At 40.1% G+C, this 54144-nt stretch carries 54 protein-coding genes, 1 rRNA gene, 2 pseudogenes and 1 riboswitch (1 of these 58 only partly in view); of the genes and pseudogenes, 12 read left to right on the top strand and 45 right to left on the bottom strand.

The annotated features are described in order from the left end of the window. Nucleotides 1–187: 187 nt before the first annotated feature. Nucleotides 188–1753, bottom strand: a 16S ribosomal RNA gene (locus VZF35_RS25965). Between the two features lie 881 nt (nucleotides 1754–2634). Here VZF35_RS25965 and VZF35_RS25960 point away from each other — a divergent pair. Further along, entirely contained in the window at nucleotides 2635–3891 is a 1257-nt protein-coding gene (locus tag VZF35_RS25960) for an MFS transporter (protein ID WP_407309502.1), read from the top strand. Here VZF35_RS25960 and VZF35_RS25955 read toward each other — a convergent pair. From VZF35_RS25955 to VZF35_RS25865, 19 genes are all read right to left on the bottom strand, one after another. Then, nucleotides 3877–4032 (bottom strand): hypothetical protein, encoded by a 156-nt coding sequence (locus VZF35_RS25955; RefSeq protein WP_407309500.1) that lies wholly within the window; start codon nucleotides 4030–4032, stop codon nucleotides 3877–3879. The genes VZF35_RS25960 and VZF35_RS25955 overlap by 15 nt on opposite strands. 70 nt (nucleotides 4033–4102) lie before the next feature. Further along, nucleotides 4103–4315: an FRG domain-containing protein gene (locus VZF35_RS25950; protein ID WP_407314836.1), complete on the bottom strand. Its 213-nt coding sequence runs from the start codon at nucleotides 4313–4315 to the stop codon at nucleotides 4103–4105. Between the two features lie 17 nt (nucleotides 4316–4332). Further along, nucleotides 4333–4503 carry a hypothetical protein gene (locus VZF35_RS25945; RefSeq protein WP_407314893.1) on the bottom strand — a complete coding sequence of 57 codons (171 nt, stop codon included), beginning with the start codon at nucleotides 4501–4503 and terminating at the stop codon, nucleotides 4333–4335. A 298-nt stretch (nucleotides 4504–4801) separates the two neighbouring features. Next, nucleotides 4802–5422, bottom strand: coding sequence for a YczE/YyaS/YitT family protein (locus tag VZF35_RS25940; protein WP_407309498.1), 621 nt, complete (start codon nucleotides 5420–5422; stop codon nucleotides 4802–4804). Nucleotides 5423–6231: 809 nt separating this feature from the next. Further along, nucleotides 6232–6993 (bottom strand): SDR family oxidoreductase, encoded by a 762-nt coding sequence (locus VZF35_RS25935; protein WP_407309496.1) that lies wholly within the window; start codon nucleotides 6991–6993, stop codon nucleotides 6232–6234. 544 nt (nucleotides 6994–7537) lie between these two features. After that, a complete protein-coding gene (locus tag VZF35_RS25930; RefSeq protein ID WP_407309494.1) occupies nucleotides 7538–7834 on the bottom strand; it encodes a hypothetical protein in 297 nt (98 codons plus the stop codon). Then, nucleotides 7812–7907, bottom strand: coding sequence for a zinc-ribbon domain-containing protein (locus VZF35_RS25925; RefSeq protein WP_407309492.1), 96 nt, complete (start codon nucleotides 7905–7907; stop codon nucleotides 7812–7814). The genes VZF35_RS25930 and VZF35_RS25925 overlap by 23 nt, the downstream gene beginning before the upstream one ends. 627 nt (nucleotides 7908–8534) lie before the next feature. Further along, the gene (locus VZF35_RS25920; RefSeq protein ID WP_407309490.1) at nucleotides 8535–9899 is read right to left on the bottom strand and encodes an FAD-binding oxidoreductase; all 1365 of its coding nucleotides are present in this window, start codon (nucleotides 9897–9899) and stop codon (nucleotides 8535–8537) included. Nucleotides 9900–10380: 481 nt separating this feature from the next. Next, a complete protein-coding gene (locus VZF35_RS25915; protein ID WP_407309488.1) occupies nucleotides 10381–11244 on the bottom strand; it encodes an SAM-dependent methyltransferase in 864 nt (287 codons plus the stop codon). A 57-nt stretch (nucleotides 11245–11301) separates the two neighbouring features. Further along, entirely contained in the window at nucleotides 11302–11892 is a 591-nt protein-coding gene (locus VZF35_RS25910; RefSeq protein ID WP_407309486.1) for a TetR/AcrR family transcriptional regulator, read from the bottom strand. 369 nt (nucleotides 11893–12261) lie between these two features. Then, nucleotides 12262–14046, bottom strand: coding sequence for a methyl-accepting chemotaxis protein (locus VZF35_RS25905; RefSeq protein ID WP_407309484.1), 1785 nt, complete (start codon nucleotides 14044–14046; stop codon nucleotides 12262–12264). A 433-nt stretch (nucleotides 14047–14479) separates the two neighbouring features. Beyond that, nucleotides 14480–15709, bottom strand: a complete 1230-nt coding sequence (locus VZF35_RS25900; protein ID WP_407309482.1) for a DUF438 domain-containing protein — start codon at nucleotides 15707–15709, stop codon at nucleotides 14480–14482. A gap of 84 nt (nucleotides 15710–15793) precedes the next feature. Further along, nucleotides 15794–16672 (bottom strand): hypothetical protein, encoded by an 879-nt coding sequence (locus tag VZF35_RS25895; RefSeq protein WP_407309480.1) that lies wholly within the window; start codon nucleotides 16670–16672, stop codon nucleotides 15794–15796. Between the two features lie 14 nt (nucleotides 16673–16686). Further along, nucleotides 16687–17955: a multiheme c-type cytochrome gene (locus VZF35_RS25890; protein ID WP_407309478.1), complete on the bottom strand. Its 1269-nt coding sequence runs from the start codon at nucleotides 17953–17955 to the stop codon at nucleotides 16687–16689. 318 nt (nucleotides 17956–18273) lie between these two features. Then, nucleotides 18274–19944, bottom strand: a complete 1671-nt coding sequence (locus tag VZF35_RS25885; protein WP_407309476.1) for a formate--tetrahydrofolate ligase — start codon at nucleotides 19942–19944, stop codon at nucleotides 18274–18276. 222 nt (nucleotides 19945–20166) lie between these two features. Beyond that, on the bottom strand, nucleotides 20167–20721 hold the full coding sequence (locus tag VZF35_RS25880) for a DUF2284 domain-containing protein (RefSeq protein ID WP_407309474.1): 555 nt from the start codon (nucleotides 20719–20721) through the stop codon (nucleotides 20167–20169). A gap of 127 nt (nucleotides 20722–20848) precedes the next feature. Next, nucleotides 20849–21832 carry a uroporphyrinogen decarboxylase family protein gene (locus VZF35_RS25875; protein ID WP_407309472.1) on the bottom strand — a complete coding sequence of 328 codons (984 nt, stop codon included), beginning with the start codon at nucleotides 21830–21832 and terminating at the stop codon, nucleotides 20849–20851. A 53-nt stretch (nucleotides 21833–21885) separates the two neighbouring features. Next, on the bottom strand, nucleotides 21886–22518 hold the full coding sequence (locus VZF35_RS25870) for a corrinoid protein (protein ID WP_407309470.1): 633 nt from the start codon (nucleotides 22516–22518) through the stop codon (nucleotides 21886–21888). 30 nt (nucleotides 22519–22548) lie between these two features. After that, the gene (locus tag VZF35_RS25865) at nucleotides 22549–23352 is read right to left on the bottom strand and encodes a methyltetrahydrofolate cobalamin methyltransferase (RefSeq protein ID WP_407309468.1); all 804 of its coding nucleotides are present in this window, start codon (nucleotides 23350–23352) and stop codon (nucleotides 22549–22551) included. Between the two features lie 300 nt (nucleotides 23353–23652). On the opposite strand from VZF35_RS25865, the gene VZF35_RS25860 reads away from it, so the two are divergent. Then, nucleotides 23653–24894, top strand: coding sequence for a PucR family transcriptional regulator (locus VZF35_RS25860; RefSeq protein ID WP_407309466.1), 1242 nt, complete (start codon nucleotides 23653–23655; stop codon nucleotides 24892–24894). A 91-nt stretch (nucleotides 24895–24985) separates the two neighbouring features. On the opposite strand, the gene VZF35_RS25855 is transcribed toward VZF35_RS25860, so the two are convergent. Then, nucleotides 24986–25147 (bottom strand): hypothetical protein, encoded by a 162-nt coding sequence (locus tag VZF35_RS25855; protein WP_407309464.1) that lies wholly within the window; start codon nucleotides 25145–25147, stop codon nucleotides 24986–24988. Nucleotides 25148–25640: 493 nt separating this feature from the next. After that, complete coding sequence (locus tag VZF35_RS25850; RefSeq protein ID WP_407309462.1) at nucleotides 25641–26141, bottom strand: GNAT family N-acetyltransferase; 501 nt, start codon at nucleotides 26139–26141, stop codon at nucleotides 25641–25643. Nucleotides 26142–26341: 200 nt separating this feature from the next. Between VZF35_RS25850 and VZF35_RS25845 the strand changes: the two genes are divergently transcribed. Both VZF35_RS25845 and VZF35_RS25840 read left to right on the top strand, forming a co-directional pair. Then, the gene (locus tag VZF35_RS25845) at nucleotides 26342–27460 is read left to right on the top strand and encodes an amidohydrolase (protein WP_407314834.1); all 1119 of its coding nucleotides are present in this window, start codon (nucleotides 26342–26344) and stop codon (nucleotides 27458–27460) included. Between the two features lie 324 nt (nucleotides 27461–27784). Beyond that, a complete protein-coding gene (locus tag VZF35_RS25840) occupies nucleotides 27785–28375 on the top strand; it encodes a hypothetical protein (RefSeq protein WP_407309460.1) in 591 nt (196 codons plus the stop codon). Nucleotides 28376–28384: 9 nt separating this feature from the next. Here the strand turns inward: VZF35_RS25840 and VZF35_RS25835 are convergent, their stop codons facing one another. The 4 genes from VZF35_RS25835 to VZF35_RS25820 all read right to left on the bottom strand — a co-directional run bounded on the left by VZF35_RS25835 (nucleotide 28385) and on the right by VZF35_RS25820 (nucleotide 31284). Next, a complete protein-coding gene (locus tag VZF35_RS25835; protein WP_407309457.1) occupies nucleotides 28385–28819 on the bottom strand; it encodes a GNAT family N-acetyltransferase in 435 nt (144 codons plus the stop codon). 329 nt (nucleotides 28820–29148) lie between these two features. Further along, nucleotides 29149–29505: a DinB family protein gene (locus VZF35_RS25830; RefSeq protein ID WP_407314832.1), complete on the bottom strand. Its 357-nt coding sequence runs from the start codon at nucleotides 29503–29505 to the stop codon at nucleotides 29149–29151. Between the two features lie 117 nt (nucleotides 29506–29622). Then, complete coding sequence (locus VZF35_RS25825) at nucleotides 29623–29862, bottom strand: YkoF family thiamine/hydroxymethylpyrimidine-binding protein (protein ID WP_407309455.1); 240 nt, start codon at nucleotides 29860–29862, stop codon at nucleotides 29623–29625. A 333-nt stretch (nucleotides 29863–30195) separates the two neighbouring features. After that, entirely contained in the window at nucleotides 30196–31284 is a 1089-nt protein-coding gene (locus VZF35_RS25820; RefSeq protein WP_407309453.1) for a dipeptide epimerase, read from the bottom strand. Nucleotides 31285–31425: 141 nt separating this feature from the next. Here VZF35_RS25820 and VZF35_RS25815 point away from each other — a divergent pair, with 141 nt between their 5' ends. Then, nucleotides 31426–32025 carry a DUF3793 family protein gene (locus tag VZF35_RS25815; protein ID WP_407309451.1) on the top strand — a complete coding sequence of 200 codons (600 nt, stop codon included), beginning with the start codon at nucleotides 31426–31428 and terminating at the stop codon, nucleotides 32023–32025. Between the two features lie 328 nt (nucleotides 32026–32353). On the opposite strand, the gene VZF35_RS25810 is transcribed toward VZF35_RS25815, so the two are convergent. The 3 genes from VZF35_RS25810 to VZF35_RS25800 form a co-directional block, all read right to left on the bottom strand. After that, nucleotides 32354–32956, bottom strand: coding sequence for an HD domain-containing protein (locus tag VZF35_RS25810; protein WP_407309449.1), 603 nt, complete (start codon nucleotides 32954–32956; stop codon nucleotides 32354–32356). Further along, a complete protein-coding gene (locus VZF35_RS25805) occupies nucleotides 32953–33084 on the bottom strand; it encodes a hypothetical protein (protein ID WP_407309447.1) in 132 nt (43 codons plus the stop codon). The genes VZF35_RS25810 and VZF35_RS25805 overlap by 4 nt, the downstream gene beginning before the upstream one ends. A gap of 150 nt (nucleotides 33085–33234) precedes the next feature. Further along, a complete protein-coding gene (locus VZF35_RS25800; protein ID WP_407309445.1) occupies nucleotides 33235–34053 on the bottom strand; it encodes a methyltransferase domain-containing protein in 819 nt (272 codons plus the stop codon). 368 nt (nucleotides 34054–34421) lie between these two features. Between VZF35_RS25800 and VZF35_RS25795 the strand changes: the two genes are divergently transcribed. From VZF35_RS25795 to VZF35_RS25785, 3 genes are all read left to right on the top strand, one after another. Then, nucleotides 34422–35072, top strand: coding sequence for a MarR family winged helix-turn-helix transcriptional regulator (locus VZF35_RS25795; RefSeq protein ID WP_407309443.1), 651 nt, complete (start codon nucleotides 34422–34424; stop codon nucleotides 35070–35072). 248 nt (nucleotides 35073–35320) lie between these two features. Next, complete coding sequence (locus tag VZF35_RS25790; protein WP_407309441.1) at nucleotides 35321–35707, top strand: MarR family winged helix-turn-helix transcriptional regulator; 387 nt, start codon at nucleotides 35321–35323, stop codon at nucleotides 35705–35707. 129 nt (nucleotides 35708–35836) lie between these two features. Next, entirely contained in the window at nucleotides 35837–37207 is a 1371-nt protein-coding gene (locus tag VZF35_RS25785; protein ID WP_407309439.1) for an MATE family efflux transporter, read from the top strand. 57 nt (nucleotides 37208–37264) lie between these two features. Here VZF35_RS25785 and VZF35_RS25780 read toward each other — a convergent pair whose 3' ends face one another. The 8 genes and pseudogenes from VZF35_RS25780 to VZF35_RS25745 form a co-directional block, all read right to left on the bottom strand. Next, nucleotides 37265–38788: an efflux RND transporter periplasmic adaptor subunit gene (locus tag VZF35_RS25780; protein ID WP_407309437.1), complete on the bottom strand. Its 1524-nt coding sequence runs from the start codon at nucleotides 38786–38788 to the stop codon at nucleotides 37265–37267. Nucleotides 38789–39146: 358 nt separating this feature from the next. Continuing rightward, nucleotides 39147–39446, bottom strand: coding sequence for a mercury methylation ferredoxin HgcB (gene hgcB / locus VZF35_RS25775; RefSeq protein ID WP_407309435.1), 300 nt, complete (start codon nucleotides 39444–39446; stop codon nucleotides 39147–39149). An 11-nt stretch (nucleotides 39447–39457) separates the two neighbouring features. After that, entirely contained in the window at nucleotides 39458–40471 is a 1014-nt protein-coding gene (hgcA, locus tag VZF35_RS25770) for a mercury methylation corrinoid protein HgcA (protein WP_407309433.1), read from the bottom strand. A gap of 56 nt (nucleotides 40472–40527) precedes the next feature. Then, entirely contained in the window at nucleotides 40528–40857 is a 330-nt protein-coding gene (locus VZF35_RS25765; RefSeq protein ID WP_407309431.1) for an ArsR/SmtB family transcription factor, read from the bottom strand. Between the two features lie 137 nt (nucleotides 40858–40994). Then, nucleotides 40995–41369 carry an iron chaperone gene (locus VZF35_RS25760; RefSeq protein WP_407309429.1) on the bottom strand — a complete coding sequence of 125 codons (375 nt, stop codon included), beginning with the start codon at nucleotides 41367–41369 and terminating at the stop codon, nucleotides 40995–40997. A 257-nt stretch (nucleotides 41370–41626) separates the two neighbouring features. Then, a pseudogene (locus VZF35_RS25755) lies at nucleotides 41627–42457 on the bottom strand (S1C family serine protease); the annotation flags it as partial. Between the two features lie 514 nt (nucleotides 42458–42971). Next, nucleotides 42972–44204 carry a D-alanyl-D-alanine carboxypeptidase family protein gene (locus VZF35_RS25750; RefSeq protein ID WP_407309427.1) on the bottom strand — a complete coding sequence of 411 codons (1233 nt, stop codon included), beginning with the start codon at nucleotides 44202–44204 and terminating at the stop codon, nucleotides 42972–42974. A 268-nt stretch (nucleotides 44205–44472) separates the two neighbouring features. After that, entirely contained in the window at nucleotides 44473–45372 is a 900-nt protein-coding gene (locus tag VZF35_RS25745) for a VanW family protein (protein ID WP_407309425.1), read from the bottom strand. Between the two features lie 241 nt (nucleotides 45373–45613). Next, nucleotides 45614–45750, top strand: a riboswitch (cyclic di-AMP (ydaO/yuaA leader). A 3-nt stretch (nucleotides 45751–45753) separates the two neighbouring features. Between VZF35_RS25745 and VZF35_RS25740 the strand changes: the two genes are divergently transcribed. Then, nucleotides 45754–46479: a C40 family peptidase gene (locus VZF35_RS25740; protein ID WP_407309423.1), complete on the top strand. Its 726-nt coding sequence runs from the start codon at nucleotides 45754–45756 to the stop codon at nucleotides 46477–46479. A gap of 25 nt (nucleotides 46480–46504) precedes the next feature. On the opposite strand, the gene VZF35_RS25735 is transcribed toward VZF35_RS25740, so the two are convergent. Continuing rightward, nucleotides 46505–46729: a hypothetical protein gene (locus tag VZF35_RS25735; protein ID WP_407309421.1), complete on the bottom strand. Its 225-nt coding sequence runs from the start codon at nucleotides 46727–46729 to the stop codon at nucleotides 46505–46507. Between the two features lie 207 nt (nucleotides 46730–46936). Beyond that, nucleotides 46937–47110, bottom strand: coding sequence for a hypothetical protein (locus VZF35_RS25730; protein ID WP_407309419.1), 174 nt, complete (start codon nucleotides 47108–47110; stop codon nucleotides 46937–46939). 196 nt (nucleotides 47111–47306) lie between these two features. Between VZF35_RS25730 and VZF35_RS25725 the strand changes: the two genes are divergently transcribed. Both VZF35_RS25725 and VZF35_RS25720 read left to right on the top strand, forming a co-directional pair. Then, nucleotides 47307–47984: a C40 family peptidase gene (locus VZF35_RS25725; protein ID WP_407309417.1), complete on the top strand. Its 678-nt coding sequence runs from the start codon at nucleotides 47307–47309 to the stop codon at nucleotides 47982–47984. Between the two features lie 343 nt (nucleotides 47985–48327). Further along, nucleotides 48328–48486, top strand: coding sequence for a hypothetical protein (locus VZF35_RS25720; RefSeq protein ID WP_407309415.1), 159 nt, complete (start codon nucleotides 48328–48330; stop codon nucleotides 48484–48486). Nucleotides 48487–48509: 23 nt separating this feature from the next. Here VZF35_RS25720 and VZF35_RS25715 read toward each other — a convergent pair whose 3' ends face one another. The 4 genes and pseudogenes from VZF35_RS25715 to spo0A form a co-directional block, all read right to left on the bottom strand. Next, complete coding sequence (locus tag VZF35_RS25715; RefSeq protein WP_407309413.1) at nucleotides 48510–48776, bottom strand: hypothetical protein; 267 nt, start codon at nucleotides 48774–48776, stop codon at nucleotides 48510–48512. Between the two features lie 92 nt (nucleotides 48777–48868). Next, a pseudogene (locus VZF35_RS25710) lies at nucleotides 48869–49099 on the bottom strand (DUF2164 domain-containing protein). A 256-nt stretch (nucleotides 49100–49355) separates the two neighbouring features. Beyond that, nucleotides 49356–49676 (bottom strand): hypothetical protein, encoded by a 321-nt coding sequence (locus VZF35_RS25705; protein ID WP_407309411.1) that lies wholly within the window; start codon nucleotides 49674–49676, stop codon nucleotides 49356–49358. A gap of 299 nt (nucleotides 49677–49975) precedes the next feature. Then, nucleotides 49976–50773, bottom strand: coding sequence for a sporulation transcription factor Spo0A (spo0A, locus tag VZF35_RS25700; protein WP_407309409.1), 798 nt, complete (start codon nucleotides 50771–50773; stop codon nucleotides 49976–49978). A 423-nt stretch (nucleotides 50774–51196) separates the two neighbouring features. On the opposite strand from spo0A, the gene VZF35_RS25695 reads away from it, so the two are divergent. After that, on the top strand, nucleotides 51197–51403 hold the full coding sequence (locus VZF35_RS25695) for a small, acid-soluble spore protein, alpha/beta type (RefSeq protein ID WP_407309407.1): 207 nt from the start codon (nucleotides 51197–51199) through the stop codon (nucleotides 51401–51403). A gap of 344 nt (nucleotides 51404–51747) precedes the next feature. Here VZF35_RS25695 and VZF35_RS25690 read toward each other — a convergent pair whose 3' ends face one another. Then, nucleotides 51748–52338, bottom strand: coding sequence for a DUF1003 domain-containing protein (locus tag VZF35_RS25690; RefSeq protein WP_407309405.1), 591 nt, complete (start codon nucleotides 52336–52338; stop codon nucleotides 51748–51750). Between the two features lie 202 nt (nucleotides 52339–52540). Next, nucleotides 52541–54144: the 3' portion of a cell wall-binding repeat-containing protein gene (locus VZF35_RS25685; protein WP_407309403.1), read on the bottom strand. The gene runs 19 nt beyond the window's last position; only the last 1604 of its 1623 coding nucleotides appear in the window; the start codon falls outside the window, past its right edge; the stop codon is at nucleotides 52541–52543.

Genomic DNA, 54144 nt, shown 5'->3' with positions numbered 1-54144 from the left:
GTCTCTCAAAACTAAACAACAGCTCTCTCCAATGAGTTGCCGATCCCTCGGCGGGAGTCTCTTAGACTCCTGAGTCTTGCGACTCGTTTTGATCTCGTATCAACCTTGATCTTGCAACCTTGCTTGCTACGAGCATCGACCACTAGGATGTTCGTTTAAAGCCTAAGCTCTAAACCGTGCTCCTTAGAAAGGAGGTGATCCAGCCGCACCTTCCGATACGGCTACCTTGTTACGACTTCACCCCAATCATCGGCCCCACCTTCGACGGCTAGCTCCCTTGCGGGTTACCTCACCGGCTTCGGGTGTTGCAGACTTTCGTGGTGTGACGGGCGGTGTGTACAAGGCCCGGGAACGTATTCACCGCAGTATGCTGACCTGCGATTACTAGCGATTCCGACTTCATGCAGGCGAGTTGCAGCCTGCAATCCGAACTGAGACCAGCTTTCTCGGATTGGCTCCACTTCACAGCTTCGCTTCCGTCTGTACTGGCCATTGTAGCACGTGTGTAGCCCAGGACATAAGGGGCATGATGATTTGACGTCATCCCCACCTTCCTCCGGTTTATCACCGGCAGTCTATCTAGAGTGCTCAACCTTACTTGTTAGCAACTAAATACAGGGGTTGCGCTCGTTGCGGGACTTAACCCAACATCTCACGACACGAGCTGACGACAACCATGCACCACCTGTCTCTCTGCTCCCCGAAGGGCACTCCCTTGTTTCCAAGAGATTCAGAGGATGTCAAGCCCTGGTAAGGTTCTTCGCGTTGCGTCGAATTAAACCACATGCTCCACCGCTTGTGCGGGCCCCCGTCAATTCCTTTGAGTTTCAACCTTGCGGCCGTACTCCCCAGGCGGAGTGCTTATTGTGTTAACTCCGGCACAGAAGGGGTCGATACCCTCTACACCTAGCACTCATCGTTTACGGCGTGGACTACCAGGGTATCTAATCCTGTTTGCTCCCCACGCTTTCGCGCCTCAGCGTCAGTTACAGTCCAGAAAGTCGCCTTCGCCACTGGTGTTCCTCCACATATCTACGCATTTCACCGCTACACGTGGAATTCCACTTTCCTCTCCTGTCCTCAAGATACCCAGTTTCCGATGCACTCTCAGGGTTGAGCCCTGATCTTTCACACCGGACTTAAATACCCGCCTACGCGCCCTTTACGCCCAATAATTCCGGACAACGCTCGCCCCCTACGTATTACCGCGGCTGCTGGCACGTAGTTAGCCGGGGCTTCCTCCTTAGGTACCGTCATGTCCCCTCAATATTTTCAAGAAGACCGTTCTTCCCTAAAGACAGTACTTTACAATCCGAAGACCTTCATCATACACGCGGCGTTGCTCCGTCAGACTTTCGTCCATTGCGGAAGATTCCCCACTGCTGCCTCCCGTAGGAGTCTGGGCCGTGTCTCAGTCCCAGTGTGGCCGTTCACCCTCTCAGGCCGGCTACTGATCGTCGCCTTGGTAGGCCTTTACCCCACCAACCAGCTAATCAGACGCGGGTCCATCCATCATCGATAGCATCTTCAGAGGCCATCTTTCCTTACGCTTTGATGCCAAAGCTTAAGCGTATCCGGTATTAGCCCTCGTTTCCAAGGGTTGTCCCGGTTTGTTGGGTAGGTTACCCACGCGTTACTCACCCGTCCGCCACTAAAAATTCTCTAAGTAAACTTATTGAATTCTCCGTTCGACTTGCATGTGTTAGGCACGCCGCCAGCGTTCGTCCTGAGCCAGGATCAAACTCTCCAAAAAAGTTATCTCTACTTCTTTGTTTGAAGTTGATATCTTGCTCTTGATTCTTTGTGAAACTCTTGCGAGTTCCTCTCATTGGCTGTCCTTGTTGTTTAGTTTTCAAAGACCATGGATGGTCTGGGTGTCACCGGAGCCACGGATGGCGGGAGGTGACCAAAGACCACGGCTTTTCGGCCGGAATTTCATCTTAGCATTTTCGACTTACATTGTCAATAACCAATTTTAAACATTTCGTCGAGTATCCTTTATCAATGGCTTGGCCTAATTTGGCCGGAAACAAATCATAGCAAATTCGACTCACGTTGTCAACAGTTATTTCCTTAAAGCAATATTTCCGGCTTTCAAAACATTTCACCTTTTTGGCGCTCAAATAGTATATAACTAATTAGCTCGCTATGTCTACTGTTATTTTTAACCATTCTTTATGAATGGTAATTAGTTCTTAGTACGAACAAGGACAGCCTAAACTGCCCTTATTTTCAATCCACGCTCCCATGTAGGGAGCGACAGCAAAGATTAATAAAAACTATCTTCGGTACCAGTGACGCTGTCCTCCATATCTTCATCTCGCAAAATGTGTGCGCATGGTCCAACGTTTAAGTGGCACCGTACCTTACAGTATGAAACTCTGCGCCGTTCCTTAAGATTTACTCGACAAAACCTAGTCTTCAGCTTAACAAATCTTGCTCAAGATGCGCTACATTCAGTCAGAAATTTAATGTTTTAATAAATAGCTGCCAGGTCCACTTTTGAATTTGCTGCACAAAAGATTTGATACTTTTAAATCAAAGTTATAAAATACTTTTACTATCGTACTTTAACAAGGGAATTATTTAAGGTTAGTACATTGCTCTAAATGAAGCACGAATTGGAGAAAGTAAATGGGTAACAATGCAATTGCCAGCAAACTTGGCAAAACTTTTCCTGCCTTAACTCATAAAAACTATCGTTATTTTTGGTTTGGTCAGTGCATATCACTAATGGGCACCTGGATGCAGACAACAGCCCAGCAATGGCTGGTCTATACAATAACCAAATCGGCATTTTTACTTGGGATCTTAGGTGTAGCCCAGTTTGGACCCATGCTTGTTTTTTCCCTCTTTGCCGGTGTTTTAGCTGACAGATATCCTAAGAAGGCCATACTTCTATTTACGCAATCTGCTCTTATGATTCAAGCCTTTATCCTTGCAACCCTTGTTTTGTCCGGACACATTCATTATTGGCAGGTTTTGCTCCTGGCCTCATCCCTAGGATTGGTAAATACGCTAGATATGCCTACCCGCCAGTCTTTTATGGTTGAATTGGTTGGCAGGAAAGATTTGACCAATGCCATAGCCCTTAATTCCACCATAGTTAATTTAGCCCGTATCATTGGCCCAACAATAGCCGCGCTATTAATGGCCAGTGTTGGTGCCGGATTTTGTTTTCTATTGAATGGTATAAGCTTCATCCCTGTGCTTATTGGCTTGTCTCTCATTCGCCCCCAAACTATTATTGTCACAAAGAGAACCGGTAACATGATTACGAGCATTGTTGACGGACTGAAATACATTATTAAAAAGCCAGTTTTAGCCTGTGCCGTTCTTGCTGTGTTGGATGTCGGAACATTTACGATGAATACAAATGTTCTATTCCCCGTGTATGCTGATCAGGTTCTCCACAAGGGTGTTAATGGTTATGGCCTTCTCCTCTCAGCCATGGGTATTGGTTCACTAGTTGGAGCATTGTTTATTGCAACTAAAGTTCATAAAGAACCTAATCGGCGAACTATGTTTTTCAGTTCTCTCATCATTGCGACCCTATTGGTAATGGTATTCTTTATCCATTCCTATTACCTAGCCTCAATTGTTATTGCATGTTTTGGGTTTTTTAATATTATTTTTATGAATACGGTAAATTCAACGTTGCAATTAAACTCCAGTAATGAATACCGAGGCCTTACCATGAGTGTCTATACTCTTGCTCTTGGTGGAACTACTCCTATCGGCAACTTATTTGCGGGTGTCGTTACAGAGAAATTTGGATCTTCTGTGGGCTTCTTAATGTGTGGTGCTATAACCGGAATTTTGATACTGGCGATAATTGGTCGTATACGATTTACGGAGAAGAAACTATTAACACAATTACAAACGCCATGACGTATTTTTAATGCTAAGTTCGCTTATATCTCCTTTACTTCTAGCCCTGCCTTGAACACGAACATCACCTTCACCATTGGCTGTACTTTCAAATAAATCCTCATCCCACGCTCCATCAAAGACACAAAAAATGGGGAGCATATCAAGCCTCAACCAACGCATTACTCTTCATTTCGCGAAAGTAGGTCTGTAATGCCAATCAATTCATCTTTCAGAAGATATACAATACCTCTTTTTTGTTCAAAACAATCTGAACTATGAAACGGTGTTGACAGGCAAAAAATATCGCAACTAAGGGCGACCTTGTAAAATCAATAAGTTTTGTTGGTATTCCGTGATGTTGAGCAAAAACCAAAAAATTATTGCGTTCATCAGGCGTAAGCCTATGGAATATCTCTCGCCTAAACTCATTTTTCATTTTAATAAAAGGATATTCCCTGTTTATCGATGAGGTAATCCGGCTAACACGCCGGAATTGACTTGTTCGGCTGTGTCCCCAAATTCGTTCCTCCCACGCCCCGCCGTTCCTGCGCGATGATTTGCTTTCGATGAAGTGGCCGAAATAGCGCCGATTTTCGTTGTCCCAGATACGCTTCCCAAGTCCCACCCCAACGCTCCTAGCAAGCTCGGTACTTGACTGCTAGCTAATCTTTATCAGGGGCTATTTCAAACCGCATGTTCTTCTTCAACTTAGCAAGTCGCAAGCGGCGTGGTGATTTGCCTTCGACGTTGTGTCGAAAATAACCAAACAAATCAGGTTAAGTTTATTTAAATTCGAGGGGCCTTCTTTCGAAAAGCACGGAATTGTTTACGCTTCAATTCCTTAATGACAAGATCCATTCTTTCCTGAGGCCAAAATGGTATGAAGGAACAAGAAAACGGGATAAACCATAATTTTGGCAAAAGGAAATTATTGCTTAATTTTAAAATTTGCATATTGATATTTCATTTTTGATAACTTTGCTTTCAGGTTTTTTATATCCTCATCAACAAACCTATGCTTGATGCTACTTACATCAAATTTCAAGATTTTAAAAGCAAACTGAATAATGTATCCTAAGGTTAACGCCATAATCAAGGTGCCTACCCCAGCGTAACCACCCAACAAATACCCTACAATTAGTGCGCTTAATTCAATAGCATTTCGCACGAACCTAACTGACTTACTTGTCTTTTTTGTTAAGGCAATCATTAGGCCATCCCTCGGACCAGATCCTAGTCCTGCTCCGATATAGAAATAACTAGCAATTCCAATGACTATCATTCCCAACACCATCATTATTGTGCCTGGTATGATTCCTTTACATATTGGAATCAAGTGATTAAGCATTATCAAATCCATAAATAGTCCAATAAATAACATGTTGCATAAGGTTCCCCACCCTAATCTCTCTCCTAGAACCGCATTGAATATTACCAGAATTATTCCTACCGCTATACTTGCCTGACCCATAGTAATCCCAATAATGTGCGTCATTCCTTGATGAAAAACATCCCACGGCGCAAGACCCAAGTTTGCGTTAATCGTCAAAACAATACCCACAGCATACAGAAAAAGGCCTATGAAGAGTCTTATAACCTTTCGCATCAATGATTGCAATGCATACCACCATAACCTTCTACAAATTCTATAATTACTATATCTGTCAGCTCTTTGATGGCAAAACGATATCCCCCCACTGATTGTTAGTAACCTCTCGGCAAAGCCCCGTATTCTTAATTTATAGCCTTTTCAGAATCTAGAGGATCATGAAATCTCCAGAATTACGTGAAGTTACGCTCTCAGATTATGGCTCATCGATCTTAATTGGCGCCATGTTGCACTCTCTGTCCATTGTAGAGATACTATGACCCGTCATTTCCCATCGGACACGTTTATAAAGACAGCCACCCCTGCGGCATTCGCCCAGATAAGAGGGGTATGCACATCAACCTCATTTCTCGTCAACCAATATCCTTTCACCCCAAACTGCCAACAGAGCCTCGAAAGGGGCCTTCTTTTGGAAAGCGAGGGAAATCGACTCCGTACTTGACTGCTGGCTAGGCTTTATCAAGGCTGTTGTTTCAAACCTTCTTGAGCTTAGCAAGGCGCAAACGGCGGGTAATTTGCCTTCGTTTGTTGTAAGAATTAGGTGAATTTAAAGTCTCGGTACAGAATCGTGCTCTTCGAGCACGTTCTTGACACAAGCCCCCCTACGCCAAGGATCGGATGCACTATCTTTTAATGAAGAATACTAGTAACCCATGTAAATAAATAAGTAATTGATGAGATAGACCGCCACCCTGGCGGTAGTTTACCTACGTTTGGAACTGAGTACGCTAGCAGAATTACCTAGCCAATTAAAATTTGGGATTGTTCTTAATGAAATTTTGCCACATGCGTTTTGCACCTTCGTCGATTTCATCTCGCGAAGCTCGTATTGTTTTCTCGCTTCCAGCATAACCGATTTCCATGTACCCATTTTCGAACCCAGCAAACACTGCATCAGCAAATTCGTCAACCGGTACACCGAATGTATGTAGTCCTACACCGCCTAAATCTGTATTAATTGCAGTGGGCATAACTTCCACAATATTTACATTTGTATCAGCCAATTGCAAACGGAGACTCATAGTAAACGAATGCATAGCGGCTTTAGTAGCACTATAGATGGGCACCCAGGCAGCTGGTGTAACGCCTAAATTAGACGAAACATTGATAACTGTCCCTTCCTGTTTATTCATTAAATGAGGGAGAAACAGCATTGTTAAATGAATTGGCGCTTCAAGATTTGCGACAATTTCTTGATGGTAATAACTCCAGTCAGCGCTTAAACTATGTAGGTTCACGCGTTGTTGAATCCCTGCATTGTTCACTAGAACATCCATATCTGGAAACTCATTAACAACTATATTAAACAATGATTGCCGATCAGCTTCATTAGTAAGATCACAAACCACGGTATATAAATTCGGGAATCTTTCCTTGGCTTCTTGCAATCTATCCTTGCGTCGTCCGCAAATAATAACTTTATTGCCGGCTTTATAAAAACGCTCTGCAAGAGCTAGGCCGATGCCTGACCCTCCCCCTGTTATTAAAACTGTCTTTCCACTCGTTTTCATTATCAAGGCCTCCTTTTTATTAACCTTTAGTCGTACCATTAATGAAAGTCACCACACACCCATTATATATCACGGCGAATAGTTCACAAAGACTTTCCCCGTCAGTGGCTACACCAAGGGCCAGATGCGCTATCTCTCCATGGAAGAGATACAATCACTTCATATATATCGATACAAGTCTATTACACAACCTACCCGTCTCTCAAACTCTCGAAAAGGGCTTCTATTGGGAGGCAGGGGAAATTGACTCGGTACTTGACTACTGGCTAGGTTTTAACAAGGCAGCTAATTCAAACCCATGTTCTTCTTGAACTTAGCAAGGCGCAACCGGCGGGTGATTTACCCTCGACAATGTGTCCTAAATAAGCCAACAAAGCAGCTTAAGGTTGTTTGAATATAAGTTCGGGGGGCCTTCTTTTGCAAAGCACTGATTCCTTCATGAATTTTGTTTTTACTATTTCTATCGCTCAACCTAAGCCTGAGATTGTAATTTATAAATAAAATGAAACCCGAATAAGGAACTTTCTAAAGGTTCCTATTCGGGTTATGGTTTGTCCAGTACACAATGGCTTTTGTCTTTTAAAGCAGCGATATCCATACCGTAGAGTACATATGCGATCACGACAAAGCCAATAATTGGCATGATTAGGTGTTTGAAGTAGTTTGAAGACTTTCCACGTATAATGTAGTGGTTAATTACGAAGATATGCAGAAGTAAGAAGGATATCAATGCCCCAAAGTTAACCAGAACAGTTAGATTAGCTATCTGGCTTTGGAAGAAAAGACCCACGCCTAAAGAAATTACAGCCAATTTTTTGTCACGCGCCACGGAGTAAAGCACCACAATGCGGACATACCGTTGCTGACTTTGCCACTTCTTTAGAACATGTTTTGCACGACTTCAATTGATCCATAGCCGCTCCCCCTTTTGCTTAACCAACCCCGCATTTATTCTACAATTCCTGTCAATTGCCCTTCTTTTAGTACGTAATTTCTCCGATATCATTCCCCGGCGGCTTGGCAATAACGTCCATAAAACCTACTAGTTAAACAAAAATCCCAGGCTGCAAAAGCCTAGGACTAATTTTTAGACATAGCCGAGTTCCCTATTTTCCTTCAATCACAATAAATTACAATAGCTTACATAAACACTGTACTCATAGTCTCAAGGGTCCCTTTACACTGAGTCATATTTTCCCGCGTATTTTACTCTGAAAGATGTTCCCATGCACGTCAATTTTACTCAAAGCACATCTCGCAACCCTGCCATATATATCTCAAACCCTGAAGGCCGCTTGTAGTGCGGCTTGTCGCTGTTTATTTTCTTGAGACAAGTGACAGTCTCCACGTGCTATGTCCACAGAAAGATATTTCCTAAAAACTTACAATGAAGTAACGCCAAAATTCAGTATTTTACAATATATACCATTGTGCATTTGTGATAGTTTTTCATGCAAAGGCCTCACTCTTCTTTCTGTGCATACCCGAGGAAAGAAAAAAAGCTGCAAATTGGAGGCATGCAGCTTTTAAGGAAACATATCTCAATTTTTATTGCAATGATCACAGACTGGCGCCGGAGGAATACTCTGGACGAAATTAAAAACATTTTCCGGGTCATATTGCGCTTTAATTTTCTGAAGCCGGGCAAAATTATCTCCGTAATATTCCTGACCATAATTTTTTAAATTTAAATCAGGTACATTAACGTATGATCCGGTTACATAGGGCTGCAGTTGTATCCGGGTCTGTTCAACAAGCTTAATATTCTTTTGTGCTTCTGATTCTTCGGTCCATGAGGCGTCCCATTCCACATAATATTTCGTATTGCGCCAGAAAAAGGCTGTATCATGGGAAGGTACCTGGTTCATTGCGCCTCCGGAGTTCAGGAAAAAGAAATTGGATTCACTTCCTTTTGCTTTTTCCAGGAAACTTTGGATTGCTTTAATTCCATCAGCGGGCAGGATTTGCTCCACCCAGGCGGATGACCACGTAGTATTCTGAGTGTCGAACAGCGGTTCATTCGGAGCCCAGAATTCAATTGCTTCCAGTAGTGTAACCTCATCAATAAACACCTTTAAAGGAGATCCGACATCCGTCAAAGTTGTTATCAATTTTTCTAGTTCTGCTTTGGGACCTAGGAATATTCCTTGAGATCGGAGCAGACCATTCGTTTTCGAAAATACCTCCAATATGGTACCAAGTCTTTCGTCAACGGACGGAGACCATCTTTGCCATACATCGATAACCTTATCCAATTGCTCCCAAGGCCAGATTATCTCGAATATTCCGACTTGAAATGGAGCTGGTCGTATTTTAAACGTATAGGAGGTTATGATACCAAAGTTACCTCCTCCGCCTCCGCGAATGGCCCATAGCAAGTCCGGGTTTTCGTTTTCGCTGACGTGTAAAATTTCACCATTGGCATCAACTACAGTGGCAGCCAGAATATTATCGGAAATCACTCCTGCCGTGCGCTGGATAGCCGTAATCCCTCCGCCAGTACTTATTCCGCCTATACCAACAGTGGAACTGTCTCCAAAAGGAGCCAGGACTCCCTCCTGCGCAAGCATCCTCACAAGCGGACCTACACGTATTCCTGCTTGGACTGTGGCGATTCCCTTTGTCTTATCCAGCATGACATTTCTCATTTGACTGGTATCTATTACGATTCCACCATTTGTCTGGGAAAAATCTTTTGCCAAAGCATGCCTGCCACTTCGCATCCGAATGGGCACTTTATTCTCACGCGCCCATTTGACAGCATTTGCCACATCTTCTTTTTGCTGCGCAAAAACAAACACTATGGGAAATGAGTTGGTGAATGGGTTCCAATTCATACGGGCCTGTTGGTACTCTGGATCATTCGGGTATATAACCGTTCCGGTTAATTTTGCTTTTTGGTTCATTTGATCACCCCGATTTTGAATTACCATTTTTATGCCCAAGCTCTCATATGTTTTATTATATGAACTTCTATTGAATATGTGCCATCTTTTTACCTGAGTAGAGAAACAGGTGTTCAGTGGGTGTAAGATTTCATGTGGTATTCTTCAATCTCCCCCACCCTCATCCCACTCTTCAACTCAAACACAAAATACGTTGGCGAGAGAATTTCTATAACCAACGCATCAAATATTTGTTCATTGAACTATAAACAGTGAGTCCCTACCGTTTATCGTCTTAAGATTTCAACAACCCTATGTTTTAACCCATCTTTAAGTCTTTTACCTTATCATATCGCTTGAACAATGCCCTGCGTTCCCTCTCATAGTAAACTGTCGGTCGAAGTCACCTCAACCCCGACCAGCATTTACCTTATCCAAACTAACATCACTAACATCCAAAAAATATTAGTAATTCACATTTATGGATTGTTCTAAAAGGCTCTTACAACTTCTCCGCATAGACCATACGCTCGATTGGAGTTGAGTCAAGTATCCGGCCTGTAGGTTTAACATATTTCTCGGCCAATTCCTCATAACCAATGTCTTCGATTACCCGCCAACCGTACTCTTTGAGAAAATCCGGCCACGCTTCGGGCTCCATTCCAAAAATCCAAATTCTATTTTCCACGAACTTTTTGTAGCCCTTCTCCCAGCCATACATAGCCCGGCCTTCAAGAAAGTCCTTGAGAACATATGTGAAAGCAAGACGACTGCCAGATGCGGCTTTTGCCAAAAAATCAAAAGTTGTTCTAATACCTTTTTCTGTTAGATATTGAGTGACGGCTTCCCAGATGAAAAATGTCCGCACGTCAGTAGAGTAACCATTTGCCTCCAAAACAGAGCCCAAATCTTCTCGGTCAAAGTCTATGGCGACAAGCTTAACATGTAAAGGAATTTTTCCGAAAACCTTAATAATCTGAGCCTGTTTGGGTTCGATATTTTGAGGCTGATCAAGTTCCCATACAGGTATATCAGTAAGAGCGGGAAACCGGTATGCCCGAGTATCAAATCCTGCACCCAAATTCAATACCGCATTAATCTGATTGAGCGAATCAAGTAGTTTCTCATCGATATACCGCTTTCTGCACATCATACCGCTCCAGAGACCGGGCATGTCTTTCTCAGTTGTTCGAACCATCCAATCCCGGAGCGACTTCGGGCGCATGAACCATAAAAAAGCTCTCCCCGTCGGCAGTATATGATAGGCCAACTCATCCTCGACGATACGTTCCTTTTTCGGAAAGTATTGTTCAATCGCTATTAGAGCTGTTGGACCAGCTCCTGTTTTAGCTGCTTCTTTTGCCATAACATTCATTCCCTTCTATATTTAGAATCTAATCAATCAGTCAATCGTCTAAGTCTCTCAAACCTTTGCAATTCCTTCTTTGATTATTTTTATGGCATCGTTAATTCTTTTCAAAAACTTATCTTCGGCCAACCCGATCCGGAAATATTCCCTCATAAAGAATGTATAAATCATCTCCACGACAAGATCAGGATCAATTTCAGGTTTAATAAGACCGCGCTGCTTGTCACGTTCAACCATTTCTCTCAACATATTGGCCGATGCAGTACGGAGCCCGGTAATGAATTCACTGTTATCAATCTCCATCAGTAAACTTATCTGGCTATACTCTGGTTTATCTTTGCTCCATTTATAGGATGCCTTGGTTGTTTGCATTAATACTTCAAAAACATCTGCATCCGGATTTACATCGTCTGCGCTATGCAAAATTTCTCGCTTTTCTTTTAAGATCTCTGTATATACATAAAGGAAGATATCCTCTTTATCATTGAAATATTGATAAAAACTACCTCTGGGTATACCTGCCGTCTTAACAATTTGGTTAATTGACGCTTCGCTGAACCGCTTAGTTGAAAATTCCTGCATTGCTGCATTAAAAATTTTTATTTTTTTATCTTCACTCAAGTTATTAAAAGTTTCTTTCGGCATATTATCGCTCCCTCTATGTATTAAAATATCACACAAAGACAAAGGTGACAAGTATGTCATATGACAAACTCGTCACCTTATGCTATTCCCTTTTCAACTCTTGATCATGGATTCTGCCATAAGGGCTAGCCCCTCTAATACTTGTGATGGAGTGCCCCTCGAATTCACCTTAACTGTTTTTTAATCATAGAACATCCCGCAATTGCTAGAGAATAGCAATGAAGTAACACCAACGTTCGTCGGGTTGCCAGATCGGCTCGTTAGAAAACATCAATGCAATATAACAAGCTCATTAATAAGTCTGAATCCCATTTTTAGTGGAGTGTCAGGGTCGGGCAAGGATTGGTTATTATGTGCATTTTTAATTAATTAAACTTCAAATTTCGCTGTAGCTGCTTGAAGTTCTTGGGCCATATCCGAAAGCATTTTACTCCCGGTTGCAATTTGTTCGATCGAAGCCGATTGTTCCTGTGTTGATGCAGAGACCGTCTGCGTTTGACTCGCGATCGTTTGGCTAACTTCATCAAGCTCTTTAATGGCTTCTACAATTTGATTACTGCCCGAGGCAGTATGCTTAATTTCTTCGGAAATTTCCCGAATTTCCAGTGAAGTTGAATTAACCAGTTCGTTTATTTCTTTAAATGTTTGACCGGCACTTCTTACCACTTCCATACCAAGGGATACTTCTTTTGTGCCCTGCCCCATTGTTGTCACGGCTTTTTGAGTATTGCTTTGAACCGTTGAAATTAAATTAGCGATTTGTTGGACGGCTTGGCTGGATTGTTCAGCCAGTTTTCTTACCTCATCGGCGACTACGGCAAAGCCTTTGCCTTGTTCACCGGCCTGTGCCGCTTCGATGGCGGCATTGAGCGCCAGTAAATTAGTTTGTGAAGCAATATTCGATATCATATCCACTATTTGGCTGATTTCTTTAGATTCGTCGCCTAATTCTTGGATCACTTCCGCAGAGGCAGCAACTATTTTTTCGATATTATTCATTTGCTCAATCGTTTGGTCGATGGCGTTACTTCCTTTAAGAGCTGATTCGGCGGCTTTTTCCGAGGTTTTCACCACTTCCTGAGAGTAAGACAGCATCTTGTTGATACCCTCTATAATGGTGCTGACAACATTTCTTGAATGTTCGACAACACCGAGCTGCTTCTCAGTTCCATGAAAGGCTTCAGTTATTGCTAAAGAAATTTGGTTGGACGCTTGAGCAGATTGTTCGGCTCCTATACTCAGTTCATTGGACGTTGAAGCAACTCTGTTGGAAGACAAGCTGACCCTTTCAACCAGTTCCCGCAAATGCTTTGTCATAGCGTTCAAAGATTTACCCAAGTGCCCGATGGCGTCATCGGTTTCCGCTTTAATCTCAGGAACGTTCAGTTTTCCATTAGCCACTTGAATCGCTGTTTCGGCCATTGGTTCTAATTGTTTCGTCAGCCTTTTGTTGACGAGCAGAGAAAATCCCACGGATACCAATATGACCAAAAACATTCCGGCAATAGTATAAGCGATTCCTATTCGATTTTCTTGATCCACAGTCGCTTGACGCTGAGCTATTGTTTTTTGGATATCATCTACATAATTGCCTGTACCAATAACCCATTGCCAGGGCTTAAACTCCAGAGCATAACCTCTTTTAGGATACTGGGTGGTGTCTTTAGGATCTGCTTTAGGAAACCAAAAGTTAATATACCCACCACCGCCGATGGCTGCTTTGCGGATTTCTTGAATGTAGTAATTGCCTTTTGAATCTTGGGCATTATTTCGATTTGTGCCAGCCAATGACTCGTTTGTGCCATGGAAAACGCAAATACCGTCGACTGTATCTCCCCAAAAATAGCCTTCCCTATTGTCACCGTAACGCATCTTAGTCATCACGGTTATCGCCAGTTGTTTAGCCTGTGCTTCTGTGAGTGTTCCTTGCTGCTCTTGAGCGTAGATTCCATTCAAGGTACCAATTGCTTGTTGAGTGACATAGCGAATATCTTGATCGTAGCTTTCATTAAGAACTTTCGTATAAAGTTCCATACTAAGTTTACTGTTATTTTCGGTTTTATAGATGTTGACAGTGCCGACTCCCACTGCAACTAAGACGGATACAATAATTAAAGCTAAGATACTTCGGTTTAGTTTTTGTTTTTTCAACATATTACCGGCTTCCTCTCTGTTTCTGCTAAACGGTTGTTATGTCGTCGTTCAGATTCGTACTTTGTCTCCAGACAATCTCTTAATATTCAACATCCTTTCTATAATTCCTCCCTTGAATACCAGAAACAGCCAATAAATAGAAAAATTCGGACATTTCTTAAAAGTTTAACGAATTTATAGGAGCCTCAAAAATAAAGTTTTCTCAAGGTTTATGTCTAAGTAACTTAAAATCATTAAGTCCCAGAGACCAATTTTGTTTAAACAGTCTCTTGATATAATTTTATCACGTTATTAATAGTTTTCAGGGAATATTAAATAGACCAGCATCACAATCTTAAAAGAGCGATGCTGGTCTTAACTCATTATTTAATAAAAAATATGGAATTAACCGCCATGTTTGTTTACGATATTCCAGGTAAGTATCACCAAAGTATTATGTGTTAGAGATAAGTCTCTTCTCCCCTGCTATTTTTTGTATTGGTGCTATATCCTGTGTCACCTCCATGATACCGAGGAAGTCACCTTTTTCATCGTTTACGGTAAAGTAACGGATAAATGCATACGTTTCCTCCATCTTGATCCAGAAATCCTCGTGATCCTTTTTCCCTGTTTTCAAGTCATCGACGATTTTCTCTACAATCTGAAGGCTTGCAGGGGGATGGCAGTTTTCCACCCGTCTTCCCAAGATCGTTTTTGGCCTTGCAAAGATCCTTTCTTTTCCTTGAGAGAAATATTTGACCGTTCCATTTTTATCAACAAAGGTTATATCTACAGGAAGGGTGTTTAATATGGCGTTGATTTCCTTTGGTGACAAAATGCCCGCATCAAATGAAACATTGCCATGATCAGTAAGCTCTTCCCCTTGTTGCTTGACTTTTTCTTCCGCAGCTTTCGATACTGGTTTCCATTGTTCCTTAGGCTGTATTAAGGTATACCCAATTTCTCCACTTTCTTTGGCAATATTTAACCATTCATCTTCTGTTAACGTTTCGAGGGCCATAGGAAAGAGAATGTTCTCCTCTTTAGAAATCATTTCTTGCACTTTATTAACTGCTTCATGCGCTTTTTTCGTCACTTCTGTATTGATTCCACCACTCGATAGTAATGTCTTCAATGCTTTTATAGCACCTCGAATTTCGTCATCAACACCCCACATCACTTTGGGAGGGGCGGTTATTCCGTACTTCTCCAAATAAGGGAAAAGTAAATTTTCCTTTCTTGAATAGTGCTTATCGATCTCCCATAAAAGATTTATATTTTCTAGGAGAGTATTCGTATTCCCCATATCATCCGAATGCTTTAATTTCTCAAGATTAGGCTTTATCTTTTCGTTCAATAGTTTCTCAATTTCACGATTCTCTTTTTTAAACATATAAACAGGGTGCCCTGGGATCGTTTCGGGTTTTTCTGGTTGATGAATTTCTTCGATGGATCCTTCAAAAAGTGCAGCATGAACATCGCAGAGATTTTGAATTTCCTCCACCGGCATCCCATCCATAATTAAGGCCTGTTCCATTTCAGATATCTCTTTAACTGAAATGCCTTTTATGAGTTCCTCAAACCTAGCCTTCACATCTTCAACGGTCTTTCCGCTGTGAAGCTCGGTTATGAGCTCTTTTAACACTTTCTGTCGATATTCACGATTATTGATTACATCGCTCATTAGTTCACTTCCTATTCATTTGATGCTAACTTTGAATATTGGTCATTTCTTTAAACTCTTTATCATCGTGGTTTTGAAGAGACCTTAGATATTTGCCGACTCAGTCGCCTCCGGCTGCGGATCGAGAAACACTAGAGCGGCCCAAACACCAATATCAGAAAATAGTAATGGCGCTAAACCTGGAGCTTCATAAAATACTCTTGCCCAAACAATAACCCCTCTGCCGGCCAAATCAGTTGTTAAATGAAAAGCAAATCCTAATAGCCCGACAGCGATGCTAAGGGCAATAGTAACAATATATAAGCTAGACAGCCCTTTCTCGTGCCTGCTGAAGGCTTGCAGTAATAGTACCATCCCGGCAAAGATCCCAGTATAAACCGGAACCCAAGTATAAACATTTGTAAATCCTGTCTGTGCATGGTCAAAAAAGGCTACTAATCCCGTTGCAAAAAACCAGAAGGCAGTAATGAGGATCAAATACCTGGTTTTATTGGTGAAACCGTATTTCCTGAAAGTTGGCCGGTCGTCCATACCGGCCACGATCCCGATCAGACCTAAGGCGACAAAGGCTAAAGGTGCCAAGACCGGATTAGAGCTGATTAAACCAGCATAGGATACTGTGTTTCCCGCAGATGAAGCTTGAAGATGAAAACCGAATCCCAAGATTCCGATAATGACTCCGGCTAACATCATGACTAAATAGGTCAGTTTAATCAAACCAGATCGCGGAGCGATTAGCAGCAACAAGGCAGCTAAGGCAGCTAGAGGCGAGTAGATAACAGGTATCCACTCATAAACTGGAAAAAAACTGTTTTCGGAATGAGCGATTACTACGTCAACAAATACTATCGCATAGTTTAAAAACAGATAGGATAAAATCAGGCAGGTTTTATCCAAAGGAATTCTTAAATGCTTATCTGTCAGCCAGCGATAAATAAAGTGCGTGGTCGATGCAGACCTCATACAGCTCCCCCTTCCTACGGATTCTTAGTAGATTTACTCGTATCTTGAGCTGTGAATTGACGGGGGCCTTTTGATCGTATATCAGCATCCCATTCTTTTAATTCTGTTAAATCCAGCAATTGTTCATAAATGCCATGCCACTGTACATAGTCGGGACCATTCATAAACGCTCCAAACCGCATTCTTCTGCCTTCGTGGTGCCAAATCTCAAACCCTTTAAAGTCAATGGAACTTGAGAAGGGGGCACTAGGAACTAATTTCTGATCTTTTAGGTTCTTAATAATTGTTTGGGCCGTGGCAACATTTGAATTACTTTGTTGAACAACTTTATCTGCATTATCATATAGATCTTGGACGAAACTGTTGGCGTGACATTCTAAACATACGGTTTGCATATTTAGTCTGTGTGTCTGCCAATCCGGACGTTTTACTGCCTGAGCAGGCGTAAGCATCCAGCTTAACCTATCACCCACGTTATGCGTCCCTGGGGCTGCTCCGAAAGCGCTGATATGGCAAATAGCGCAGGTAGGTGCACTAAAATTCTTACTGGATAAAGTACCTGCCGGTGCATTCCAATCCCATGTATTACCTTTGTCTGCATACTGCACTCCATGCAATGACTCCTCATAAATTTCTTTTTGCGGGTGGTCAGGTCCTAAGTGACAGGAACCGCATATTTCCGGTTTTCGCGCCTGTGCCAGGGAAAAAGAATGGGTTAGATGGCACTTGGTGCAGTCACCAAAAGAACCGTCTCCATTAGGCTTTCCAATGCCATGACAGACTTCGCAGGCCATTTTCGTTACATCCGGGTTCTCCATATGATATAAATCGTTATACTTACCGGTTGAGGACAAACCATACTGCTTCAGCTGTTTATCTGTAAAAGCCGTTGCGCCTGTTTGGGCATACCAAGCCGGTGCGCTGTGCCTGCTATGATCAAATTGCTGACTTTGTGCCGGATGACAGCGTGAGCAATTCAAAGGTGTTGGTTTAAAAACAATTTGGTTATCATAGTGATTTACAGTTAGTTTCCCTCCGGAATCACCACGGTGACAATCTAAGCAACTTACCTTGTTTTCCGCATGCTTGCTTTCACCGTATTGTTTAACAACACCAGGTGTGGTCTGATTATGACAACTAAGGCAATTTCCCCCATTGCCCGCAAAGTTCTTAGCAACGGGGTTACTTCCGCTCTTGAAATTCCACCAATTAAGAAAAAAAGCTACTGCTAATGTTACCACGAGAGCTAAGACTAAATTTCGCCACATAACCGTTTTATTCATGTTGTTATGGATATGGATACACCTCCCTATGCTTTTAGCGAAGTAATAATAGTATGAATCAGAAAATATATCCTAAACATGGTAAATAATAGCTGGTTTATCTGAATAAACCACTCCTACAAAAAAGACGGAAATTCCGAAAAGGAATTTCCGTCTTAATGACTAAACAATGTCGCTTACAATTGGCTTACACAGTTTCTTCCCATTTTCTTGCCCTGATACAATGCAAGGTCTGCTTTGGGTAAACCACCTGAGCTTGATGCCCTGAGTATTGCTGCTTACAGCCGTCGGCCTTCTTCCAGCGATATAATCTGACGATTAGAATAAACCTGTAATTACTCCCTCAGCATCAATATCCATTCTCGTCGCCGCCGGACGTTTTGGCAATCCAGGCATAGTCATGATCGCCCCTGTAATTGCTACCAAGAATCCGGCTCCCGCAGAAAGTCGGATTTCTCGTACAGTGATCGTGAAACCCGTTGGCCGCCCTAAACGTGTGGCATCATCTGAAAGGGAATATTGTGTCTTGGCCATACAGATCGGCAAATTGCCATATCCCATTTCAACATATTTTTTGATAGAAGCTTGAGCTGCTTTGTCGAAGATAACACCCTCCGCACCATAAATCTCTGTGGCTACTTTTTCGATTTTCTCTTCAATGGGCGAGTCTAACTCATAGAGAACTTTGAACTTGGAGTTTTGATGTTCGAGCACGGAAAGAATGGTCTCAGCGAGTTCAATTCCACCTTCCCCACCCCGCATAAATACTTCAGAAAGGGCGACTTCCGCGCCTAACTCCTGACAACTCTTGCGCACTAGCTTGAGTTCGGCTTCTGTGTCTGTTGGGAATCGATTCATCGCGACGACAGCCGGAACCCCAAATTTGGCCATGTTTTCAATGTGTTTCTCCAGGTTGACAACACCACGAGCTAAGGCTCCCAAATCCTCAGTATCGAGCTGATCTTTGGCCAGCCCGCCATTCATTTTCAGGGCTCGAACCGTTGCCACAATAACGACAGCTTCAGGTTTCAACCCACCGAAGCGACATTTTAGATCAAAGAATTTCTCCGCCCCAAGGTCGGCGCCAAAGCCTGCCTCCGTCACCAGATAATCGGCTAACTTGAGCCCTAATTTCGTGGCCATAATGCTGTTGCAGCCATGAGCAATATTAGCGAAAGGTCCTCCATGGATAAACACGGGTGTATTTTCCAGGGTTTGAACGAGATTCGGCTTAATGGCGTCTTTCATCAGGAGGGCCATAGCCCCTTCTGCTCCCAGGTCATGAGCTGTCACGGGCTTTCCTTCATAAGTATAAGCCACAACGATTTTGCCAAAGCGTTCTTTGAGATCCATGAGATCGCTTGCCAAACAAAGGATCGCCATCACTTCAGAGGCGACAGTAATATCATAGCCGCTTTCCCGCGGAACTCCTTCCGTTCTGCCCCCTAAGCCGATAACAATGTTACGTAAGGCACGGTCATTCATATCCACAACACGGCGGAAGACAACTTGACGAGGGTCAATATTTAAAGGGTTTCCTTGTTGAATACTATTGTCCAACATGGCTGCTAAGAGACTATGGGCTGAGGTAATGGCGTGAAAATCTCCGGTAAAGTGTAAATTAATGTCCTCCATGGGCACAACTTGAGCATACCCACCTCCGGCAGCCCCTCCTTTAACTCCGAAGCAAGGACCAAGTGACGGTTCTCGGACAGCAATCATAGCCTTTTTTCCCATTTTCCAAAGTGCCTGCCCTAATCCCACAGTTGTTGTCGTTTTTCCCTCTCCGGCGGGGGTAGGATTAATGGCTGTCACTAAGATGAGCTTGCCGTTGGGTTTATCTTTTAACCGATTCCATACATCCAGGCTAACTTTTGCTTTATATTTACCGTATAATTCAATATCATCCTCTTGTAAATCCAGCGTTCTGGCAATCTCTGTAATTGGTTTCATAACAGCGGATTGGGCGATTTCGATGTCACTTTTCATATTATATACTCCATTTCATTTGATAATTCAGACTGGCGATGGGTTGGAATTAACACTTGCAAGAAAGGCAAACTCACGATGATTGAGGAGAACCCGAATTGCATCCATTTGGCAGCATTCCCAATCTTAACGTTTCAATTCTCCCAGCAGTAATCGCATGATTTAAGCGCATCTGCATCTCCATGATGCACAGTCTTGGGTGTTCAATAGTATTAACATCAATTACATCTTGAACAATATCAGCCCCACATACGAAACTGTATTTTGACCATTATAATAGGGTATTCCATAGTCTTTTACTAAAGCTGTTACGTTAATTCCATATGCTTCAACCGACGATACTGACTTATCAGGAAAATAGCACTTCTTCTTAATTAAATAAGCACATTTTTGGCAATACATGCAAGGCCCCACACTTAACGGAAGAATTTCATTAAAGATATTGTTACTCTTCACGTGTTCAAGAATTCTCCTGAATATTTTTTCGTGATTGGCTTGTCCCTCTTGCATACCTTCCCAATCAAACGAATCTTCTAGTTGATGGACAGTCTGAAATAACAGGCCTTGGTTAAAACCCAAGGCCCGCTTGATCAAATTATTGACAGGTCCGACCATTGGAGGGCACATCCAGTTTTTATCGTATGATCCACAGGAATTCTGTTCACAGAGCCTTCTAAAATCTTCACTGAAAGGAATTTTCTCAACCTCTACGAGCGAAGCATGAGTCGCATTTAAGGCAAGGGCATCCTTGACTAAATCGTTTAGATCCGTCTCCATATCGACCGCTCCTAATTAATACCAGATATTGCCTTTGTGACAAGTCAACTTCACAGCCACTTCCACGGTTCTTTGTTCCTTTCCATATATTAGAAATAGTTATTTATAACGTTTGCTAAACCTGGAGTTAGAACATTTCTTTACTCATTTTGTCGATTTCTTCGCTTGTTGTCTCATATACACCTGGGAATGATGAAATATTTAAACCTTGGCTTAAATTAGGAATAAAGTATAATTTTCCACATCTTCTACAGGCTATTTCAACATATTTAGCGATTTCTTCACGTGACCAGGCAGGATGATCAACAACGCCGCTGTCGATATCTCCCATGAAGGAGATTTTACCACCGTACTTTTTGATTAGTTCGGGAATGCTGTTGGTTGTCATTGCGCCTTGCCAAATATCAATCCCCATTTCGATCATAAGTGGAACGAAGGTAGCCGCGTAACTATCGCTGTGGTGAACGATCAGTTCTACACCATTTTGCTTCCAAAAACCATATACTTTCTTATAAGCCGGTAAGAAGAACTCTTCAAACATAGCTGGAGAAATTAATGTGGAAATCTGGCTGCCCCAATCATCATGATGAAAGAGTGCATCGGGATGAATATGGTCAATCACTTGTTTAGCATAGGCCAACTCATATTCAACAACGTAATCAATGAGCTCCTGCATGGCTTCAGGTTCTTCGTACAAATTCATCAATGCATCTTCAATACCCATGAGGTGATGCGTCATTTCAAAGATACCCGGCGCACAAAAAGCTGTTACAAATTTGTCAGTTCGATCAACAGAATTTGCATGTGCTACAGCAGCAGCCCACTCTTCATCAGAATAATAGACTGATGGTGCTTTTACAACGTCTTTCCATTTTGTAACGTCCTTTACAACCTTGTGTTCATCATCATGAACAGGGAAAGAACCGATTTGGCCTTCCGGCCAGCTAAAGGTAATACCCCATTTATTCTTAATTGTCATTCCGGGTCCCGGTGCTAAAGGAAGATCCATTGGAGCTTCCATAATAAGCTCCATAAATTCATACTGATTTACAAATCGATCCGGATTTCCACCTTTAATGGTTTCCATTAAATTCTGTCTCTTTGTTAACATCAATTATGGCCTCCTTCTATTTACTTGCTTTAGGCATTGAAACTCATAAGCGATTAAGCGTTTACCAATTCTTTGGCTTTTACTGCGGCACTCCCAGCATCGGGAGCAAAACCGTCCGCTCCGATTTCATCTGCCATCTCCTGGGTTACAGGCGCACCGCCGACGATGACCTTAAACCCTGTCAAGCCACAAGTTTTGAGCGTTTTAACGGTTTCCCTCATCGCCGTCATTGTTGTAGTCAGAAGGCCTGAACAGGCTACTAAGGTAACATTTTCATTTTCTTTGATGGCATTCATAAATTTCTCTATTGAAACGTCTACGCCAAGGTCGACCATTTTAAATCCAGCACTTTCGAGCATCATGGTAACGAGGTTTTTACCGATGTCATGAAGGTCTCCTTGAACTGTGCCAATAACGCAAGTGCCCAAAGAAGATGTGCTTGTGCTTGTGAGAAGAGGTTTGATTACCTCGACCCCCTTGGACATAGCTTTTGCGGCCATTAGCATTTCTGGGACGAAAACCTCTCCTGCGGAGAATTTGTCACCAACGACGCCCATAGAGTCTATCATAGCCTGGAGAATATCGCCTGCAGCGTTTCCTTCCTCAAGTGCTTCCTGGACCAAACCCGGAACGAGTTTAGCTTTTCCTGCCTCTAGCCTTGCTTTTAGTTCCTCAATCTTTGTCATTATAAATTCCTCCTAGTAATTTTAATTAGATTATTTTTTTTGACCAAATTTATCTTCCCTATATGCTCCGATGTATTCCATGCAGTATTCATCCTGTCCTAAGAGCGCTTCAGTAGCATAGATCATACCCATCATATCCCTGTTTAACGGGTCGATAATCGCACTGTCCATCCCCGCGTTCATCGAAAGCACGATGAAGGCCTGATTGACAAGTTTTCTAGCAGGAAGATTAAAGGAAATATTGCTTGCGCCTCCTGTTACATGAATGTCCGGATACTGTGTCTTGATTTCTTTGATTACCTCTACAACGGTGTTGATTCCGTCTTCCGAGGTACAAAGCATTTGGACTAAAGGATCAACATGCAAGCGAGCTGGATTAATGTTATATTCTTTAGCTTTTTTCATAATACCAGCAAAAACTTCCAGACGTTTTTGGGTATTCTGAGGAATTCCTGTGTCATCGCATAAGAGGGCGACACATTCCCATTTCGCATTAGCTATCAAGGGAAATATGACATCAATCTTGCCTCCTTCCATGGAGACTGAGTTGATAAGACCAGGCCTATTGCAGAATTTAATAGCCTCTGCACATATACGTACATTAGGGCTGTCAATTGCAATGGGTGTATCAGTAACCTCCTGCACTAAGTCAATCAGCCACTTTATGGTTTCGAGTTCAATGATGTCTTCAACTGACGCACACACATCAATGAAGGCAGCTCCTGCCTCTGATTGAGCTTTAGCAAGATTTCTAATGAAGTCTGCATCCTTTGCAGCAATTGCTTTGGCGACTGAAGGAATTGCTCCATTGATTTTCTCACCGATAATTATCAAAATCTCTCTACCTCCATTTGTAATTTTCCATGTGTGTTAGATACTTAAGATTGCTACTCAACAGCATTGGCGGACTTGTAATAATGGCGCTATAAGAATCTAAAAGTCTACAGTATGAAGCGCTGTACTTTGGGTATAAAATAGAAATTGTGAATGTTGTCCCCCCTTAAATGACTATTTGTATAGACATCATAATGTTATATTCGATTTTTTAAATATTCTACCTTTGTCAAATTTAACAAAGTATTCAGTAAAAAAAGTACATTCTGCACATTAGCTGGTTAAGGAGGTCTTATGCTTATGGAGGATAATTTGCTGCTTTCCCGCTATTCCTTGGAACTACTAAAGATACTGAGCAAAGAGTCCGGAATGCAAGCCCTTGCCGATTTCGGATATCAAATGCTGGGGAACCCTTTTACGGTAACAGACTTTAGCGTAAAGCTTCTTGCTTCAACTGGTGAAACAAAAGTAACGGATGACCCAGTCTGGAACGAACTTCAAAAGAATCAAAATTTTATTTTTCAGACCTACTCGTATTATGCGAAGAATAATTTGTTTGACGAAATAGTTAAAAATAAAAATCCCTTTTATTGGTTGGATCCATACTGTAAATACCCTAGAATTATCGGGAAAATTTCTATTAATGATAGGGATAGTGCTTTTTTAGTAGTTTGTGCCCATAACCGCCTTTTCGAAGAGAGTGATAAAGAAATCGTTTCCATCCTCTGTGATGCCTTTTCCATCGAATTGCAAAAAAATAAATATATTCATTTATCTCCCGACTTACTCCATCAAAGCCTCCTGCTCGATCTGCTTGATGGTAATTTTAAAGATGAAAGAATCATTGCTGAACGGATGAAGGTACTAAATTTAAAGTTAAAACGCAAACTGTTTGTTATAAATCTTGACACACAAAATTTGGATATGTCTAAGTCAACCCTTCCTTACTTGAGAGAAGAAATCGAGAAGAAATTGGCCAACACTAAAGCAGTGATTTATAATCATAACATTGCAATACTCGCCAGTTGCGAAAATGAAATGCTTTTTCTGAAGATTGAATTAAAGGCTTTAAAAGAATTCATTATCCATAATAATTTACAGGCTGGACTCAGCCGCTCGTTTACTGACTTAACCGAAGTAAGGGAGCATTACCTGGAGTCCGTCGAGGCACTGAAGCTAGGTAATCTTATCAACAAAGAAACTTATTTTTTTAGTTACGCAGATTATCTTATTTACGATCTTATAAATTTTCATGCTGATAATAAGAACTATAAAAAGTTTCTGCACCCTTCCTTGCTTAAACTGATCGACTATGATAAGGAGAATAACACAGAATTTGCTCGCAGCCTTTATACCTATATCTGTAATTTTAGAAACGTCAAGGATTCTGCCGCCGAGCTGAATATTCATCGCAATACCATGTTTCATCGGATTGAAAAAATAGAAAGCATCTTAAATGTGGATTTGAATGACGGGGATATACTATTTCAGCTCTATCTTTCTTACAAGATGCTGGAACTTTTAAAAATTTCCTTGCCTTGAGATATGATTTACGAATATTGGTTTAAAAACAAAAGGGCTACCACCTTCTTAAAAAGTGATAGCCCTCTGGTCCAATATTTCGTTATTAAGCTCATCCATGACTAGTTGTTAAATCAGGATGTTTAATGATAAAATCACGTTTTCCTGGAAACCTGCGAATCAGTTTCAAGATCTGATAACACGAAGTGGCAATTATCACAGCACATGCACCGAGAAATAGACACAGCATAATCATCGAAATCCATGCTAACATATACAACCCCTCCTTCAAGAATATAATTCAATGACTTAAATATCTAAACAAGAGGATAAACCCTAACGTTATCTGGTATTAGTCGGTTAATCATTATCTCGGATACCCTATGAGATAGTGTTTACATTCACGAAGCAAATCAATGATCTTTTTAAATATCCTGCAGTTAGCTTCAAGATTCACTTCCCTTCAATTTCTATCTTTGTGTAAATAATAACATGGTCACACCTTAAAGTCTATAGAATATCACTATCCTATCAATCAATAATCTTTATTGTTAATATTCAACTTGAACTACCTGTGAGTAGATTTTTAAGTGATTAAAATAAATAGAAAAAAGCCACCCTTGTGTGGCGTTACTTTTTTGTAATATAGTTTTAACCTTAGTTTGCCTTTATCTCAGAAGCAAAACTTTTATATGTTAGAATAGCCCTTCCGTCATTATCTTACCGTATTCGCTGTAGGACTAGCTTCAAAAATAGGGTGTTCATAGTTATATTAATTTTTCACAACAAAAGAATACCCCTTTTCTAAAGGTAACTTTTCCCGCCAATTGGTAGCCAAGTCCTTTATAAAAACTGACTGCTCTAAGATTTTTTTCAAAAACATCCAATCTTATAGATCCGTATTGATGTTCCTCCGCTAATTTTTCAATGTATCTTACCAAATATTGAGCGATCCCTTTTCCTTCATGTTTAGGATGAACCATTAGTCTATGTATCACAGCAATCTTTTGGCTATCATAGTCCCATTTGATTTCTTTGTATACTGGATCTTGATAGTCATTTAAGACTATGCACGCCAATATTTCCTCTGGTCCATCAGAAACTACTATATACAAGGAGTCATTTCGGATATCTTCCAAAAATATTTCTTTGTTTGGATAGATTGTATCCCATTGGTCGATTAAATTGTCTAGCATGTTCTGGGAACAATCTTTACATAAGGTAATGATTCTGTCTATGTCTCTATTCGTAGCTTTTAAAATTTCCATCCAAATCTTCCTCAATCCTTTAATTTATGTCAATGCTGTGTTTAGACAATGCATTAAAAATGTTTTTTTTAGAAACCCTATTCTGATTCACTCTTAATAAATAAAATAATTTAATAATCTCAAATTTTTAAGGAAAACTAAACTATACAGAAAGGGGGAAATGTCTATTGGATTCATTGCTTCTCAAGAATTGCCTCATAATGAGGGAACAAGGAGACACGGAGAAAAAGGACATTTTCATTGAGATGGGAAAAATATCTTCTGTGGATGATAATCTGCAACCCGACAGTTCTTTCATAACGATGGATATGGAAGAACATTATGTTTTGCCAGGGTTCATTGATTGCCATACTCACTTAGGAATTATTGAAGAGTGTACTGGTAAAATTGGAGTTGACAACAACGAGACATCTAACGCCGTCACTCCTCATCTTAGAGGAATCGATGGTATTAATCCTCTGGATATTGGGTTCAGAGATGCACTTAAATCCGGGATCACAACGGTTATGGTTGGACCAGGAAGCAATAATGTTGTAGGTGGGCTATCCTTAGCCACAAAAACCGCCGGCCATATTATTGATCAAATGCTTGTCAGAAACCCCGTAGGGTTAAAAATTGCTCTTGGGGAAAATCCCATTAGTACCTATGGAATCGACAGCAAATGTCCTGTCACAAGAATGGGTACAGCTGCCTTAATTAGGGAATTGTTTATGAGAACACAAGATTACATAGAATTAAAAAGTCAAGGAAAGGTAAAGTACCGTGATCTTCGTTTAGAATCTGTTATTCCGGCACTTATTGGAGAAATCCCCTTGCGGGCCCATGCTCACAGGGCTGACGACATTGTAACTGCTATTCGTATCGCTGAAGAGTTTAATATTCATAAACTGGTCATTGAGCATGGGACTGAAGCCGACCTCGTTAAAGATTATTTAAAAGAACGAGAAATACCTGTAGCCTTTGGTCCGATGTTGACTCCGAGAATAAAAATGGAACTAAAAAGTAGAAATTATAAAACGGCGATCAATTTAGTTGAGGCTGGGATAAACGTAGCTTTAATCACAGATCATCCGTATAATTCAATCGACCAATTGCGTACAATTGCTGCTTTAACTATAGCTGAAGGGCTGATTCCGAGCCAGGCTTTACGCGCTCTCACCTCGAATCCTGCTAAAATTCTAGGATGTGGAGAAAAGATCGGGACTATTGAAATAGGTTATGATGCCGACCTCGTCGTCTTCGACGGAGAACCTTTTAATCTAAACTCTAAGATTCATTATACGTTTATTAATGGTAACCTTGTCTACTCACTCAAATAAGATGTTTCATTATTTTTTGTGTATCTGCTAACCTAAAATACAATAATTTTCCAAAGAAATGCTCAAAAACTAGATGATCTTTACATGGGGGGGCTAGCTGGTTTTCCCTTTGAGTAAAATTGCAAACTCGACATAGTGGTCAAGTTAAAAAGGAGATATTTCGTATTAAATTTGATATGTTAATTTTTGTACATAGTCGACTAACCGAGAAATTAGATATATTATGAACTTGTTACATATCCCTCGTAGCTAGGAGCTTTTTTAATCTCCTCTCTTCTCTTCAATCTATAAGAGGTTTATTCAACAAATAGGAGGAATTCACTGATGCTGGCTGAGTTTAAAATTATTTATGACCCCTTGCGTCCAAGTATTAGCACTAATCTTTGTGCATTTTGTTATCGAAATGAGAAAGAGTGTGAAAAAATAGGCTGCTGTTCTTATGAGCCGGAATTTTGTCTTTTCGATTTAGTCTTTCTAAATCTTCATTACCCAGATATCTATGCGTTGATTTTGAAAGAAGGTCAAATAATTAAGGGATATAATGGAATTATGATAGAAATGAAGATTGGCTTGAACCAGTGTCCCTTTGTAAGTAATATGGGTTGTGTCTTACCAAAGGATGCTATGACGCCTCTGTGCCGGTTATATATATGTCGAGAAGCGGCTGCTTTTGGACCTGCTATGATTGAAGAAAAGTTTGAAGAATATTTTGAAAGCAAAGAATATCATTTGAATAATTTTTTGAATAGTAAACTAACCTATGACAAAGATCTTACTAGCTCAAGATTACACGACTTTATAACGAAATCTTCTCAAACGGTGAACACCATGATAGCAGAAATTATTAGAACTAACCCGCAGATAGAAACTTACAACAGAGAAATACATATTGAGGATTTTGGAGTACTCCTATAGTTGAAGGTCTTAACGGTCTCTTGCATCAGTGATTCGGAGGGGAGCTCGAGCCATAAATTTTGATTCGACTCTTTCAAAACCAAATTGTTCGTATAGTCCATGTGCATCTCTAGTTGACAGGATTCCACTGAGATTTTCGAATTCTTTCGTTTCAATGATACATTCTATTAGCTTCTTTCCGAGTCCTTTTCCCCTGTGATTCTTATCAATATAAACATCACCAATCCAAAACATCGTTGCATAATCAGACACGACCCGCGCAAAACCAACTAGTTCTTTATCATGATATACACCATAACAAAATGAATTCTTGATAGATTTTTCGATCACTTCTATGGATCTGTCTTTAGCCCAATAACTATTTAACAAAAACTCCTTAATTCGATTCGCTGATATCAAGGTTTTATCAGTCTCTATTGTATAGTCTTCAAAATCCCATTTCATTTTTTTACCCTCCTGACACTAAATATTTATGAAACTTAGTCCCTCAACGAATTGCAAACTACTGTCTTGAAACAATGTTCAAAATGCATTAAAGAATGGATTGCTGAACCAATGTCGTTTTTCATTCCACAATTATCTTCAATTTCCTGCAAAATGAGAAACCGGAGCATATAAAAAGCTCCGGTGATTATTATTTTTACCAATTAATTGTCATCGTATCTGGATATTTCATGATCGGCGTCTGGGGCGGAAAACCTTATTGGTCAATTATTGTATAGCCCCCTTCCGATTATGTTTGCTGATACAGGTTCGTACCCAAGTTCTCTAGCTCAAATCGAGAGTTGACCAACGTGATGGATCTCATAAGCGACTAAGTGGCGCAGTATCTCGCCATATAAATAACTATAGGGTTGACCGTTCCAAATACCTGAGAACTTCTTTGTTTCCATTTCAGATACCCAATTATCCATAAATTCTATAACTTCCGGTCGACATTTCTGAGATAATTCCATTGCCTTATCTAAAGTGTCATATAATTTTATGTCATAAAACACCATTTCCTTTCCTGCTAGCCCACGGATCCAATTTATTTCAGCGTTAACTATATGATTGAAGGTATCTAAGATGCTTCCTACACCACCAACCCTCTTTCGTTGCAATTCTTCCTCAGGAACTTGTTGGGTGATACATAAAAACAGCAGAACAAATCTGCTGTTTTTACAAAAGTATGCTGGACAATAGGCTTTTCAACTTCGAAATGACTAGCCTTTATTATTTTAAGGAAAGCATTTTTAAACTCAGACTTAATGATTAGTGGTATTAGAGAATGTCACTACCATGTTAACTTGGCCTGCGTTTTTAGCTGAATCCCAAGCCGACTTAACACATTGCCATACTTGGTCGTCGTTACCGTTAATATGGGTACTGACATCTCCAACTTTACATTGAACAGTTTGCTGGTTTAATTTGTTTATAGAATCAGTGATGATTTGATTTGCATTTTGGGTGTTTTGTGGATAGACCGATACTTCTGCACATATCATTAGCCAAAAACCTCCCTTGTAATTATTCGAATAATAGTATTTCCAGAACTTCAAGAAGTTATGTTAACCATTTTCTGTATCTGATAAAGAAAACTCGGCGTGTACCCGAAGACACTGTCTTCCTGCTTGTTAGCTTGCAAGAGCAGAAGCCGCTCGTTGCATTTATGCGCTGGCCACGTGTCTCTGATGCCAAGGATGGCGAGAAGGACCTGCAGAAAGTATTCATCGAAGTTATGCCTTCCGCCTGGAAATAGCATATTTTTATTCATCAGTGGTGTGACTTAAGCACATCAGAGTAATGAAGTACCCCTGCTGGGTAGCCCAAACAAGCCTTTAGTTATAAACGACTCCGTGAATTTTCTTGAATCCCAAACCAGGTGCATCCTTTATGGTTATTTTATAATTATCAAAAATGGCACCACCCTCTATCGGGTCTTCTTTACATAATACCGGGCCATCGAGATCTACCTTTGTAATATTACTTTTAGCTGCAGCTAGGTGCACTGCTGCCGTGACACTTATTTTGCTTTCCAGCATACAGCCAATCATGCATTCTACGCCATAAATTTCGGCAATAGTGCAAATCTTTAAGGCATTATGAATACCTCCGGTTTTCATTAATTTTATATTAATGAGATCCGCAGCACGCATTTGGATGATTTTTATAGCATCCATAGGGGAAAATACACTTTCATCGGCAAGTACAGGGATGGATACATGATCTGTAACTAATTTTAGTCCTTCAAAATCATGGGCAGGTACAGGTTGTTCTACCAGTTCAATATTTAAACCTGCATCTTCCATCTGTCTCAAAGTATAAATCGCTTCCTTGGCATGCCAACCTTGATTAGCATCTATTCTAAGGTCTACCTCATATCCTACGGCCTTTCTGATGGCCTTCATCCGTTGGATATCCATAGCTGCATCTTTTCCCACTTTGATTTTTAAGGTTTTGTAGCCTTCCTTAATGGCTGCCAGGCTGTCTTCTGCCATTTCTTCCGGGCTATTGACACTGATTGTTATATCTGTAGTAATTTCTTTTCGATATCCTCCCAAAAGCTTATATAGAGGAGCGTTGTACAATTGTCCATAAAGGTCATGCAGAGCAATATCCAGCGCAGCCTTGGCACTTGTATTTTTAACAACTGCTTTATCCAGTTTAATCATAATTTCTTCAAAATTCTCGAGATCCAAGCCAATCAAGAATTTCTTGATATGATCTTCAATAGCTCCTATGATGGCTCCTGTGGTATCCCCTGTAATCACTCCTGTCGGCGGTGCTTCTCCATAGCCAGCATGTCCTGTATCGGTTATTACTTTTACAACGACATCTTCTACACTATACACTGATCTCAATGCTGTTTTGAAGGGTCTTTTTAAGGGAATTGATATATGTCCGATTTTGATATCTATTATTTTCATGCTTCTCCACCTCTCAAGCCTTTTGCACCATTCGCTATAACACTCTAACATTCCACGTGTACCTTTAGATTCCTCCAAAAGCTTAAGGAGTTCTCTAAAAGTTGTCAGATGGATTATGATTCAGTGATTCAAGAATGATTTTTGATCCGGTATTGGCTTAACAGGAAACCTTGCTGCGATAAGTATCTAGTACATTTATTAGACCGTATTGGTGCTACGATGTTAGGTGTTAAACCTGCCGAATTGTTAAACATACCTTTTCACAAAGATGGTATGAAAGACTCACCTTGGGAAGAATGCAGAAACTGCCTATTGTGGGATAAGAGCATAAAATTTAGAGAGATTAAAATAAAGAATGAAAGAATTCAAGTTTTGTTTTATCATTATGCTTCTCTGGATAATACTCTTCGGAACAAGGAAAATTTAAAATTTCTTCGTAAATTAGGTTATCCAGATCCCTATTCATTAGAAGTTTATCTTGATTTGCTGGCTAAAAGGTTGAATCAAGATGATTTCCCTCACGAAATTGGAATATTCCTAGGCTATCCGTTAAAAGACGTACTTGGTTTTATAGGCCACCCTTCTTTGCAACTGGTTAAAACAAAAGGGTGGAAAATATACGGCAATGAGAAGACATCCATAACTAGATACCATAGTTTTATACAAGCTCGGACTAAAGTGAGAGAATTTATCAATTTATTCCTAAGACAGGGCTATATACTCAACTCATCAGTAATCTAGCGTTATAAAGGACTCTTAAAGATTCCCCAAAATGGAGGTTCTTTGAAATGGACTTGATTCGGTAACATTAAAGTGAAACTTTTTCGTTGCACCTTAACAGAAAAACTAAGTCTAAGGAGGTAGGAACAAATAAACCTTTCAGACATTAAAATGACACATTTTAAATCCGTTTGCAGAGGAGTGTGGCTGATAAAATATGAATGCTATGATAATGTAATTTATCTCTCCTGGGCTTCGAACGGAATGATTAACAAATGTTGGTGGTCTTCGCCAGGTATCCCGCGGGGATGAAAAACGATATATAATCTTCCCTGCATTTACCCCGGCCTTACAAGAATGTTGTCTCTTCTATCTTCGGTAATAATTCGTAGATAGACCTTCCGATAACATTTTCAAATTTTTCTTTAATCTCAAAGGTAGCTTTCCACCTTAAAACGGTTAAATCATTAACGCCATACCTCAAGGCGACATCTACCAGGCGTTTCTCAAGTAAGCAAAACCCTTTTGGTGTCGTTAAAGCATCACAGAGCTGAATCAATTCATCATACTCAGTGTACTTGATTCCTGAGATGTATTTTCTGATAAACTCCGTTTCTTCGGCATTACAGTCATTGTTTCCAGTGTATGAATCGATGTTTTTCAAAGGAAAGGAATGGGTAAGACAAATTCGAGCACAATCTTCATAACTCATCTGATATAAAAAATTGTAACCATCTATAATGTGGCGCATATGCGATATTCCATAACGTCTGCCAATATCATGAAGGTATCCCAATATGTACGCAATTTCCGAATTAAGCTTTCTATGGCTGCTTGCTATATTACGAGCTGCCTCTGCAGTAAAGATCGAATGATCTACCCAAGGACCAGGATTACGTCTCCCAGCTTCAGACAATAAGCGTTTGGCCTCTTCGAGCGTTGGAACATTCATGATATAACTCCCGCACCTATAAACCAATTCGGAAGATTAAGCTCCTGAACGTCCCTTAGAAGTTTCATAAACCAATCATTTTCATAGACAATCCTTTTAAACTCATGCTCATAGTTTTGCTCAGACAAAACTGCTCCTCCAATGCTGTTTGTTATGCCCAATGTTTCATCCCCATTTCCTCAAGCAAGATTTCGTTCTATAATTCCCCTAGAACACTACCGGAGTGTTCCAATCAACCTATGTTAAGACGAGGATCGTTTAATTAAATTAAGAGATAATCACAGTTTCTGAGCAATGAGCTCGTTCATGGCATGCTTATGTGGTATACCAGAAGAATTACAGTCAAAAATCACTTCTGAAGATTCTTGAATTAACCAATCTTGATACTGTGTAAATAGTTCTCCCGAAATCCATTTACAAGCCGTCGGTTCTTTTTCCGGAGCGGGGGCAATAAATGGTTTTTGTACGAACACATTAAAGACATGCAACCCACGTGGGTTAGTAAACCGTTTGTAGTTGCTGAATATTTCATGGCGTAGAGACGGTTTCACATAATGCAGAACACCACTTGAATAAAGGACATCAAAATTACTATTTAAACGATAATCTAAAATATCCGCCTTAAACACTGTAACTTGTACCCTGGCCTTTTCAGCAAGTCTTTTTGTTTTTTCAATACCTGCATCTGAAATATCAAATGCGGTTACGTCATATCCATTTCTGGCAAAAAATACAGAATCTTTTCCTTCCCCACAACCAATATCTAGTAATTTTAGATGGCGTGAGGGTGGTAATAAGTCAAGAACTTTTAAACAAGTTTTTGAGGGCTCGAGACCCCAATAGTAATCAGGAATTTTATATTCCTCTTCATAAATGGTTATTGGCTTGTCATAAGAGACATAGCCGAAAAGCTTATCTAAACTAATCTCCAGTTCTTGTGACAACTTTGGCAATAATGAAATATCCGGTAAAGTTTGTGCCGTTTCCCATTTAGAAACCGCCTGAAATGTTATACCGAGTTTCTTAGCAAGTTCCTCCTGAGTGAACCCTTTTTCCTTGCGGTATCTGCAAATATTCTTAGCTAATTTGGCGTTCATATCTTTCACGCTCCCCATGACCAATTTTATTGCATAGAAAAGAGCGTTTCAATAACCTGATATTTTATATTCTTAAAGGCTCAACCCTTAGTTGAATCACAATATCCCAAACAGCAGCACGATTATTTTGCCTCTCAGCTTTGAACTCGGAATTGGTGATAAATTTATAGTGAAACAAAAATACGATCTTATAATAAATCTAGTAACTAGTACTGCAATAGTTCTTCCTGGTCTTTCGAGTTCTTGAAGAATGAACTGGAAAGGAATTAACTTAGAGGGATGTTTCAGGCTTGACAGGATACGAAGGTACCTTTATAATAAATATATAAGGTACCTTTGTATTTGCATTGAAAGTGAGGAAAAAAGTTATGAGTAACAATAATTTGGATTTATCAGATCAATTTGTCCGCCTTGAATGGCTGTTGCACCGATATCACCTGCAAAATCATAGACATCACGGTCCTATGGGTGACCCTCATCGGGGGCAAGGACGGGTGTTAGCCCTCCTAAAGCTTAAGCCGGAGATTAGTCAGAAAGAACTCTCTGATATTTTGGATATAAGATCCCAATCTTTGGGAGAGTTGCTGGCCAAACTGGAACGGAACGGATATATCACAAGAACCCCTTCCCCAACGGATCGACGTGTTATGAATGTTCGTCTGACCGAGGCAGGGAGAGAGTCATCCGGTCAAAATGAGCAGCATTTGGATAGCGAAGCGTTGTTTAGTTGCTTGAATGAAGAGGAACAAGCTGCATTAAGCGATTATCTGAGTCGTATCATCTCTGCTTTAGAGCAGCAAACTGATCGTGAAGCGAAACTTGAGTTCCGGGGCCATCCACCTTTTGGTGGCAGAGGATTCGGTCATCATTTCGATATGGAAGGTGGCCGTCCGCCTTTCGGTGGCAGGGGCTTTGGCCGACATTTCCATAGGGAAGGTGACCGTCCGTCCTTTAATGACGGAGGTTATGACCAGCATCCTGTTCAGAGGGATAATGAGAAGGATCGCGAGGAGAAATAAATAAATCAATTAATTGATCAATAAATATTCATGTTGGCAAGTTGAATGATTGGGTCTACAGTTTAGATAGAATTCTAATCAAATATTTAACTTTGTGTTGTATTGTTGGAGTCACTCCTGTCGCTTACTCTTGTCAGAAGTGGCTCCCTATTTTCCTTAATATCATGAACAAAAAGTAGGTGATTTGTTTGGGAGCGCATGAGAAAAACAAACTGTATGAATTTTATCTTAGGAACATTGTACACGCCATGAAGCAAAGACTGGATTCAAAACTTATCCCCTATGACATTACCAATCAGCAGGCTCGTCTTTTGGGTTATCTGGATAAGCAATTAAAACAAGGGCATGAGATTGTTCAAAAAGATCTGGAACGTACAATTAAACTGCGAGGCTCTTCAATCACCAGTTTATTGCAGGGCCTAGAGCGAAAGGGGTTTATCATCCGTAATACTGGCAGTAAAGATGGGCGCACGAAACAGATTCGTATTACTGAAAAAGGAAATGCGCTGATCGATGAGGTGGAAACCACTTTTCAAGATGTCGAGACTCTACTCTTAAAGGGCATGTCTGATGAAGAAAAAGAGATCTATCAAAAATTGCTAAAAGTATCCTATGACAATTTTAAAGCGACATAATTTCCTCTAGCTATATAGTTAGAATTCTAAGCATTCTCGGTTTAAATATATAGATAGAATTCTAACTAATTTCCTCAGGCTATATCAACTGATTCCAGTTAATCTGATCAATTTAAGGAGGGTTATTTAATGGAACAATTCGATTCAAGCAACTATTACTTTGAAGATGCCCCTATCTGGAAAGCCATTTCACACATGTCCTTGCCGATGATGCTGGGAATGTGTCTAAGCGTAGTTTATAACATTATCGATGCTTTTTTTATCGGGAAACTGAATCAAACGCCGATGATGTCGGCGATTGCTCTAGCGCTGCCCTTTACAACGATTTTAATGGCTATCGGCAATCTGTTCGGTACTGGAGGAGGCACATATATTTCCCGGCTTCTGGGTGAAAAGAAATTGAAAGAAGCAAAACTAGTTTCTTCCATAACTTTTTATTTCAGTTTGCTAGCCGGATTGCTGTTTATTATTCTTTGCATTCCCTTCCTCCATCCCCTTTTGCAGCTATTAGGGGCGAAGGGTGACACCGTGCTTCCAACCCGGAATTTTATCCTGGCTACTTTAATCGGCAGCCCAGCTGTAATTGCCAATTTTGCCTTGGGTCAAGTCGTCCGAGCAGAAGGCGCTTCCAAGGAATCTATGTACGGAATGACTGTCAGTGTCATAATCAACATCCTTTTCGACCCCATTTTAATCTTTGCTTGTCACCTGGGAGTGGCAGGAGCGGCTTTGGCCACCGTTCTGGGCAACCTTTGTGCAGTGATCTACTATGTAGTTTACCTGCAGAAGGAAAGCACGACTCTGACCGTTTCTATCAATGCGTTCATGCCCAATCGAGGAATGATCGGAGAAATCTTCAAAATTGGGGTCTCTGCCATGATCATGGATTTATTCTTAATCGTTTCCGCTCTTTTGCTCAATAACTTTTCTGCCCGTTACGGTGATTATGCGGTTGCTGCCTTTGGCATTTCCCAGAGGATCGTGCAGCTTTCCGATTTTATCGGGATGGGGTTGTTTATGGGTATTGTGCCGCTTGTCGCGTACTCCTATACCGCGGGAAATATCCGCAGAATGACGAGCATCATTAAGACCACTGCGATTTATATCACTATTTTAGTACTTGCTATCTCTGCAACTGTGTTGATTTTCCGCACACAGGTGATCGGACTTTTCACCCTAGACACGCAGGTTATCAAAGTTGGAGTCGTTATTTTAGCAGCATTGCTGATATCCTCCCTCTTCACCAGCTATTCTGGACTGTTTACCGGGGTCTTTCAAGGTATCGGCCGGGAAAAAGAAGCGACAGTTATGTCGATGGTACAGGGAGTTTTGTTAATTCCCATCATGATCACTGGAAATGTTTTTTGGGGACTTGATGGAGTGATTTGGTCTATGTCGGTATCGGAAATCCTGGCCAGCCTGATTGGACTATGTCTCTGGGCTCATTTTCGGAAAAGCCCTTCCATGAAAGATGAGCACCTTCGTTCACAGAAGACTTAACAGACTAACTGACTCGTGGGACACGTTGTTCGTAAGTACGAAAGTTGCAATGGGTCTTTAATTCGGTGGAGGGCCACCGTCACCAGGATTGGGGCCACCACCGACACCCAAACTGAATCCCGAACTAGAATTGGATTTACTTGTCGTGCTGCTTGAATTGGTTCCAGTGATGACTTCTTGCCCATCTTCTAGACCACTCTTGATTTGCACATTCGTTCCATCATCCAGACCGGTCTCGACTGGAATAAAGCGAACATTTGCCATTGCATTCTCTGTATCGCTGCTTACTTCAGCGGCATTACCTGATTTGGGGCTCATTTGATCCGTAGAATTTGATTGCCCTGCTTTAGTGTCTGAACTTCCGGGGACCGTAATACCAATTTGATTGCCTTCGCTTTTAAGCGCTTCGCTGGGAACTGTTAAAACATCAGTAACTTGAGCGGTTATGATATTTACATTGGCATTCATACCCGCTCGGAGCAAGTCACTATTTTGATCGACTGTCGCCTTGACTTCATATGTCGTGATGTTCTGAGTCGTTGCGCCTTGTAAAGCAACAGAGTTCACTGTCCCACTGATACGCTGATTCGGATACGAATCAAGGGTAATATCTACTTTTTGTCCCACTTTACACTGCGAGATATCCGACTGATCTATCGAGGCATCAACTTCAAGCTTATCCTCTGTAGGAGTAATCGTAATAATCGAATTAGAGTCTGAATCCTGGCCCAGTTCAAGAGGGCAGCTGACAACCACAGCATCCACCGGTGCAACAATTGCAGCATTATTTAAATCCGCCTGGGCACAGGCCAGTTGAGCCTGGGCTATTTGAATATCCGCTTGAGCTGAGTGAATATCCGCTGCATTTGGACCTTGGGCTTGTTGCTCCACTTGATATTCAGCAGATGTTACATCGGCCTGTGCGGCAACTAAGGCTTTAGCAGCCCCTCCATTTTGAAGATTCTCAGCAAGTGTTAAAGAATCCATGGCCTGATTCAGAGCAGTTTGAGCTGATTGGATAGACGATGTTCCACTCTGCTGCACCTTAGCTAAATTATCACTAGCCTCTTTCACACTCTGATTAACCAGTGTGACTTGGTTCGCTAAATAGCTAGGATCCACATTTTGTTTAGCAGATGTTAAACTCTGTTGTGCTCTGGCCAATGCAGCCTGAGCTTCAGCACGGGTTTTGTCGTTGAATGAATCGTTCAGGTTTTGGAGTTTTGCCACTGCTGAGGTTACATTGGCCTGTGCTTGTAATACCGACGTTTTTAACTTCGTTTCATCTATCTTGGCAAGAATTTGACCTGCTGTAACGGTATCTCCCTCCTTGACGTTGAGTTCGACGATCTTTCCAGCTGTCGAAGAATTTCCGCTTGTTGGAAAAGTTAGGGTTATAGCGTGTGGATAATTAATCGTTCCAGTGGCCGTGATTACTTTTTTAACATTTCCGATTTTTGCTTTGGATGTGATATACGAGGTAACGACGGGTTTATTTGTGAAATGTTTATAGCCCCAATAACCTCCTCCCAGGCAGATGAGAAAGCCCACTATCCCTATTGCTTTCCATTTTTTGTTCATGCACTTTCTCTCCTTTTACTTACCCGTTCTACGAAATGATCATGCAACTATTAATTCCTGTTAAATTTCTCACGATTAATATTTGGGCTTTGATTAATAAACAGCATTCTTGGAGGCTCTTCGTTCTTATGGCATGAGTCATTATTCGCTATGTAGATCTGTCTGCTTGGTATATACAAAATACTACATTAAAATGAATTTTGGCTGAATCATAACTGAATGTTGGCTGAAAATTACGCATTAAAAAAGCATCTCCCACGAGATGCTTTCCACTTGACACTCACTAGTTATGATCAATTTTCCTCTTGGAAACTTTTAAGTTTCTAAACTCTGGTTAGAGAGTGATTCGGATCGATGATCAGCAGCAGCTTCCTCCACTGTTCCCCGAACAATCGCAGCTTGGTTCTGTACCGGTCAGCCAACCTTTTATAATAGCAGCTGCACAACCAACGCCCGGCTTAACTTCTAAGGCCTTAAATGGACAATTCTTGACGCAAGCTCCGCATTCTATACAATTATCCTTGTAGGCAATTGTGGATTTTTTGTTGTCCATCAGAAAAACGTTATGGGGGCATACCTCAAGACATTTCCCACAGCCAGTACACTTATCCGACTTCATGGATAACGTAGAAACGTTTTTTAAATATTTGTGTTTCATATCAAAACTCCTCATTTGTTAGTGATAAAGCTACTGACTAAAATAAGAAGGATTCCTAAGAAAATAGAGATAACAATCGGAGGAATTGCTAGTTTCATCTCTTTCAAAACTCCAGAAAAAGAAGTATAGGTTGAGGAGCCCGTAAAGTTCATTGCGAGAAAAGCAGATATTGAGGGCATAATTAGTAAATAACTCAAAGCTCTTAACAAACTATATTGAGGTGCATATGGCCAGCCGTTAAGTAGGTTAACGGCGACAATCCAGATGAACCCTAATAACCAGCCTTTCCACGCAAAGGCTCTGCCAGGAATCCACGGTAATAATACTGGGGTTAAGACACATCCGAATATTACCGCACCGATATACGCATAGACATCAACGAGCCCAAAAGATCCTAATCCAATAAGATTTAACAAAAAGAGTACTCCAAATATCATTAAGGAAATTTTGACCGTGCTCACCAATTCTATCGGAGTTAAAACGAGCCGATCATAGGCACTGAATCGGACTGTTCGCATTTCAGCACTGGCTTTCAATCCTGATTGTATAAAACCTTTGATGTCCTTTGCTTTAACCGGTCCATAGAGCACTTTAAACCCAGAATCCTTTTGTACTTCGTGAGCACTTACCCCTGATGCGCCAAGTTGCGGTAATATCAAGGTTCTGTGAGAAACAACTTTTTCCAGTTGTACGATGGAAAGACGGTCAATAAGTTCTCTTGTCCCAAATGTACCTTTACCGGCAGCACACCATACGTTGATCCCTTTGGTATCAAGTACTAGAATCCAGGCATCCAGACTGGATAATTCTTTTCTTAGAGTATCAAAGCTCATTTTATAATTTGCCGTAACCAGAACGGGTGAAGAACTATCCGGTTTTCCGATACGGTAGAGACCAGGCTCAACTTTATAATTCATTCTATTGATACCCCACCGGGCTTTCCAAGTACCGAAGATATCTTGCATTGTTAATTGAGTCGATGTCTCTAGAATCTTTATTTCTCTACTAAGGCTTATATCGATCATAATATCACCCTCTATTCAAGCATTAACATTGTTTTTTCCAAGTTGGACACTCTGAACTAGTTGCATCTCACACAACAGCTATCGACTTGCTTGCTCTTACATTTGTTTTGATTAAATCCAATTTCAGATAAATAGACAGAGATAGTTTCGATGACCTCATTATTGTTGCTATAATACATCCATTGTCCTTCAGGCCTCCCCTTAACAAGGCCGCTATCGCATAAGATCTTCATATGATATGACAAGGTTGGTTGAGTAATATTAAAATTATCTAATAGTTGACAGGCGCACATTTCGCCGGAGGAAAGTAAATCAACGATTTTGAGACGAGTCTGATCGGCTAGGGCCTTAAATAGGGAAACATAGTCTGCGTAACTATAGTTCAAAAGATTCACTCCATATCATTTGTTAATGAACCAACTCTAAATAGATAAATATCTATATTCATAGTATACCATACATAGATGATTGTCTATGTTTATCTCCTATTTTTTTAAAGAGGATATCAACCTATTCCAAATACCTAGTTTCTTTTTGCGCGCCTCATATTCTCAGTAACTCTATATTTAACGATCCTGCTTATTAGTTCATAGGGCAATGGTTTATCTAAAGGGAATTGTATAGTCCCTTTCCCTCCTTTATATTCGGACAATTCATTCTTAAATGCAGCAATTCCGCTAGAAGTCGGATAGAATCCAATGTGATTTTTAAACGCTGCGAAATACACGAGATTACCATGCAACACAAATGCCGGCATTTGATAGCTTATCTTTTCGCTTGCTTCTGGTGCCGCTTCTTTTATCACGTCTCTTAACATTTGAAGTTTTTCCTGGATGTCAGGAGAAAATTTTAGAATATATTCATCTATTGAATTAAAAGAGGCCTTATTGTCATCCATTATAATTCTCCTTGTATAAGTTTCTTAATTACTGTAAAACTCATTTCAAGTAAAGTTAATCGTTTGTCACAGGACTTACCTTTAATATTCCCCCTAAACTGCAATTCAATTTAGAAGATCTTAGTTCAATGCTTTTATTTACTACCAATAATTACCGATTAAAACAAACACCCTATAGGGTAGAGCTATCAAAACATCTACTCGATAGGGTATTTTTAAAGCAAGAATCTAAATTTGTAATTGTTTCAGTCCAATATATGGCTAACATAACCTTTTTGGATCAATTGCTGTATGATAGGTATTGCATCGGTGATTGGTATAGCAAATCCAATGCCTTCTATGCCTGCTTGTGAATATTTAGCAGAGTTAATACCGATCACTTGTCCATGATAATTAAGCAAAGGTCCACCGCTGTTACCGGGATTTATAGCTGCATCTGTTTGAATTAAGTTAAAACTTGACTCGCCCTGCAAAATCCGGTTAGTTGCGGAAACAATTCCGGTGGTTACAGAGCCTGCAAGCTCTTCTCCACAAGGGTTTCCAATAACAATCACTGGTTCACCAACTTGCAATTTAGAAGAATCACCAAGTTCAACAGCGGTTAAGTTTTTAGTATTACTTATCTTAATAACAGCTAAGTCAGTACTTGAATCAGAACCCACCAAGTCCGCATAGACGCGATTTCCATTGGCTAAACAAACTAACAGTTTTTGAGCGCCCTTGATGACGTGATTATTAGTTACTATATAACCTTTATCGGCATCGATGATAAACCCTGAACCGTTGCCCATTTGTATCAAATTATTTCCTTTGCTCTGATCGTTGTCTCCAAGATCTGAGTCTTGATTAACGACAGATTGAAAATTACAAATTGTTACAACGGCAGGTCCGGCATTCTTTGCTATATCTACAACTGGATAGCTGGATGGATCATAGACGACATTGATAGAATTAGGTGATTGTTGTTCCGCTATCGTTGAAAGAGTTGGTTTTGTTTGAACTTTGTTAGTGTATACTGAGATAACAACTCCTGCTGATAGAAGGCCGCCTATAAGTGCACCTGCGAACCCTGTGGCAAGTACAGATATCACCTTGATATGGCGCCGACGCCCAACAAATGCCTTGGAACTTCCCCGAGAAATTCTGACTTTGTATTTGTTATTCGTCTGATAACTCATCGTTTCACCTTCATTCTTCGTTACGCTTTTGCAGCAGCAAAATAATGATGTTGCGAATGTGGATGATGATGGCATATTTGCGTAACAGAATCATGAAATCAGGTTGAAAGCCTTAAAAAATAAACTTTTACTATTATGTTTTACTTAGGAAATATCCTATCATCATTCCTACTTTTATAATTATTCGACATTATTTGTGCATTTCCTCTCAAGGTTAAAAGTAAAAAACAAATACAACAAATTAGCCAAACTATACTCTAAATACGTTTGGAAATTAGAAAAGATCTGCTTCTCAGGCACTGAAGTCGATCTATTCACCTTCCGCTTTTAGTGACAAAATTAGTTGCTTAAAGGCAATAAAAATAAGGAGGTGTAAAAAACACCTCCTCATATAAAACGTTCTTGCCGCAATTATACCGATCTTCTAATATCTAATAAGCTTCCACAGGATCGATGGTGGTTTTATTGGCTGCGCGCTGTTAAGCTTTACTGTCTGAGTTTGGGATCCTGTGTTGATGGTTAGAGTTGCAACATTTTCATTCGCATTAATGGGTAACTCTGTTTTGAGGTTTGTAATTGAAAGTTCTACCTTCATGCCAGGATATCCAAAGACTTGGATGGGCTGACTTGTTTTCAAATCGCTTGTAGAATTCCAAGCGCTCGTTATTTGACCAAATCCTGCTGCAGGTGGTGTTATGGGATATAACTTAAACTGAGACCGGACTTGATCTAAGATTTGAACGTTAGCCTCAAGAGAGCTTTGTAAGGATTGGACAGTTTTTTGGCCTAACACCGCTGCTAAGATAAAATGCTTTTCTTTACCGACCACCACGGGGGTCGCCGAAACAAAACAACCGCCGGCTGGGGTAGTTGATCCGGTTTTGATGCCCACGACCCCATGTTTCCCAAGCATTGAGTTAACGTTATAGACAGTACCAGATACAGGGAGCGTTGCTTGTGGCATAGCAACAATTTCTTGGAAAACAGGATCATTCATTGCGGCCTGAGCTATTTTTATTTGATCAACTGCACTACTTACAGTTGTGGTACTCACACCACTAGGATCGTCATAGTGAGTATCCTTCATATTTAAAGATTTAGCTGTTTCATTCATTTTTGTTACAAAAGCAGCCTCTGTTCCAGACACCCAACGCGCTAATGTCGTCGCAATATTATCTCCCGACGGTAACATTAATCCTTCTAAAAGTTGTCTCTCAGTCAGGCTTTCACCTTGAGCAACTGGTAAAACAGAATAACCATTTTTGACCCCATTCTGATAATCGGCTACATCTTGCGCATTGATTGTTAAACTGGGGCCATCCTCCCCTGGTTTCAAGGGATGTTCTTTAAGTACTAAATAAGCTGTCATCATTTTTGTCAAGCTGGCGATGGGGACAGAACCTTGCTGATCGGTTGAGGCAACGACACCCAAGTTTTCCGTACCTACGGCTGATTCACCTTGATCAGGAAAGCTAACGGCCAATTGACCAGGCAATGTGATATCCTGAGATATCGGTTTTACCCCTGCCGCAGGATAGGGACGACTGACCTGTACAATACCGGCTACAATAATCAAAATTACTATGAACAAAATAAGGGGACCCTTTGATTTGGGAGACTTAGTCTTTGAAGTCTTCAACTTCGGAGAAACAGTCATGAGAAACCTCCTAGTTCTTTTTTGAAAAAATAATAGAAACTAATTCTATTCTACAAGAAGTTCAATCTTACAACAATATTTATTTGCTGCCATATTTTTTCAAAAGCCAGGAGGCACGCTTGAAGGCCACAATTGTTGCTCAAAAATGTCAAGGGCAATCTTGAGCAGGGTGGTTTACTGTTCTGAATAAATAACATTAATATACATATGATAAGGCGAGTTGCTTTTCTACAGAAGCAACTCGCCTTATTGTGGGGTTGTTGTATAATTAATTCTTCTTTAATGGTGCATAGATATCACGGCTAAGCATTGATTTATTCACATTCCCTTGAGAGTCCTTAACAATCTTCCACGTTTTAACAATGTACCCTTTCGAGCCTGCTCGACCTCTAATAGTTTTTAAAATTTGCGGTTTTATTTGAACTATTTTGCCTGTTTTCTTACCATAAATCTGAAGGGTTAATAAGCCAGATTGTACTTTAGAACGAATGTAAATAGGGCTGCTGGTATTATTCTTAAACTTAAAATCTATTTTTGGATAATACACCGTAGCATCTTGTCCTAATGGGACGTAAATTATAGGCACCTGATGAGGAACACGCTCGATAATCTGTAAGTCTGCCAATAGTACAGCATTATATAATGTCGATGAAACCTGGCAGATTCCTCCCCCAAGAGCAGGAATATATCGATTGTTATTCAAGATATAGGCATCTTTATATCCGTTTTTTAGAGTTCGTTCCCCTACAATATTATTAAAAGAAAATACCTTACCAGGATATATTACTTTGTTATTGAGAGCTCTCGCCGCCAAGGTTAAATTTATGGAACGGTTTTTTTCCTTAACATTAAATTTTGTGCTGAATTCACCGATAATATCGTTCGCAGTAATTGAGGTCTTTGTAGCTTTGGGTCCTTGTTTTGGAGATGAATTAACCGTTATGTTTGTTAGTGAAATTTGTTTAACCAATTTTTGATCGGCTGTTTGCTTGATACCGTACTGAATAGATGGAATGGAAGCAGAACTTAATTTTGAGACAAATGTTGTTTCAAAGGAGGCTGAAACTGCAATAATCAGGCTTATTGCAAGAAAAAACTTGCGATGACGATATTTTTCCAACCTTTTATTCACTCCCTCTGTATCTTTCTCTGAAACATCAATGATCAAAGGGATCGGTATCAGTAATTAAAATTTTTCTCTTTTCAGTTCATATTTTTTACAATAGCGTCTTAGATTATTGCGCAAAAAGAACGTAAAATTAGTATGTTATGTTACATTTTGGCTGTGTAATGTTTTATGAGCTTGCCTAAGCCGATTTACTTCAAATTCAGTTTTTTTCCATATATTACATAGAATATTTTGCAGGATATTCGCACATATTGTCGAATTTCAGCTTTATGAATATGTATAAAAAATAAAGCTGAATCTAGGTTACACTAGAGCGGGGGAATTTTCCTATGGGGTGAATCACGTGAAAACGTGTAGGGCTTATACCTTCCTGCCCAAATCCGTCAACTAACCTCGTAAGCTAAGAAAGGTGAAAACAAAATGAACTTGTCCCCAAGCCTGTCACGCCTATCTGGAGTTATTCTTTCCGGAATGCTTTTGGCAGGTAATGTACTTGTGCCATCAACATCTCAAACGTTACCCGTAAACACTTTATCAATGCCAGCAGCTTTAACTGACTATTCTAAGTCGACTATCGATCCTCAATTCTTACATCCCCAGCTCCAACTGGCTATAAACGACCCTGAGGTTATAGAAGCCACAAAAGAAGCAAATCAATCTCAAACAAACAATGAACAGAGTGTAAAAAACTCTCCCAACAGTAGTTCACAAGCAGTACATACAGCTCAAACTGCTTCAGCTAAAACCCAACCCAAAGAACAAGTGTCCCGCGGAAACGATGATTCTTCTGATATCATTGATCATGCAGTTAGTTTAGTGGGAACACCTTACGTTTTTGGGGGGACATCTCGAAAAGGTTTTGATTGCTCGGGATTTACCCAGTATATCTACGCTGGATCTGGCGTATCTCTTCCTCGCACTTCCTATGCTCAATATGCTTCGGGGGTTTCTATCAGCAAGAATGAGCTACAGCCCGGTGATTTAGTATTCTTTTCGACCTATTCTAAAGGAGCGTCTCATGTAGGTATTTATATTGGTGGAGGGCGTTTTGTTCACGCCGATAACCCCCGTGTTGGGGTGACGATCACTAACCTCAGTAATAGCTTTTATACCGAACATTATCTTGGTGCTCGTAGGTACGCCTAAATAACTCAGCCCCATCTAAGGAAATTTATCTGGAATGGAAATCACCCAGCACGTTGAATGTCGTGGCAACAACGTACTGGGTGATTGTTTCAGACCCTCCTGCTCCAAATAGAATGCCTATAATGCCGTCCAGCATACTTATGATAACTGCTTCGATCAAAAACTGAAGCATAATGGTTTTCTGTTTGACACCACGCTTGGAGTTTCTGAATTGCTGCCTTGAGTGTGGCCGAGTTTCTATAACTCTCAAGGGTTTGTAAATTGCTCAGTGAGCTGGCCTCGTTTGATTGGGCTTTAAGCACTGCACTTTGGGCATTCAAGACATTAACTTGTGAAGGCGGTGCGTAGAGTTGATTTAATTTTAATTGGGCTTGATTTGGTCACTTCCCGCTGAGCCTGAGTTGAATCTAATTTTGCCAAAACTTGTCTGGATTTAACTTGATCCCCAACTTTAACATCATCTCAGTAATTTCCCCCCACTGTTCGAAGACAGATTATATTGATTAATAGGTTCGATTGTTCCTGTTGCGCTGACGGACTTTTCAACGGTACCCATTCTTACAGTTCCTGTGATATAACTAGGGGTAGATGCTTTGGCATTTCGGGTATTATAGACTATATTTCCACCCACAAGTACAACCGCTATTATCAGTACGCCCGAAATAATGCATAATCAGTAAGATCTATAATTATTCGCCTTAAAGATTTTTTAATAGTTTTTAAACAATTTTTAGATGATTTCCACATAGTTTATTTGCTTCTCTTTTGTATAATTAAATTCAGCACATAAAATGGTTCTTCTTTATTAATTACAAAGGAGTTGTTCTATGACAAAGAGAGTGGGTATCTTATTTGTTTTGGCGACCTTTTTCGTACTTGGATTAGTTCAGACAGCCCAAGCATCCCAGGTGTATAACGTATTAAAAATCGGTTCAACGGGTTCCAATGTCGTACAATTGCAAACCGAGCTGAATTACCTTGGGTATAATGTTGGTACAACGGATGGTATTTTCGGAGTTAAAACCGAAGCAGGAGTTGTGGCTTTTCAATCAGCGAACTCTTTAAAAGCGGACGGCATCGTCGGAACAAACACAACCAACGTTTTAAGTGATGCTTATGCAGAGAAACTACATGCTGTAAAAGCGAACGCCATTATTGACACTGCTAAAAAATACATTGGTATCTCTTACCAATGGGGTGGCGAATCGCCAATCACCGGATTTGATTGCTCAGGTTTTGTTCAGTATGTTTTTGCCCAAAATGGGATTACTCTTCCCAGAGTGTCAAGCCAGCAATACACTGTCGGAACTTCTGTAAACTTCAAGGACCTGCAGCCTGGTGACTTACTCTTCTTCTCCATAGATCAAAATGGAACAGTAGATCATGTTGGTATTTACATTGGAAATGATCAGTTCATCAATGCTTCTAGTTCTAAGGGAGTAACAATTTACCCTATTGGTCCCTATTGGGAATCGGTATACTTAGGAAGTAAAAATGTATTTTAGTTCATGGCCACCTACGGGTGGCCTTTTTAGTTAAAAAGCAAAATCTTGCTGATTTAGTATAAAGTAAAGAGCAACTGTGATTTTATCCCCAGTTGCTCTTTAAAGTAAATACCCTATATTACACGAGTACATACTCATGGTAGATGTTTAAAAAATAGACTTCAAGAACTCAAATATGAGTAAGGATCAGATTTAATACGACAGAATAAAAAATTCAGTTATTAGAAACACTTAATCATAAAATGAAAAAATGGTAGTAGACATTGACGCTCAATATGCGTCTATCTTAAAAATCCGAACTCGGCATATACATTATCTAGGAAGATATGAAGGAGTGAGTTGTATGAATTACGAAAAAATATGGAATGAGTTATTGAAAAAAATAAAATTTGAGTGTGAAAAGGTTAATGGAATCAATGGATCTTCGAAAGAAGATCATATCAGATTTAACGCTTTATACTCGATTATTAAAATGATGGAAGATTTAGAAGGTAAAATTTAATAATCAGAGCGGTATTGGTTTAATTAATCCGGTTCACTAGGCAAAATCTTGAGTTTGTAGATACTGCTTTGAGTATAAATTTCTATATGATCCGGGGTTTTTATAATATCTGTAATCCTACTAAGGCTTGTGACATTGCAAACTCCATCTTCATAGTATAAAAGTTTCCCCTTAACTCCAACTTCAATGTCACGTAGCCACACCTTTCTCCCCCATCTGTGCAGAGATGCAGGCACGTCAGGTAAAATAATGTCGTATACTCCTTCAATTACCGCTACATCTTCGTTCATTTTAGCTTCCCCCAGTGAGGTTTAGTGTTTTGCTGAGTTCGCAAATTAGCTAGGTCGATGGAGAATTTATACCCTAAACATTTCTTCTCATGTCAATATTTAATAATTTCTAACAGATCCTCAAGTTTATAATTCATAAATTTGTAGGAATCGTAAACACCTTGATTTTAAAACTCGACTGCTAATTTTTCGATAATAAAGTCCAGAAACAAACTTGAGGCTAAGTCTCCAAGTTCTTCGTCTCTTTCTTTAAGGAAATAACTTTGTATGGCTAAAATCATATCCTGTCTTTTTTCTTTATTTAATGTTATTTTGTCGTTCAAATTCCTTCCTCCCAATTAATAATTCACTTCAGGAAATAATAGTTCTACTCTTACAAACATTCCACTTCCTTCTTGCATTTCCTTCAAGATCTCAGAAAAAATCGATTCCTTATTTTGCCGTTTGCCTCTTACTAAGTGATTATAAACCATTTTATTGTCCGAGAATTATGCTTTATTTAAAACAAAACAGGACTGAAAAATGGCTTTCCAGGTCCTGAAATTCGAGATTACTTCATTTTTATTAGTGAACAGATAGTTAGTGAATAGATTCTGTGTTTCGAGATTCAAAATAATCGATTAAAGCCTTATTTAAGTCTTTAAAATTACTGCTGATTTCAGGTGCTTCTTGCCACTGACTATGCGGCGAGTTTCGATCAAAATGCTCAAGAAATTCCTGGAAATGATCGCCGCTATAAGCGGCTCGAAATCCTTGCAAACTGAAATGAGAGTTGAAATTGCAGTTTAGATTTAAATGATTGTACAAATCCTCGCTGATTAAATCTGAATTCTGCTTGTCAACAACCTGCCGAAAAGAATTAAGCACATCATGCTGCTGCTGCGCATTAAGAGTATACATTCTATGTCCCCCTTACTAAGATGCAATTAAGTAACCTTATTAGATTAATCAATGTTACCATTATTATAACCGTTTAATAAAAGTTCATTAGTCAGTTGCCCCCCTGGCACTATGGCTTGCTGTATTTTCATTCACTATGGTGCATCCTTGAAAATTTTTTCAGCAGTCAAGATAACAATTATAAACGCAAAAAGCCATAAACGAACTAAAGTTCGTTCATAGCTTTATCTGAGAGAGAGAATCAAAACCCAAACTACAAATAATTAATCGACTAACATGTAAAATTCCGCAAACTACGACTAACTTACTTTACTCATGACTCTAAAGTTATCAGCAAGAAGTGCAATAAACTCTGAGTTCGTCGGTTTCTGGAGCTCGATGTTTATAGAATACCCGAAAATTCGCTTAAGAGTTTCTTTCTGTCCGCGATCCCATGCAAGGCCGATCGCATGACGAATTCCTCGTTCTACTCTATTAGGTGCCGAATTGAATTTTTTCGCGATTAATGGATAGAGTTCTTTGGTAACTGCTCCTAATAAGGATACATCCTCTACAACCATTTGAATTGCTTCGCGAATGTAATGATATCCTTTAACATGGGCTGGAATACCAATTTGGTGCATAACCTTGGTTACATCCACATTTAAATTGACGTCTCTATTCTGTGTCATAGCGGCGGGAGAGGTTTTGGGGATTTGCGTCGCTGTTACTGAAGACATCTCTTGAGTCAAGGAACAGATTCGGTTTCGTAAAACTTCCAAATCGAAAGGTTTAAGAATAAAGTAATCCACACCATGTAATATAGCTTCGTGAGTAAGAAATTCCTGACCGAAAGCCGTCTGCATAATTATTTTGGGTCGTTTCATAGTTGTATGATTATTAATACGTTCCAATATACCTAGCCCGTCTAAATTAGGCATTATTTGATCAAGTATCACTAAATCCGGCTCTTGTGATTTGATTAATTCCCAAGCTTCCAATCCATTATAAGCTATACCTACTATCTGGAAATCTTCTTGAGCTTGAAGAAATTTTTGTAATAATTTACAGAAACTCTGGTTATCATCAGCTACGACAATTTTTACCTGGTTATTCATTCTTGATTTCCCGCCCTTTTATATATTCCGGTCTGCATTTTTCTTCTAATGCCTCGCCAGTATTTCCTATTATACGTTATAGAGCATGTCGAAATCGTAATAAACAAGGGAATAGTTAAGGATCGCTTAATAGGCACGGAAAGCTTGCCCTATAGATACTTTGGGTTATTGTAAGATTTATTTTTATCGCAAATTCCTCACTTGTTTTTAAGAATGTAACCTCGGTCAAAAATATGAGCGAAAGTTAAAAGACTAGAGAAATTTTACTCGAATTTAATCTATTCATCAGGTCCCCCACTTCTCTTAAACTATGAGGAATGGTAAAGATCTTTATCTTGATAACATTTCCAGGAGTTAAGAACGATTATCTGGTTAAAATAAATTCAGAATCTATTACTTAATTCGAAAAGGGGGCACAAATTTATGGCAGGAGAACGCAACACAAATACACCAGCAGTTCAAGGAGCTTCGCAGCAATTGGATCAATTTAAGTATGAGGTAGCCAACGAAATGGGAGTTCAACTTGGCGGTGACCGCACAAGTCGTGAAAACGGTTCTGTAGGCGGCCAAATGACGAAACGTATGATTCAATTTGCAGAAGAGCATCTTAAAGGCGGCAGCAGACTATAATTACTGCAAGTTAAGTTAAATCAGCTTCATATAGAAAGGCTTCCTTAGTTAATTTACTAAGGGAGCCTTTTATCATCCCCTCCTTTTCCATTTGTATCAGATAGCTGAAGCGGGAATATTATGTAATATATGGAAAAGGGGGATGTGCAGATGTTGATATTTGGCGCTGGCGTAGCTATAGTAGTTGTTGCAATTCTTATGCTTATTGCCATGGGTATTGTTTTCTAATTTCTAATCTCTGATCTCGGGTGTTGGTGCACTCTAGCTACTATTTTACCGCAGTTTTTCAGAATAAACTGGGGTTTTTCAAGTATTCATACGACCAGGCAAGAGGTTGCCTGGTTTTATTTTATATGATTTTCCAGCTTGGATTCAATAGATTCAAGAAGTACCTTTATCTGTAAATACTCAGATTTGATGTTTAGTAGGTTTTTCTTTTCTTCTGCTTCAATACGGTGCAAATGACTTTGAATATCATCAATTTCCAGCTCTGCTTTATAATTAATGGCAAAATCAATTACGGATTCATGTTTATCACGAGCAGTTTGTCGATTCTGGCTCATCATAATGACTGGGGCTTGGAAAGCAGCGATAAAAGACAAGCATAAATTCAAAAGAATAAAGGGTGGTTCATCAAAATGGAGAGATTTGGTCAATACAAGGATATTCCAAACTATCCAGGCAGCTAAAAACACGCTGAAACAAAGAATGAACTTCCAGCTTCCGCCGAACTGAGCGATACGATCGGCAAGACGGTCGGGATAGGTTGTTTTACTGGAATATTCCTCCTCAAGTCGGTTTAAGATACTTTTTTCATAATCATTAACTAAACGATCAATGCGTTGGACATCTTTTCTATGGAGTTCGATATCAAAGCCTTCAAATATAGATGCATCGTCAAAGTCACTCGGAGATTCCACATTAGTTTCGTTCATTTTTAAACTCCTCAAAATTTATTACCCAATATAATTATGTCCATAGATTTTTGAGGAATTCCCGAAGGAACAGGCAGGCCTACGCCTGAAAAATTATCAATGAGGTCAGCCGCTTCTCGGCCTTAATTCAGCACCTATTTAAAGAAAAAGACCAGAACATCAAAATGTCCTGGTCCATACATTAGTGGGCGTCAGTTAACGTTTAATTAACCTTATTGAATACATAATTAAAAGAATTAGGGGAATTACTGGAACTAATAGGATAATAATTAAACTCATTAGGATCAATAATATTATTAGTATTTCCAGCAAAACGGGTAATACCCAAGTTGAAAATTTCTAATCGACTTCCAGTTAAGGCGAAATTGTCTTCTTCAGTCCAATTGGAATTCTTGATTCTAATCAGTGTGGGATTCGTGAAGGAATAGTTATCGTTATAGACCGTGGTATATCCGGTAAGTATTTGAGTCTCTACTAACGTGCCGTCATCCTTAAATTCCAAGGTATACTTACCATCTGAAGTTTTCCATGTACCTAATATATCTTGCTGAACTTGCTCAATGCTCGAAGGAAGAACCGAATTCACATCAGCAACGGTCACTGTGGCTGTTGCCTTGGCCGTCGTTGATTCAGCGATGGTACCGATAACAACAAAAGCTCCTGGAGCTGTATATTGACTTGATGTGACAATTGGCCAAGTGACATTAACTGTTTTTGTCGTGCCATCACTCAATGTGGCAGTTACTGTAGATGGCAACACCGGAGCAGTTCCTGCCGTTGTTGTTACATTTACGGCACTTAAGTGGCTTACAGTAATCGGCTGGCTCAAGCCTTGCAATAAATCATCAGAAACAACAGCAGGCCCTCCAAAAACGTAAACACTAGGAATCGTGCTGCCAATATGACTAACATTTGCTAATCGTTGCTGATAATAAAGTTTCGTATCAGTCGGTGAATCATTATTTACTAAAATGATAGGAGCAGATAGTTTCGTAGCCAGAGCACTTCCGCTTAATGCATCAGGAAATTGCTCGCCTGAAGCTAAGGTTGTAATGTTCGGATTAAAAACAGTTTCAAATTTCTCGTTGACTGCAATATTTGTGCTGTACCTGTCATTTCCTAAAACTCTTTCGTAATTAGGAAATTGATTAGCAATAGTATCGTCAATTTCCTCCGTTGAGCCAATAACGTAGGACTTGGCGATATTCTTATAATCAGATAAGTAATCCTTAACCGAGTCCGGGATATTATTCTTAGGCACCAGAATTATTGGATCTTGTTGAATAGAGGCAATTGGCGAAACCGAAAGCGCATCCGAGAAATCATCCGATGTACAAACGAAGATTATTGAAGGGGTCGAAGTGACTTGTTTAGCTACTGCAATCGATGTTTCATATTTATCGAACCCGAATACTCTCGTTGTTGTTATTCCCATTGACTGCAATTCTGTATCTACTGAGGATGAAATAACCCCGGTACCACCTATAATGGTGACATTTTTAGTTTTCAAATCGATTAAGGTTTGTTTTGTAATTGGTGTAAGTGAAGCACTCTCGGTTAATAAAATTGGCGCATCATCTTTCTTGGCTAAGGGTGCTGCTGTGAGGCTATCGGTATAACCGCCTCCAAATGCTAAAATACAGTTTGCTGAACCATTTGGCCAACCTTGTTTGGCAATCGCAGCTGATGTTTCGTAGCGATCTTGACCTGAAATTCTATTTAGTGTAGGAGAAATGGTTGTTGTACTGGTTGCGGCAAGCGTTGGTAGCACCGTGGAGAATGTGAATATTATCGTTAGAAACATTG

This window comes from Desulfosporosinus paludis, from assembly GCF_045689965.1.
In the GTDB taxonomy this organism is placed as follows: Bacteria; Bacillota; Desulfitobacteriia; order Desulfitobacteriales; family Desulfitobacteriaceae; genus Desulfosporosinus; species Desulfosporosinus paludis.
Note: the sequence above shows the minus strand (reverse complement) of the source record. Positions and strands in the feature narration are given on the sequence as shown.

Coding starts and splice junctions, on each gene's coding strand:
- VZF35_RS25960 (WP_407309502.1), top strand. CDS start 2,635: ATGGGTAACAATGCAATTGCCAGCAAACTTGGCAAAACTTTTCCTGCC.
- VZF35_RS25955 (WP_407309500.1), bottom strand. CDS start 4,032: ATGCTCCCCATTTTTTGTGTCTTTGATGGAGCGTGGGATGAGGATTTA.
- VZF35_RS25935 (WP_407309496.1), bottom strand. CDS start 6,993: ATGAAAACGAGTGGAAAGACAGTTTTAATAACAGGGGGAGGGTCAGGC.
- VZF35_RS25925 (WP_407309492.1), bottom strand. CDS start 7,907: ATGGATCAATTGAAGTCGTGCAAAACATGTTCTAAAGAAGTGGCAAAG.
- VZF35_RS25920 (WP_407309490.1), bottom strand. CDS start 9,899: ATGAACCAAAAAGCAAAATTAACCGGAACGGTTATATACCCGAATGAT.
- VZF35_RS25915 (WP_407309488.1), bottom strand. CDS start 11,244: ATGGCAAAAGAAGCAGCTAAAACAGGAGCTGGTCCAACAGCTCTAATA.
- VZF35_RS25910 (WP_407309486.1), bottom strand. CDS start 11,892: ATGCCGAAAGAAACTTTTAATAACTTGAGTGAAGATAAAAAAATAAAA.
- VZF35_RS25905 (WP_407309484.1), bottom strand. CDS start 14,046: ATGTTGAAAAAACAAAAACTAAACCGAAGTATCTTAGCTTTAATTATT.
- VZF35_RS25900 (WP_407309482.1), bottom strand. CDS start 15,709: ATGAGCGATGTAATCAATAATCGTGAATATCGACAGAAAGTGTTAAAA.
- VZF35_RS25895 (WP_407309480.1), bottom strand. CDS start 16,672: ATGAGGTCTGCATCGACCACGCACTTTATTTATCGCTGGCTGACAGAT.
- VZF35_RS25890 (WP_407309478.1), bottom strand. CDS start 17,955: ATGAATAAAACGGTTATGTGGCGAAATTTAGTCTTAGCTCTCGTGGTA.
- VZF35_RS25885 (WP_407309476.1), bottom strand. CDS start 19,944: ATGAAAAGTGACATCGAAATCGCCCAATCCGCTGTTATGAAACCAATT.
- VZF35_RS25880 (WP_407309474.1), bottom strand. CDS start 20,721: ATGGAGACGGATCTAAACGATTTAGTCAAGGATGCCCTTGCCTTAAAT.
- VZF35_RS25875 (WP_407309472.1), bottom strand. CDS start 21,832: ATGTTAACAAAGAGACAGAATTTAATGGAAACCATTAAAGGTGGAAAT.
- VZF35_RS25870 (WP_407309470.1), bottom strand. CDS start 22,518: ATGACAAAGATTGAGGAACTAAAAGCAAGGCTAGAGGCAGGAAAAGCT.
- VZF35_RS25860 (WP_407309466.1), top strand. CDS start 23,653: ATGGAGGATAATTTGCTGCTTTCCCGCTATTCCTTGGAACTACTAAAG.
- VZF35_RS25855 (WP_407309464.1), bottom strand. CDS start 25,147: ATGTTAGCATGGATTTCGATGATTATGCTGTGTCTATTTCTCGGTGCA.
- VZF35_RS25850 (WP_407309462.1), bottom strand. CDS start 26,141: ATGGAAATTTTAAAAGCTACGAATAGAGACATAGACAGAATCATTACC.
- VZF35_RS25845 (WP_407314834.1), top strand. CDS start 26,342: ATGAGGGAACAAGGAGACACGGAGAAAAAGGACATTTTCATTGAGATG.
- VZF35_RS25840 (WP_407309460.1), top strand. CDS start 27,785: ATGCTGGCTGAGTTTAAAATTATTTATGACCCCTTGCGTCCAAGTATT.
- VZF35_RS25835 (WP_407309457.1), bottom strand. CDS start 28,819: ATGAAATGGGATTTTGAAGACTATACAATAGAGACTGATAAAACCTTG.
- VZF35_RS25825 (WP_407309455.1), bottom strand. CDS start 29,862: ATGATATGTGCAGAAGTATCGGTCTATCCACAAAACACCCAAAATGCA.
- VZF35_RS25820 (WP_407309453.1), bottom strand. CDS start 31,284: ATGAAAATAATAGATATCAAAATCGGACATATATCAATTCCCTTAAAA.
- VZF35_RS25810 (WP_407309449.1), bottom strand. CDS start 32,956: ATGAATGTTCCAACGCTCGAAGAGGCCAAACGCTTATTGTCTGAAGCT.
- VZF35_RS25800 (WP_407309445.1), bottom strand. CDS start 34,053: ATGAACGCCAAATTAGCTAAGAATATTTGCAGATACCGCAAGGAAAAA.
- VZF35_RS25795 (WP_407309443.1), top strand. CDS start 34,422: ATGAGTAACAATAATTTGGATTTATCAGATCAATTTGTCCGCCTTGAA.
- VZF35_RS25790 (WP_407309441.1), top strand. CDS start 35,321: ATGAAGCAAAGACTGGATTCAAAACTTATCCCCTATGACATTACCAAT.
- VZF35_RS25785 (WP_407309439.1), top strand. CDS start 35,837: ATGGAACAATTCGATTCAAGCAACTATTACTTTGAAGATGCCCCTATC.
- VZF35_RS25780 (WP_407309437.1), bottom strand. CDS start 38,788: ATGAACAAAAAATGGAAAGCAATAGGGATAGTGGGCTTTCTCATCTGC.
- hgcB (WP_407309435.1), bottom strand. CDS start 39,446: ATGAAACACAAATATTTAAAAAACGTTTCTACGTTATCCATGAAGTCG.
- hgcA (WP_407309433.1), bottom strand. CDS start 40,471: ATGATCGATATAAGCCTTAGTAGAGAAATAAAGATTCTAGAGACATCG.
- VZF35_RS25760 (WP_407309429.1), bottom strand. CDS start 41,369: ATGGATGACAATAAGGCCTCTTTTAATTCAATAGATGAATATATTCTA.
- VZF35_RS25750 (WP_407309427.1), bottom strand. CDS start 44,204: ATGACTGTTTCTCCGAAGTTGAAGACTTCAAAGACTAAGTCTCCCAAA.
- VZF35_RS25740 (WP_407309423.1), top strand. CDS start 45,754: ATGAACTTGTCCCCAAGCCTGTCACGCCTATCTGGAGTTATTCTTTCC.
- VZF35_RS25725 (WP_407309417.1), top strand. CDS start 47,307: ATGACAAAGAGAGTGGGTATCTTATTTGTTTTGGCGACCTTTTTCGTA.
- VZF35_RS25720 (WP_407309415.1), top strand. CDS start 48,328: ATGAATTACGAAAAAATATGGAATGAGTTATTGAAAAAAATAAAATTT.
- VZF35_RS25715 (WP_407309413.1), bottom strand. CDS start 48,776: ATGAACGAAGATGTAGCGGTAATTGAAGGAGTATACGACATTATTTTA.
- VZF35_RS25705 (WP_407309411.1), bottom strand. CDS start 49,676: ATGTATACTCTTAATGCGCAGCAGCAGCATGATGTGCTTAATTCTTTT.
- spo0A (WP_407309409.1), bottom strand. CDS start 50,773: ATGAATAACCAGGTAAAAATTGTCGTAGCTGATGATAACCAGAGTTTC.
- VZF35_RS25695 (WP_407309407.1), top strand. CDS start 51,197: ATGGCAGGAGAACGCAACACAAATACACCAGCAGTTCAAGGAGCTTCG.
- VZF35_RS25690 (WP_407309405.1), bottom strand. CDS start 52,338: ATGAACGAAACTAATGTGGAATCTCCGAGTGACTTTGACGATGCATCT.